Source organism: Arthrobacter sp. P4_H3, assembly GCF_056400885.1.
In genome coordinates, this window is the sequence record NZ_JBFUKK010000009.1 from 56,340 (window position 1) to 114,010 (window position 57,671).

General features: G+C 66.3%; 48 protein-coding genes (2 of these 48 cut by a window edge). 15 read left to right on the top strand and 33 right to left on the bottom strand.

The genetic code is table 11. From position 1 onward, the window contains the following. The 3 genes from AC1DRE_RS13480 to cpaB form a co-directional block, all read left to right on the top strand. Positions 1-552, top strand: partial view of a 5-formyltetrahydrofolate cyclo-ligase gene (locus tag AC1DRE_RS13480; protein WP_104172405.1) — the 3' portion only. Its footprint begins 45 nt before the window's first position; 552 of the gene's 597 nt are visible here — the last part of the coding sequence; its start codon lies beyond the left edge, outside the window; its stop codon occupies positions 550-552. 139 nt (positions 553-691) lie between these two features. Then, positions 692-943 carry an FmdB family zinc ribbon protein gene (locus AC1DRE_RS13485; protein WP_476985110.1) on the top strand — a complete coding sequence of 84 codons (252 nt, stop codon included), beginning with the start codon at positions 692-694 and terminating at the stop codon, positions 941-943. A 114-nt stretch (positions 944-1,057) separates the two neighbouring features. Then, positions 1,058-1,786: a Flp pilus assembly protein CpaB gene (gene cpaB / locus AC1DRE_RS13490; RefSeq protein WP_476985111.1), complete on the top strand. Its 729-nt coding sequence runs from the start codon at positions 1,058-1,060 to the stop codon at positions 1,784-1,786. A gap of 38 nt (positions 1,787-1,824) precedes the next feature. On the opposite strand, the gene AC1DRE_RS13495 is transcribed toward cpaB, so the two are convergent. From AC1DRE_RS13495 to AC1DRE_RS13525, 7 genes are all read right to left on the bottom strand, one after another. Then, on the bottom strand, positions 1,825-6,060 hold the full coding sequence (locus AC1DRE_RS13495; RefSeq protein WP_476985112.1) for an AAA family ATPase: 4,236 nt from the start codon (positions 6,058-6,060) through the stop codon (positions 1,825-1,827). A gap of 130 nt (positions 6,061-6,190) precedes the next feature. After that, positions 6,191-7,780, bottom strand: coding sequence for a glutamine-hydrolyzing GMP synthase (guaA, locus tag AC1DRE_RS13500; RefSeq protein WP_476985113.1), 1,590 nt, complete (start codon positions 7,778-7,780; stop codon positions 6,191-6,193). Between the two features lie 148 nt (positions 7,781-7,928). Then, positions 7,929-8,441 carry a DUF3817 domain-containing protein gene (locus AC1DRE_RS13505; protein WP_476985114.1) on the bottom strand — a complete coding sequence of 171 codons (513 nt, stop codon included), beginning with the start codon at positions 8,439-8,441 and terminating at the stop codon, positions 7,929-7,931. Then, the gene (locus AC1DRE_RS13510) at positions 8,438-9,325 is read right to left on the bottom strand and encodes an SURF1 family protein (RefSeq protein ID WP_476985115.1); all 888 of its coding nucleotides are present in this window, start codon (positions 9,323-9,325) and stop codon (positions 8,438-8,440) included. Before AC1DRE_RS13510 ends, AC1DRE_RS13505 begins: the two co-directional genes overlap by 4 nt. Positions 9,326-9,447: 122 nt before the next feature. Then, positions 9,448-9,936, bottom strand: a complete 489-nt coding sequence (locus tag AC1DRE_RS13515; protein ID WP_214953913.1) for a PTS sugar transporter subunit IIA — start codon at positions 9,934-9,936, stop codon at positions 9,448-9,450. Between the two features lie 49 nt (positions 9,937-9,985). After that, positions 9,986-11,737, bottom strand: coding sequence for a glycerol-3-phosphate dehydrogenase/oxidase (locus tag AC1DRE_RS13520; RefSeq protein ID WP_476985116.1), 1,752 nt, complete (start codon positions 11,735-11,737; stop codon positions 9,986-9,988). Between the two features lie 113 nt (positions 11,738-11,850). After that, positions 11,851-12,987, bottom strand: coding sequence for a GuaB3 family IMP dehydrogenase-related protein (locus AC1DRE_RS13525; protein WP_043482875.1), 1,137 nt, complete (start codon positions 12,985-12,987; stop codon positions 11,851-11,853). 262 nt (positions 12,988-13,249) lie between these two features. Between AC1DRE_RS13525 and AC1DRE_RS13530 the strand changes: the two genes are divergently transcribed. The 3 genes from AC1DRE_RS13530 to AC1DRE_RS13540 all read left to right on the top strand — a co-directional run bounded on the left by AC1DRE_RS13530 (position 13,250) and on the right by AC1DRE_RS13540 (position 16,652). Then, a complete protein-coding gene (locus AC1DRE_RS13530) occupies positions 13,250-15,148 on the top strand; it encodes a S8 family peptidase (protein WP_476985117.1) in 1,899 nt (632 codons plus the stop codon). A 244-nt stretch (positions 15,149-15,392) separates the two neighbouring features. Continuing rightward, positions 15,393-15,998 carry a hypothetical protein gene (locus AC1DRE_RS13535; protein ID WP_476985118.1) on the top strand — a complete coding sequence of 202 codons (606 nt, stop codon included), beginning with the start codon at positions 15,393-15,395 and terminating at the stop codon, positions 15,996-15,998. Between the two features lie 6 nt (positions 15,999-16,004). Continuing rightward, positions 16,005-16,652: a hypothetical protein gene (locus AC1DRE_RS13540; protein WP_476985119.1), complete on the top strand. Its 648-nt coding sequence runs from the start codon at positions 16,005-16,007 to the stop codon at positions 16,650-16,652. Here the strand turns inward: AC1DRE_RS13540 and AC1DRE_RS13545 are convergent. The 6 genes from AC1DRE_RS13545 to AC1DRE_RS13570 form a co-directional block, all read right to left on the bottom strand. Further along, positions 16,649-18,496, bottom strand: a complete 1,848-nt coding sequence (locus AC1DRE_RS13545) for an ABC transporter ATP-binding protein (protein WP_476985120.1) — start codon at positions 18,494-18,496, stop codon at positions 16,649-16,651. The two genes, AC1DRE_RS13540 and AC1DRE_RS13545, sit on opposite strands and share 4 nt — an antisense overlap. Before the next feature lie 39 nt (positions 18,497-18,535). Further along, positions 18,536-19,054, bottom strand: a complete 519-nt coding sequence (locus tag AC1DRE_RS13550) for a hypothetical protein (RefSeq protein ID WP_476985121.1) — start codon at positions 19,052-19,054, stop codon at positions 18,536-18,538. Continuing rightward, positions 19,044-20,390 carry a WXG100 family type VII secretion target gene (locus tag AC1DRE_RS13555; RefSeq protein ID WP_476985122.1) on the bottom strand — a complete coding sequence of 449 codons (1,347 nt, stop codon included), beginning with the start codon at positions 20,388-20,390 and terminating at the stop codon, positions 19,044-19,046. The genes AC1DRE_RS13550 and AC1DRE_RS13555 overlap by 11 nt, the downstream gene beginning before the upstream one ends. A gap of 113 nt (positions 20,391-20,503) precedes the next feature. Beyond that, a complete protein-coding gene (gene guaB / locus AC1DRE_RS13560; RefSeq protein WP_104172102.1) occupies positions 20,504-22,015 on the bottom strand; it encodes an IMP dehydrogenase in 1,512 nt (503 codons plus the stop codon). A 198-nt stretch (positions 22,016-22,213) separates the two neighbouring features. Beyond that, entirely contained in the window at positions 22,214-24,271 is a 2,058-nt protein-coding gene (locus AC1DRE_RS13565) for an acyltransferase family protein (protein WP_476985123.1), read from the bottom strand. Continuing rightward, a complete protein-coding gene (locus AC1DRE_RS13570) occupies positions 24,268-26,343 on the bottom strand; it encodes an acyltransferase family protein (protein ID WP_476985124.1) in 2,076 nt (691 codons plus the stop codon). Before AC1DRE_RS13570 ends, AC1DRE_RS13565 begins: the two co-directional genes overlap by 4 nt. Positions 26,344-26,555: 212 nt before the next feature. Between AC1DRE_RS13570 and AC1DRE_RS13575 the strand changes: the two genes are divergently transcribed. After that, a complete protein-coding gene (locus AC1DRE_RS13575; RefSeq protein ID WP_476985125.1) occupies positions 26,556-27,524 on the top strand; it encodes a DUF389 domain-containing protein in 969 nt (322 codons plus the stop codon). Here AC1DRE_RS13575 and AC1DRE_RS13580 read toward each other — a convergent pair. The 4 genes from AC1DRE_RS13580 to AC1DRE_RS13595 form a co-directional block, all read right to left on the bottom strand. Then, positions 27,521-28,600: a flavin-containing monooxygenase gene (locus tag AC1DRE_RS13580; RefSeq protein ID WP_476985126.1), complete on the bottom strand. Its 1,080-nt coding sequence runs from the start codon at positions 28,598-28,600 to the stop codon at positions 27,521-27,523. The genes AC1DRE_RS13575 and AC1DRE_RS13580 overlap by 4 nt on opposite strands. Further along, positions 28,597-28,944 (bottom strand): hypothetical protein, encoded by a 348-nt coding sequence (locus tag AC1DRE_RS13585; protein WP_476985127.1) that lies wholly within the window; start codon positions 28,942-28,944, stop codon positions 28,597-28,599. Before AC1DRE_RS13585 ends, AC1DRE_RS13580 begins: the two co-directional genes overlap by 4 nt. A 94-nt stretch (positions 28,945-29,038) precedes the next feature. Beyond that, positions 29,039-30,673, bottom strand: coding sequence for a helix-turn-helix transcriptional regulator (locus tag AC1DRE_RS13590; protein ID WP_476985128.1), 1,635 nt, complete (start codon positions 30,671-30,673; stop codon positions 29,039-29,041). A gap of 101 nt (positions 30,674-30,774) precedes the next feature. Continuing rightward, the gene (locus tag AC1DRE_RS13595; RefSeq protein ID WP_476985129.1) at positions 30,775-32,298 is read right to left on the bottom strand and encodes an ATP-dependent DNA ligase; all 1,524 of its coding nucleotides are present in this window, start codon (positions 32,296-32,298) and stop codon (positions 30,775-30,777) included. Between the two features lie 63 nt (positions 32,299-32,361). On the opposite strand from AC1DRE_RS13595, the gene AC1DRE_RS13600 reads away from it, so the two are divergent. Beyond that, positions 32,362-32,964, top strand: a complete 603-nt coding sequence (locus AC1DRE_RS13600) for a dihydrofolate reductase family protein (RefSeq protein ID WP_476985130.1) — start codon at positions 32,362-32,364, stop codon at positions 32,962-32,964. A gap of 123 nt (positions 32,965-33,087) precedes the next feature. Here the strand turns inward: AC1DRE_RS13600 and groL are convergent, their stop codons facing one another. The 3 genes from groL to AC1DRE_RS13615 form a co-directional block, all read right to left on the bottom strand. Continuing rightward, positions 33,088-34,698 carry a chaperonin GroEL gene (gene groL / locus AC1DRE_RS13605; protein ID WP_104172096.1) on the bottom strand — a complete coding sequence of 537 codons (1,611 nt, stop codon included), beginning with the start codon at positions 34,696-34,698 and terminating at the stop codon, positions 33,088-33,090. Between the two features lie 85 nt (positions 34,699-34,783). Further along, the gene (gene groES / locus AC1DRE_RS13610; RefSeq protein ID WP_003805290.1) at positions 34,784-35,077 is read right to left on the bottom strand and encodes a co-chaperone GroES; all 294 of its coding nucleotides are present in this window, start codon (positions 35,075-35,077) and stop codon (positions 34,784-34,786) included. Positions 35,078-35,284: 207 nt separating this feature from the next. Next, the gene (locus AC1DRE_RS13615; protein ID WP_476985131.1) at positions 35,285-35,671 is read right to left on the bottom strand and encodes a hypothetical protein; all 387 of its coding nucleotides are present in this window, start codon (positions 35,669-35,671) and stop codon (positions 35,285-35,287) included. A gap of 55 nt (positions 35,672-35,726) precedes the next feature. On the opposite strand from AC1DRE_RS13615, the gene AC1DRE_RS13620 reads away from it, so the two are divergent. Next, complete coding sequence (locus AC1DRE_RS13620; RefSeq protein WP_476985132.1) at positions 35,727-36,971, top strand: THUMP-like domain-containing protein; 1,245 nt, start codon at positions 35,727-35,729, stop codon at positions 36,969-36,971. Positions 36,972-37,033: 62 nt separating this feature from the next. Here AC1DRE_RS13620 and AC1DRE_RS13625 read toward each other — a convergent pair whose 3' ends face one another. Both AC1DRE_RS13625 and AC1DRE_RS13630 read right to left on the bottom strand, forming a co-directional pair. Beyond that, entirely contained in the window at positions 37,034-37,864 is an 831-nt protein-coding gene (locus AC1DRE_RS13625) for a shikimate 5-dehydrogenase (RefSeq protein WP_476985133.1), read from the bottom strand. 121 nt (positions 37,865-37,985) lie between these two features. Next, the gene (locus tag AC1DRE_RS13630) at positions 37,986-39,692 is read right to left on the bottom strand and encodes a glycoside hydrolase family 3 N-terminal domain-containing protein (RefSeq protein ID WP_476985134.1); all 1,707 of its coding nucleotides are present in this window, start codon (positions 39,690-39,692) and stop codon (positions 37,986-37,988) included. A gap of 138 nt (positions 39,693-39,830) precedes the next feature. On the opposite strand from AC1DRE_RS13630, the gene AC1DRE_RS13635 reads away from it, so the two are divergent. After that, positions 39,831-40,982: a glutamate--cysteine ligase gene (locus AC1DRE_RS13635; protein WP_476985135.1), complete on the top strand. Its 1,152-nt coding sequence runs from the start codon at positions 39,831-39,833 to the stop codon at positions 40,980-40,982. 66 nt (positions 40,983-41,048) lie between these two features. Here AC1DRE_RS13635 and tsaD read toward each other — a convergent pair whose 3' ends face one another. From tsaD to AC1DRE_RS13665, 6 genes are read right to left on the bottom strand one after another with little or no spacing between them, the layout of a single operon-like run. After that, positions 41,049-42,188, bottom strand: coding sequence for a tRNA (adenosine(37)-N6)-threonylcarbamoyltransferase complex transferase subunit TsaD (gene tsaD, locus AC1DRE_RS13640; RefSeq protein WP_476985136.1), 1,140 nt, complete (start codon positions 42,186-42,188; stop codon positions 41,049-41,051). Then, positions 42,185-42,700, bottom strand: a complete 516-nt coding sequence (gene rimI / locus AC1DRE_RS13645) for a ribosomal protein S18-alanine N-acetyltransferase (protein WP_476985242.1) — start codon at positions 42,698-42,700, stop codon at positions 42,185-42,187. Before rimI ends, tsaD begins: the two co-directional genes overlap by 4 nt. 56 nt (positions 42,701-42,756) lie before the next feature. Further along, complete coding sequence (gene tsaB, locus AC1DRE_RS13650) at positions 42,757-43,428, bottom strand: tRNA (adenosine(37)-N6)-threonylcarbamoyltransferase complex dimerization subunit type 1 TsaB (RefSeq protein ID WP_476985137.1); 672 nt, start codon at positions 43,426-43,428, stop codon at positions 42,757-42,759. After that, positions 43,428-44,021: a tRNA (adenosine(37)-N6)-threonylcarbamoyltransferase complex ATPase subunit type 1 TsaE gene (tsaE, locus tag AC1DRE_RS13655; RefSeq protein WP_476985138.1), complete on the bottom strand. Its 594-nt coding sequence runs from the start codon at positions 44,019-44,021 to the stop codon at positions 43,428-43,430. The genes tsaB and tsaE overlap by 1 nt, the downstream gene beginning before the upstream one ends. Next, the gene (gene alr, locus AC1DRE_RS13660; protein WP_476985139.1) at positions 44,018-45,241 is read right to left on the bottom strand and encodes an alanine racemase; all 1,224 of its coding nucleotides are present in this window, start codon (positions 45,239-45,241) and stop codon (positions 44,018-44,020) included. Before alr ends, tsaE begins: the two co-directional genes overlap by 4 nt. A 42-nt stretch (positions 45,242-45,283) precedes the next feature. Continuing rightward, complete coding sequence (locus AC1DRE_RS13665; RefSeq protein ID WP_476985140.1) at positions 45,284-46,375, bottom strand: PfkB family carbohydrate kinase; 1,092 nt, start codon at positions 46,373-46,375, stop codon at positions 45,284-45,286. Positions 46,376-46,467: 92 nt separating this feature from the next. Here AC1DRE_RS13665 and AC1DRE_RS13670 point away from each other — a divergent pair, with 92 nt between their 5' ends. Continuing rightward, positions 46,468-47,859, top strand: coding sequence for a family 4 glycosyl hydrolase (locus tag AC1DRE_RS13670; RefSeq protein WP_476985141.1), 1,392 nt, complete (start codon positions 46,468-46,470; stop codon positions 47,857-47,859). Positions 47,860-47,887: 28 nt separating this feature from the next. Here the strand turns inward: AC1DRE_RS13670 and AC1DRE_RS13675 are convergent, their stop codons facing one another. Further along, entirely contained in the window at positions 47,888-48,424 is a 537-nt protein-coding gene (locus tag AC1DRE_RS13675) for an N-acetyltransferase family protein (protein WP_476985142.1), read from the bottom strand. Between the two features lie 121 nt (positions 48,425-48,545). Between AC1DRE_RS13675 and mshA the strand changes: the two genes are divergently transcribed. The 3 genes from mshA to AC1DRE_RS13690 all read left to right on the top strand — a co-directional run bounded on the left by mshA (position 48,546) and on the right by AC1DRE_RS13690 (position 52,713). Next, on the top strand, positions 48,546-49,820 hold the full coding sequence (gene mshA / locus AC1DRE_RS13680; protein ID WP_476985143.1) for a D-inositol-3-phosphate glycosyltransferase: 1,275 nt from the start codon (positions 48,546-48,548) through the stop codon (positions 49,818-49,820). 56 nt (positions 49,821-49,876) lie between these two features. After that, entirely contained in the window at positions 49,877-51,574 is a 1,698-nt protein-coding gene (locus tag AC1DRE_RS13685; protein ID WP_476985144.1) for a formate--tetrahydrofolate ligase, read from the top strand. A 179-nt stretch (positions 51,575-51,753) separates the two neighbouring features. Further along, a complete protein-coding gene (locus AC1DRE_RS13690) occupies positions 51,754-52,713 on the top strand; it encodes a DUF559 domain-containing protein (protein WP_476985145.1) in 960 nt (319 codons plus the stop codon). Between the two features lie 45 nt (positions 52,714-52,758). Here AC1DRE_RS13690 and AC1DRE_RS13695 read toward each other — a convergent pair whose 3' ends face one another. Continuing rightward, entirely contained in the window at positions 52,759-53,268 is a 510-nt protein-coding gene (locus AC1DRE_RS13695) for a DUF2306 domain-containing protein (protein WP_476985146.1), read from the bottom strand. A 101-nt stretch (positions 53,269-53,369) separates the two neighbouring features. On the opposite strand from AC1DRE_RS13695, the gene AC1DRE_RS13700 reads away from it, so the two are divergent. Further along, positions 53,370-53,987, top strand: coding sequence for a MerR family transcriptional regulator (locus tag AC1DRE_RS13700; RefSeq protein WP_476985147.1), 618 nt, complete (start codon positions 53,370-53,372; stop codon positions 53,985-53,987). Positions 53,988-54,099: 112 nt separating this feature from the next. Here AC1DRE_RS13700 and AC1DRE_RS13705 read toward each other — a convergent pair whose 3' ends face one another. The 3 genes from AC1DRE_RS13705 to treZ all read right to left on the bottom strand — a co-directional run. Next, on the bottom strand, positions 54,100-55,185 hold the full coding sequence (locus tag AC1DRE_RS13705; RefSeq protein ID WP_476985148.1) for an inositol-3-phosphate synthase: 1,086 nt from the start codon (positions 55,183-55,185) through the stop codon (positions 54,100-54,102). Between the two features lie 172 nt (positions 55,186-55,357). Next, a complete protein-coding gene (gene mgrA / locus AC1DRE_RS13710) occupies positions 55,358-56,395 on the bottom strand; it encodes an L-glyceraldehyde 3-phosphate reductase (RefSeq protein WP_476985149.1) in 1,038 nt (345 codons plus the stop codon). 112 nt (positions 56,396-56,507) lie between these two features. After that, on the bottom strand, positions 56,508-57,671 hold the 3' portion of the coding sequence (treZ, locus tag AC1DRE_RS13715) for a malto-oligosyltrehalose trehalohydrolase (RefSeq protein WP_476985150.1). Its footprint extends 591 nt past the window's final position; the window shows 1,164 of its 1,755 coding nt (coding positions 592-1,755); its start codon lies beyond the right edge, outside the window; the stop codon is at positions 56,508-56,510.

Here is a 57,671-nt window from a genome sequence, read left to right on the forward strand (position 1 = left end):
GCCGCTGCCTCCGCCGCCGGGCTGGAAGCCGCCGGCGCCGGCATCGCCCGCCACGGACTCCAATGGGCCACCATGGTTGCGGCAGGTGAGCGCAGCACTTTTGCCGCGTACCTGGGAGTGGGATTCGAACCTCCGACCCTCCCGCTCATCGCCGCGCTTCACGGGACCGGGCACAGGGTGCTGTTGCCGGTCTGCGGGCCGTCGCTCACCCTTACCTGGGTTTACTGGACTCCGGCCACCGAATTTGTGCGCAGCAGTTACGCACCCATCGAGGAACCCGTCGGAGAGCAGCACGGCATTGAGGTCATGCGCGACGTGGCCGGGATCTTCGTCCCCGCCACCGCCGTGGACCTGTCGGGTAACAGGATCGGCCAGGGCGGCGGCTACTACGACAAGTTCCTGGCGGGGCTCGAGGCAGAGGGACTGCCGGTGCCCGCGGCAGCTGTGGTCTACGACAGCGAGGTCCTTCAGGCCGGCAGCATCGCCGCAGAGTCCTATGACCGCCGCGTTCCGGTTGCAGTCACCCCGTCAGGCCTCACACAGCTGATGTAATGCTCCCCTGCCGCTGATGATAGAATTGGCACTCAGGCCCTGCGACTGCTAAGGGACGGAACACGCCGATGGAAATATCGGCAGTGAACCGCGCCAGGCAGCACGGGACCTGTTCGTTTGTCCCAGAGGAGGATTTCCAGTGCCCACGTATGCATATGCCTGCAAGGACTGCAGCCACGCCTTCGAGATCGTGCAGTCGTTCACCGACAGCTCCCTCACGTCCTGCCCCGAGTGCGAGGGGACGCTCCGCAAGAAGTTCAACAGCGTCGGCGTCGTTTTCAAGGGCTCAGGCTTTTACCGGACCGACTCCCGTGACACCAAGGGCAGTAGCGTCTCACCCGCCCCGGCGGCGGCTCCCGCACCGGCCGCCGCAGCCGCAGCCGCCAGCTGACGGAACCGCCCGACTCCCCTGCCGCAACCCACCGGCCCCGACCGCAACAACGGGTTGTCCACATAGGACTTCATCAGGCTGTCCGCAGCACGCGGACCCTTCTAGCGTGTCGGTATGCCATCCACGCTCCGCACCAACGGATTTTCGTCGCGCCGGCACGGCTTTCGGTCAGGACGCCCTGGCCGCCCGGGACCATCTGCCAGGCGTCGCCTCGCTGCCGGGCTCAACCGCAACCGCAGGCTCGCCGTCGCGCTCCTGCTGTGCGCCGCCGCCGGCATCGCCGTCCAGCAACTGACACCGGCACCCGCCCAGACAGTGACCGCCATGGCCTCAGCCAGGGACCTTCCTGCCGGAGCAACCCTCTCCGGCAATGAGGTGGTGGCCGTCAGGGTACCGCCCGGGATGATTCCCGCCGGCGCCTTCACTGACACCGCCGCGATCCAGGGCAAACAGCTCGCAACCCCGCTGCGAAAAGGCCAGCTGATCTCCGACACCCAGATACTGGGACCCGGGCTGCTGACGGGCACCGCACCCGGCTCGGCGGCGGTGCCCCTGAGGATGGCCGATCCGTCGTCCATCCAGTTGGTGGCACCCGGCCAGCTGGTCAACATCGTCATGACCAACGGCACCGACTACGGCCAGGCGGCGGAATCGGAGGTGCTGGCGGCCGCTGTCCCGGTCCTGTGGACCTCCGGACAGGGCGGACAGACCGGCCAGTGGCTGGGCACGGCAGAAACCGAGGGGCTCATGGTGGTCGCCGCGAATCCCGACCAGGCCCGCCGACTTGCCGGCGCCTCAACCCAGGGCAAACTCTTCTTCGTGCTCGTGGGAGCGCCGGGCTAACCGGTCAACGGCCGGCCCGCTCCCGAGGAGCACGCCCGTCAGCCCCAGTGCGGCGGTTTCTGCTCCTGAAGCCATGCATCATGGTCGTAATCCGAGGCGTGATCGCCCCAGCGCTTCGGATCGTCCTCAGCGGCCTTGTTCGGCAGCACTCCGGCCGGCACCACGGCATCCGCGGTCTGGCGGCTCCGGTTGGCCCCATCGGCACTCGAGCCGCGGACGCCGCCCTGGTTGCCTGCTTCACTGCTGTTCGTGTCCATGCCGTCTTCCTTGCTGTACTCCACTGAACCGGGTCCGGCACTGATGGGCTCATCCCCGGCAGCGCCGCCCTGTTCCAAGGGTACCGAGGGATTGCCCGTCGATGCCACGCTCCCGGACCCGCTGCGGTCCTCGTCGCGAGGCCCGGTCCCGGATGCGTCCGCCTGGGAGGCCTCGCTGCCCCGCTCGGCGCTGGTGAGCGTCAGATTGTCCACATCGTCCTCGAAGAACCCCTGCGAAGCGGGTGCAAATCCGGAGACTGCCGGCTTCTCCAGGCCCAAGTAGCCGCCGATCCGGTCGGCACAAGCGGAAGGGTCAGTGAACACTTCGATGGTCCAGAGAGGCATGTAACGCCAGCCCAGCCGTTCCAGCAGCTGCGGACGCAGCCTGCTCCGTTCCCGCACGCTCATTCGCCGGTATTGCTCCGTGCCGTCGGACTCAATTGCCACAGGCCTGGGGATTTCAGCATCATCCTGACCGATGGAATTCACCGGGTCCGCGGCCGCAGCCACGTCAATAACGCCGTCGTACTGGTGCCAGACCCTGGCGCCGCGGGCACGCAGCCTGTCGCCCAGGTCGGCCACGAGGGGGTCGGCACCCAGTGCCTGCTCGCTCGCGGCTGCACGGGACGCAGGGGTCCCGAGATCAGTGTTGCCGGCAATCTCACGGTCAAGGAGTTCATAAAAGTCGACGGCGCCGTGGCTGAGGCGGCTGACGTCCAGGTCTTCCGGTTTGAAGCAGCTCAGTACGTGCAGGGAACGCCGGGCACGGGTCATGGCCAGCGCGAATTTCTCCCTCCCGCCTTCGGCGGACAACGGACCGAAATTGTGCAGCGCGCGGCCATGCGGCGTGCGGCCGTACCCCGGGGAAAAGATCACGTGGTCGCGGACCAGGCCCTGGGCGCGTTCCAAATCCACCACACGGAAGGATTCGGTTCCGGCCGTGAAGAAGCTTGCCAGCAGCGGGTAGTTGGGCAGCTGCAACCGGATGGCCTCACCGATCCTGGCAGCGTGGCGGAGACTCGCCGTAACCACGGCGAGCGAGGTCCGGGGCCGCAGCCGGGCGTGCTCGAACACGAGGCCAACCACCCGGTTCACCTCGGCGACCGCCGATTCCACGCCTTCCTGGTCGGCGCTCGGAAGGCCGGTGCCGTCCGGCAGGTACTCCACCAGCAGGGCACGGTCCAGTCCGGTGGCTGTCTGTCCCTCGGGAAGCCTGCGCAGGCGGCCGCCGTAGAAACTCTTGCTCAGCTGCAGCACGAGGTCTTCGTCGACTGCCCGGTACACGGAAGTCAGCCTCCGAGTGGGCAGCACTGCGGACAACGCGGTGTAGGCACTCTCAACGCTCTGGTGGGCGGTCTCGCCCGCAGCGAGCCGCTCGACGCCCACGGTGAAAGTGCGGGGGCTTGCGATCTTGTCGTCGCCGAACGCGATGACCTGACTTGCCCGGGCGATCGCCGGAAGTACTGCCTGCAGGGACGTCGCTTCAGCATCGAGGATGACCACGGCGTCGAACTTCTGCTCCGCGGGCAACAAACCCGTCATGAGGTAGGGGCTGACGGACCATACCGGCACCAGCATGGGAACCAGCGCGGGGGCCTGTGCCGTGAGGGCGGCCAGGGTGACCCTGCCGTCCTTCAGGAGGCTGCGAAGCAGGTCGGCCTGGCGGGGGTTTTCGCCGATGCCGGCGCGCCAGCGCTCGGCGAGGGCCCACCGCAGCCGTGCCGCCCCGCTCGCGATGTGCGCATTGTCCGCCAGACGGTACTCGGCTTCGAGCTGCCGGAGGGCATCGCCGTCGGACATTGCCAGATAGTCATCGCCGCTGATCATCGCTTCCAGGGCGGATTGCCACCAGGCGAGTTCCAGCTCCGACGCGACGGACTCCGCGGGTACTTCGCGGTCAGCCAGGTCGGCGAGCAGTTCCCCAAGCCCGTGCTCACGCATGCTCTCAATGAGCAGCGTCCGCTCCGGAAGCGTCTTGAGCGTCCTGGTGTCCGCCACCAGCCGCTCCAGGCGCCCCATTAGTTCTTCATACGGCGTGTGCTGGAGGTCGCCGCCGGCGGCGGTGTACTTCAAGGCCGCACCCAGCTGGAGCAGTTCACGCTCAAGGCTGCGGTACATCACGTTCACTTCGCCCAGGCCGGACGGCACTGCAGGGTGCCGCTGCGTGGTCGCGTAGCCCGCCCAAAGCGCCCGCTGCTCCTGGACCAGCACCAGTGAACTGTGGAGGTCGGAAATGTGCACGCCGGGACGGACGTATTCCTTGGCGACACGGCGCAGCCGCGAACGCTGCATGGACGGCATCTCGATGTTCCGCTCACGACGCCACGGGGACGTGGCGGTCGCGGAGATGAGGTCGTGGACCGGCCTGTCAAAGATATCCGGAGTGAATTTGTCCAGGCTCTCCCGAACGGCCATCAGCAGCTCCAGCTGGGCGCCCCACTCCGCGAAGGTGGCACCGAGGCGGATCTGGGCGTGCTCTGCCACCTCCTTCATGTGGTTGCGGAGCACCGGCAGGTTCTTCTCAACCGAGCGCGCAACCTCCTGCGCCTCCTCCGTTTCCTTGCGGGTCAGGAGCCGTGCGCCGTGCCAGGGGCTGGTGGTGGATGCCCGGCTGAAGCTGCCGAGTTCGGCGGCCCGGTGCAGGCGGCCGGCCAGTTCCTCACGGTCCCGGATGTTGTCCAGGACGCTTCGCTTCAACCGCACGGTCGTTGCGGGAGCTGGCTGGATGGACGTCAGCTCAGCCAGCGACTGCATGGCCTGATAAGGCGAGCACCCCCACCGCTGGCGAACGTTGTGCAAGGATGCCACGTGGTCCATGAGCGCGTGCCGGTGCTCAGCCAGTGTGGTGTGCAGGTTTTCGAGCTGGGGCTGAAGTGACTTCTCATTCCGCACAATGGCACGCACCAGCTGACCCTTGAGCTGCAGGGGCGACGCCGTTCCGGACAGCGCAAACAGGATGGATTCCAGGCCGAGCGTCTCCAGCTGGCCGGCAATCTCGCTGAGGCTGGCACGGCGGTCGCCCACCACCAGGACGGTCTTGCCTTCGTCCACCAGCGCGCCGATAGTGTTGATGGCGGTCTGGGTCTGGCCCGTTCCCGGCGGGCTGCTGACAACGAGGGAGTCTCCGGCGCGCACGGCGTCCACCACATACTGCTGGTCGGCGTCGGCATCGAGCAGCAGCAGCTCGTCGGCCGGATCCCGCTGGTCGATGTCCTGGAAACGGTCTTCCGCCAGTTCGGCAACCTCCACGGCTTCCCCGGCGGCGGCGCGGGCCAGGGCTGCCACTACGGCATTGTTCTGGTTGATCCACGGGTCGTCGAGGTTCCCGGAAAGGTCCGCAAACGTTGAAACGAGCAGATTGTGCTCGACGTCGGCCCCGTGAATGGGTTTGATGAGCGTGCCCAGGCGGTCCAGGACGGGCAGGGGATCGAACCGGGCCGTGCTGTAGGCCATCCGGGTCACGGCGTTGACGTCGAACACGATGCCGTGGATGCTCTTCAGGTGCCGGATGAGAGCCGGGTTGATGTGGGCCTGCTCAGTCAGCTGGAGCTCGTAGTCATCCTCGCCCGGACGGACGGTCAGGGAAATCGCGGTGAGCATCACCGGCGCAGACACCCGCTGGGGCTTTCCGCCGACAGCCGATGTCCAGGACACCGTCCCGGCCGAAAAGTAGCCTGCATCGATGCCGCGGTCGTTCCCGAGTTCGAAAATCTTGGAGCGGAGGTTGCGCGAAGCCCTCGCGGCGACAACGTACTGATCGTGGTCGCGGATCAGCGTGGACAGGCGCGTACGCCGTCCCGCCATGAGCTGGGCCAAACCGGACGGATGGGCATGCGTGAGGTCGATGGACCCTTCCGGCGTCTTGGTGAAGCGCAGCATCGTGTCTGCTCCGGTGACCGGCTTAAGCCCCGACAGCCACTTCCTGAGCTCCTCGGAGCCCTCTGTGAGGCCTTGACCAACTGACACTACTGCCTTCTTTTCTGCGCTTGCACGTGACGCCCTGGACCATACCGGCATACTTTCGAGCGTAGCCCGAATCGGGGCCCAGTGAGAGCCCGCAACACTGGGACAGGGCAAAATTGCGCCGGATTTAGCGTGAATAAAGCAAAGTGGCCGGCCTCATTGCTGAGACCGGCCACTCAAAGTGCTATTCCCACTCGATGGTTCCCGGCGGTTTGCTGGTCACGTCCAGCACCACGCGGTTGACGCCTTCCACCTCGTTGGTGATGCGGTTGGAGATTTTCGCGAGCAGGTCGTACGGAAGCCGTGACCAGTCGGCGGTCATGGCGTCCTCGGACGACACGGGACGAAGCACGATCGGGTGGCCGTAGGTGCGTCCGTCGCCCATGACGCCTACGCTGCGGACGTCCGCCAGCAGCACTACCGGCATCTGCCACACTTCGTTGTCCAGGCCGGCGGCAGTCAGCTCGGCACGGGCGATCGCGTCGGCCTTGCGGAGCAGGTCCAGACGTTCCTTGGTCACTTCGCCGACGATGCGGATGCCGAGGCCCGGACCCGGGAACGGCTGGCGGCCGACGATTTCCTGCGGCAGTCCCAGCTGGGCGCCGACAGCGCGGACCTCGTCCTTGAACAGCGCACGAAGCGGCTCGACGAGCTCGAACTGCAGGTCTTCCGGCAGGCCGCCCACGTTGTGGTGGCTCTTGATGTTGGCTGCACCTTCGCCGCCGCCGGATTCGACGACGTCCGGGTACAGCGTTCCCTGCACCAGGAACTTGATCTTTTCGCCGTGCGCAGCAGCCTCGGCAATGATGGCCAGTTCGGCTTCCTCGAACGCACGGATGAACTCGCGGCCGATGATCTTGCGCTTGGTCTCGGGATCGCTGACCCCGGCCAGGGCTGCCTGGAACCGTTCCTGCTCGTTGGCGACGTAGAGCTTGACGCCGGTGGCTGCCACAAAATCGCGTTCAACCTGTTCCGCTTCGCCTTCGCGCAGCAGGCCGTGATCCACGAAAACACAGGTCAGCTGGTCGCCCACCGCGCGCTGGACCAGGGCAGCCGCCACTGCGGAGTCGACGCCGCCGGAGAGGCCACAGATAACCCTGGCGTCACCGATCTGCTTGCGGATACGGTCAACCTGTTCCTCGAGGATGTTCCCCGTGGTCCAGTTCGGTTCAAGCTTGGCGCCCTTGAACAGGAAGTTCTCGAGGACCTGCTGGCCGTACGCCGAGTGCTTCACCTCCGGGTGCCACTGCACGCCGTAGAGGCACTTCTCTTCGTTCGCGAAGGCTGCCACTTCGGCGCCGGCGGTGGTGGCCAGCACTTCAAAGCCTTCCGGCGCCTCGTGCACGGAGTCGCCGTGGCTCATCCAGGTCTTCTGGTCCTGCGGCATCCCCTCAAGGACGGAGCGGCCCTCGCCGAGGATGGTGGTCTGCGTTGAGCCGTACTCGCGCAGGCCGGTCTTGTCCACCTTCCCGCCCAGCGCATTGGCCATGGCCTGGAAGCCGTAGCAGATGCCGAAGACGGGGATCCCGGCTTCGAACAGGTCGGCACCAACACTCGGCGCCCCTTCCGCGTACACGCTGGAGGGGCCACCCGAAAGGATGATGGCGGCGGGGTTCTTGGCCAGGAGCTGCTCGGTGGAGTAGGTATGCGGAACCACTTCCGAATACACATTCGCTTCCCGGACGCGGCGGGCAATCAGCTGCGCGTACTGGGCACCGTAGTCAACAACCAGCACCGGCTTCTGGGAAGTCTGGGATGCAGTGGGAGTAGTCACCGTCCTAGACTACTTGGGCGCCTGCCGAGTCGCACGTTGAGACAGCCGTCCGCGGCCCGAATGGACCCCGTGCGTTAGGGATCTCACACCAACGCCGGTGCGGGCACCGTGCAGACACCGCCTGAACGCCGGCAGGACCCGGGTCCGGTCAGTAGCGCTTGGACGCCTGCGGATTCGCAGCGAGCTCGGCTTCCACGTCGGCGTGGAACTTCTTCTCCACGATGAACGACAGGAACGGAATCACGCCGCCCAGTGCAAGGAGGATCAGTTTCGCGAACGGCCACCGCATCAGCGACCACAGGCGGAAGTTGGACATCAGGTACACGACGTACATCCAGCCGTGGACAATCAGCACAGCCACCGAGAGGTTCACTCCGCCGAGCACGCCCTGCGGCTCGGCGTCGGCGAACCCGAAGCCGAACGGCTGGCCGGTGACCGCGTTGGTTCCGCCTGCGAACAGGTACTGGCCGAAGGCGTACCGCGCAACCAGTTCGGCGCAGAGCAGGAGGAGCATCGCACCGGTCAGGTATGCCATGACTTTATAGAACTTCAGGGCGGACCGGATCTGGGCTTCCGTCCCGCCGAACCGACGCTTTTTCACGGTGCCTGATCCGCTGGTCTTGGACTGCTGGGGCTGGATGGCCGGCTTGGGATCGATCATGGCTGTACCTTTTGTTCAGACGTGCTGGATTTTTCTGACGGGTTGGGCTGCTGTGCTGACTGCGGTGCTTCTTCGGTGTGCTGGTGGTGCTCGTCGTCCTCGTCGTCGAGCTCGTCCTCGAGGTCGCGGCGGTAGTCATCCTTCACCATGCGCCACCAGATGAACAGGGCGAACCCGGCAAACACGATCCATTCCACGGAGTAGAACAGGTTAAGCCAGTTCACTTGCTGCGGCGGCGGCTGCGGGCCGATGCGCAGGGGCTTCAGCTCGCCGCTGACGGCCGAAGCGCTAACGTCGGCGCCACCGACGACCTCGGATGTGGCCGCCACAAACCCCGGATAGCTGCTGATGTCCCAGACATTGATGAGTTCGGCCACGGATACGGCAGTGGCGCGTCCGGGTCCCGGGGCCGTGTTGGGCAGCGGGGCCTCGGACGGCAGGAGCCGTCCGGTCAGTTCAAGAGTGCCCGACGGCGGCGGGCTCGCGTCCGCGGGATCGGCCACCCACCCGCGGGCCACCGGGATCCAGGTCCCGGGTGACGCAGCAACACCGCTCAGCACAGGGGCATCCTGGACCGAAAAGGCGGACACCACCCAGTATCCGGTAGCGCCGTCGTGGAGCCGGCCCGGCACCAGAACCTGCTTGTCGGGATCGTAGGACCCTGCGGCCGCGACCATTTGATCGGCCGCGGAGCCGTGAAAGAAATCACCCGGCTGCAGCACCGAAACAAGCGGCTTGGTGTCTTCGGTCCCGGTCGAAACCGGGGCTTCAGGCTGGGTTGATCGACCGAATTGCCACTGGCTGAGCAGCACAAAAACCCCGGAAATGACGATCGCAAAGACCAGGCCTGCGATCCAGCGGGGTTTGAGGGCAGTTTTCAACACACATTAACCGTACTTCGTCCTCGCGTAGAACAACGAACCGCGGTTAGCGCGAACGAACACTTGAGGCCCTTCGCCGGGCCTCAAGTGTTCGTTCGCGCTATTGGGGGGCAGCCGGATCCCTTTTAGTGGTCGAAGAACACCAGGCTTGAGTTGATGAGCTCGGCGATGACTTCGGCATCGTAAGCGCGGCGCAGGGATTCCCGGAATGATTCCTTTGACAGCGAGCGGGCCAGCGTCGCGAGAACCTCAAGGTGGTCGGAGAACGAACTTGCCGGCGTCGCGATCAGCAGGATCACGGTTGCCGGTCCGTCCGTCGCACCGAAGTCCAGGGCCCTGCCGTATTTTGTGATCCCAACGGCGATGGAAGTCCGGGACACGAACTCGCTGCGGGCATGCGGCAGTCCGACTCCGCCGGGCAGCCCGGTGGCGAGCTGGTGCTCACGGGCATTGACGTGCTTCAGGAAGCCTTCGAGGTCCGTTACGCGCCCCGCCGCATAGAGCCGTTCCGCGAGCTGGGTTGCCGCGTCCGCCTTGTCAGCGGCATCAAGCTCGAGAATCACCATGTCCGGTGTGGTGAGTTCGGCATCGTACCGGTCCAGTGGTTCCGCCAAGAGGTGTCCCTTCAGTGAGGCAGGAGGCGCGCGTCAGTCATCCACCTTGTCACCGCAACGGGACGATGTCCTCGACGCCCAGGCGCGCGGCGTCGGCAGATTCATCGTCAGGCTGCTCCTGGCTGAGCCGTTCGGCTTCCACCCGGGCAAGGTAATGCTTGATTTCGCTTTCGCGCTGCGCATCGCTCCAGCCAAGAATTTCTCCCATCAGCTTAGCGACAACCGGGACGGCGGACACACCCCGGTCCCAGGACTCTATGGAAATACGGGTTCTGCGCGTCAACACGTCGTGCACGTGACGGGCCCCCTCATGCGTGGCCGCGTAGACGGCTTCGGCCTGGAGGTAGTCGTCGGCGCCCGGCAACGGCTCGGCCAGTGCCGGGTTTTCCTTGATGATCGCCAGGACCTCGGAGGCCATGGAGCCGTACCGGTTGAGCAGGTGTTCAATCCGGGCCACATGCACGCCGGACTCCTCGGCCGTCCGGGTCCGGCGATTCCAGGCCGCCTTGAAGCCGTTGGCTCCGAGCAGCGGGATGGAATCAGTGCAGCTCGGCGGCACGCGTTCGTCCATGCTCCGGGTGGCCTCATCGACGGCATCCTTGGCCATGACGCGGTAGGTGGTCCACTTTCCGCCGGCCACCACCACGAGTCCCGGCACCGGGTGGGCCACCACATGCTCGCGGGAAAGCTTGGCGGTTGAGTCGTTCTCGCCGGCCAGGAGCGGACGCAGCCCGGCGTAGACGCCTTCCACGTCTTCCCTGGTCAGGGGCCGCTTGAGCACTTTGTTGACGTGCTCAAGGATGTAGTCGATGTCCTTGCTGGACGCCGCCGGGTGGGCTTTGTCCAGGTGCCAGTCAGTGTCGGTGGTGCCGATGATCCAGTGCCGGCCCCAAGGGATAACGAAGAGCACTGACTTCTCGGTCCGGAGGATCAGTCCGACGGTTGACTGGAAGCGGTCGCGCGGCACTACGAGGTGAATGCCCTTGGAAGCGCGCACCTTCAGCTGCCCGCGGTCCGTCACCATGGCCTGGGTTTCGTCGGTCCACACGCCCGTTGCGTTAATGACCTGCTTGGCGCGGATGCTGAAGGTGGAGCCGTCCTCGCGGTTGACCACCTTGGCGCCCACCACCCGCTCGCCTTCGCGCAGGAAATCGACTACCGCCGTCTGGTTGACGGCGTGGGCGCCGTAGTGCGCGGCGGTGCGGATCAGGTTGGCCACATACTTGGCGTCGTCCACCTGCCCGTCGTAGTACCTGATGGAACCGACGAAGGCGTCATCCTTCAGGCTCGGCGCAGCGCGCAGGGTGCCGCGACGGCTCAGGTGCTTGTGGAACGGCACGCCACGTTTGTGCCCGCCGGAAATGGACATAACGTCGTACAGGGCAATGCCTGCGCCGACATAGGGCCGTTCGAAGAAGGGCTTGGTCAGCGGGTAGAGGAAGGGTACCGGCCGGGCGAGGTGCGGAGCGATCTCGGACAGCAGCAGCCCGCGTTCATGCAACGCTTCCTTGACGAGCCCGAAGTCAAGCATTTCGAGGTAGCGCAGTCCGCCGTGAATGAGTTTGGAGGAACGCGACGACGTGCCTGCGGCCCAGTCATTGGCCTCCACGATGCCGACGCTCAGGCCCCGCGTGACGGCATCGAGAGCAGCGCCTGTGCCGACGATGCCACCACCGACGATGAGGATGTCGAGTTCCTTGCCCGGCTCCATTGTCGCCTTGAGCGCCGCAAGCGATGCTTCCCTGGCGGCGGGGCCGAGGGCCCCCTGTTCAAAGGACGAACCACCGGAAGAACTGAACATTTCAAGCCTCCATCCGCATCAAACCTCGTAGTTCACAGACTACTTCCTAGGCATGCGGATGGGCAGGGCTCATTTGCAGCCGGTCCCGGGACAGCCCGGGACCGGCATGAGCGTCAGTTTCCGGAGTACGGGGAGACGACGACGTCGACCCGCTGGAATTCCTTCAGGTCCGAATAACCGGTGGTCGCCATGGAGCGGCGGAGGGCGCCGATCAGGTTCGACGTTCCGTTGGTGTGGTGGCCGGGGCCGAAGAGGACTTCCTCGAGCGGGCCCACCGTGCCGACGTTGACCCTGTCGCCGCGCGGGAGTTCCAGGTGGTGGGCCTCCTGGCCCCAGTGCCAGCCCTTGCCCGGCGCTTCTTCCGCCCTGGCCAGTGCACTGCCGAGCATCACGGCGTCTGCGCCCATGGCGATGGCCTTGACGATGTCACCGGAGGAGCCCATGCCGCCGTCGGCAATCACGTGAACGTAACGGCCGCCGGACTCGTCCATGTAATCGCGGCGGGCCGCGGCGACGTCGGAAATTGCCGATGCCATGGGCGAGTGGATGCCGAGGGCACGCCGGGTTGTGGTGGTGGCCCCGCCGCCGAAGCCCACCAGAACACCGGCAGCGCCGGTGCGCATGAGGTGCAGGGCGGGCGTGTAGCCGGCAGCACCGCCCACGATCACGGGGACGTCCAGCTCGTAGATGAATTGCTTCAGGTTGAGCGGCTCGTGGTCCTTGGAGACGTGCTCGGCCGAGACGGTGGTTCCCCTGATGACGAAGATGTCCACACCGGCGGCCACGACAGTCTTGTAGTGCTCCTGGGTGCGCTGCGGGGTGAGCGAGCCGGCGACGGTTACGCCTGCGGCCCGGATTTCGGCCAGGCGGGACGTAATCAGTTCCGGCTGGATGGGTGCCTGGTAGAGCTCCTGCATGCGCCGGGTGACGGCGGGGCTGTTGGTTTCATCCTCCAGCGCTCCGATCTGGTCGAGCACGGACTGCGGGTCCTCGTACCGCGTCCAGAGACCCTCCAGGTCCAGCACGCCCAGTCCGCCGAGGCGGCCCAGGGCAATGGCGGTCTCGGGCGACATCGCCGAGTCCATGGGCGCGGCGATAACAGGCATGTCGAACTTGTAGGCATCTATCTGCCACGAGACCGAAACGTCCTTGGGATCACGCGTCCGACGGTTGGGGACGATCGCGATGTCATCCAGGGAGTAGGCACGACGCCCACGCTTGCCACGGCCAATCTCAATCTCATAAGTCACGTGACCACTTTACTTGACCACGCGGGATACGGCGGGGCGACTCCCCCGGACCCACCCGGGAAACTGATAGTCAACCCTTTATTGACATGATTTGTCAACCATTTACAAGTTATGAAAATACCTTTACGTTTACTCTCGGTTACCACCTGATACACCACGTGACCATCCATCACTCCATCATCAGGGCCACCCGTGTGCCCGATCCGAGAAAGCAGATCCTTTGAGAAGATCACGAAGTGCATCTATCAGGCGCCACCGCATTTTGGCCCTGTCGCTCGCCGCAGCAGTCGGCACCCTGGCCTTCGCCAGTTCACCGGTCTACGCCACCACTCAAGCCGGGGACGCGGCAGGCGGCGGCCGCGCCGCTGCAGGGCAAAATGCCACTGCAGCTACGGTGCAGGACGTGGCGGCCGGCGAGGCCTATACCAAGTTCATCGTGGACTACAAGGAGACCGCGGCCAACGCCACAGCGAACGGCCGTGCCAACGCGTGGGGCAAGGCGGCCAAGGAACAGGGTGTGGCCGTGAAGGAGGTCCGCACCCTGGCCACCGGGGGAACCCTGATTGAGGCGGATCAGGCCCTCTCCGGCCAGGCTGCGGAGGACTTCATGACTGAAATTGCAGCGTCCGGGTCGGTCGAGTCCGTCGAACCTGACGCCCGCATGACCGTGGCGCTTACGCCGAACGACCCGCGCTACGGCGAACAGTGGGATTTCACAGCCACGAACGGCATGCGGACCCCCGGCGCGTGGGACGTCGCCACCGGCACCGGCATCACCGTGGCCGTCATCGATACAGGCATCACGGCCCACACCGACCTCGACGCGAACGTGCTGCCCGGCTATGACTTCGTCTCGGATGCCACTGCCGCACGCGACGGCAACGGCCGCGACGCCGACGCGCAGGACCAGGGCGACTGGTACGCCGCCGGCGAGTGCGGCCAGGCCACAGCCGGCAACAGTTCCTGGCACGGCACACACGTCGCCGGCACGATTGCAGCCGTCACCGGGAACGCCACCGGAGTGGCGGGCGTGGCTCCCAACGCCAAAGTGGTGCCGGTCCGCGTCCTCGCCAAGTGCGGCGGCTCACTGTCCGACATCGCCGATGCCATCATCTGGTCAGCCGGCGGAACCGTCGCGGGCATCCCGGCCAACGCCAATCCCGCCAAGGTCATCAACATGAGCCTGGGCGGATCAGGCGCCTGCGGCAGCACCTATCAGGCAGCCATCGATTCCGCAGTTGCCCGCGGCACCACAGTGGTTGTCGCGGCCGGCAACAGCAATCAGGATGCTTCCGGGTTCCGCCCGGCGAACTGCGGCAGCGTTGTCAGCGTGGCTGCCAGCAATCCGGGCGGCAGCCTCTCCTACTACTCCAACTTCGGCGCCACCGTTGACCTGACAGCTCCCGGCGGCGACGTCAGGGTGGCCGGCGGCGGAATCCTCTCCACCATCAACACGGGCACCACCACACCGGCTTCGGCAGGCTACGCAAACTACCAGGGCACGTCCATGGCCGCCCCGCACGTGGCCGGACTGGCGGCACTGATGAAATCCAAGACATCCTCCCTCACGCCGGCCCAGGTTGAGTCCACACTCAAGCAGGGAACGCGGGCCATGCCGGGCGGCTGCACCACGGGCTGCGGGGCGGGACTGTCGGACGCCACCAAGACCATGGGCCTGCTGGGCGGGACCACTCCCCCGCCGTCCGGCAATCTCCTGCTGAACCCCGGCTTTGAAGAGGGCGCGGTTTCCTGGACCTCCGATCATGCCGACACGTTTGAGACCGGCACCAGTGCCCGGACCGGTACCCGTTTCGCCGGCCTGAACGGCTGGGGCCAGGCAACGTCCTACAAGCTCGACCAGGCCTTTGCAGTCCCCTCCGCCGTGTCCGCCGCTTCGCTGTCCTTCTACCTGAAGGTGCAGTCTGACGAAACCACTGCCAGCTCCGCCTACGACACCCTTAAAGTCCAGGTGATCAGCGGCGGCACCACCTCCACCCTGGCCACGTATTCCAACCTCAACGAGTCCACCGGCTACGTCCAGAAGCAGCTGGACCTTTCCGCCTACAAGGGCCAGAGCGTGACCGTGCGCTTCCTGGGCGTCGAGGATTCATCGCTGTCGACGTACTTCTTCCTCGATGACACTTCCGTGACAGCCTCCTAGCTCCTGGCTGGGAGAAAACCCGGAACCGCCGGCCGCGCAGAGTGCGCGGCCGGCGGTTCCCTTCCTTCCGGGTGCCGCCCGACGCCGTCGGCGCACACGGGGGACTTGTCCCCATCGCGGGGTCCGGCTTCATGAAATAGTTTGAACTGAGGAATCCGCGCCTACATGCCGGCACGAACAATTTGGGGGAATTCATGGCGTCAGGCGCTTTCGGTACGGTCCGCTCCCTACTGGCTGGTCCAAAATGACGGGCACAGGACTGACGGGCACAGGACTGACGGGCACCGGCACGGATCCCCGCGCGACGGCGTTGTTTGCGAAACTCGCCTTTGGCCATGCGCACCGCCGCAACCGGGTGTTCTTGTTCTGGTGGATAGGCATGGTCTTCGCAATTCCGGGATTGGCGTACGCCATGGCAGCGGCAGCCACCGGCCAGTCCCCCGAAACCGGCCTTGTGACAGCGGCCCTGGGCCTCGTCTTTTCCGGCGTCGGCTGGTTGCTGGCCATTGGACCGAGGTTCACGCGCAAGCCGCCGCGGCCGGCAACGGACTTTGCCCGCACGGACCAGGAAATTCGGATAGCAGCCGGAGTTGCCGCCGCACTCCCGATCGCGATGATGGCGATTGTGGTCGCTTTAGTCACCCTCACGCCCAACGGCACATCGCCGGAAGTCCTCCCGATCCTGTCGGCCCTCGCGGCCTTTCCCGTCCCGATATGCGCAGCGCTGCTCTATTCACGCCGTCACCTGCTCGCCCGCCGCGAGGAGTTGTACGCCCGGTGGCTGGGGCATACCAGTCCCCGCTCTGCGGAAGACGTGGATCACCGGTTGCGCGAGGCGCTGGGTCCCTAGTCCGGCATGACATTTTCAGGTCCCTTCGCGGCCGACCAGCCCGCGCATCCCCTCGATTACTGGATCTCCCCGGAACTGGCCCGGATCAGTCCACCGAATGCCCCGTCCCGTTTGCGGCAATTGGCCGAAGCCCAAGGCGCCTTGGCGGCAGCCTGGAGCAGCGCAATCGGCTGCGGGCCCGTCCTGGTCCTGGGTGGCGTCTTCGCCTCCGTCATGTCAGGCAACCCGGCTTGGGCGCTGGTCCTCGGCCTGATGGGCGCTGCCCTGTTCCTGCTGGGCATATCTTTCTGGAAGCGGGTACGCGTCAAACTGCCGAATACAGACCGGCTACTCATCAGCCGTGGCCCAGGCTCGGCCCGCGGCGGCCTCGTCATGGTGTCCGGACTGGCCGCCGTCCTGGGCGGGATCCTGGCAACGGCCTTGCCCGGGATCGTTTCCCGGGGAACCACTACGCTCATCGCGGTGATCGGCGCTTTCCTCCTCGTAGTGATTCTCCTCGTGGCCTGCATCTTCGTCCCGTCGATGGTATTAGGCCGGGCCCGTCAGTCGTTCCGACGAAGGGTCCAGGCGAACCCTGTTCTACGCACGGCGGTGGAAGACGATCTGGCCACGTGGCGCGACCCTTACGGCACCGCGAGTTATGGCCCGCTCTAAGCGTCGAGGCTCAGCTGGGATTCGAACATCCGGAAGTAGCGGCCGCCCAGTGCCACCAGCTCCTTGTGGGTCCCCTGTTCCACAATCTGCCCGTCTTCGAGCATGTAGACAATGTCGGCTTTCTCTATCGTTGCGAGCCGGTGGCTGATGGCAATGATGGTGCTGCTGCGGTCCGCGAACAGCCGGGTGAAGATCCGGTGTTCGGCCAGCGCATCAATGGCGGACGTCGGCTCGTCCATGACCATGAAGGTGGCATTCCGGTAGAAATTCCGGGCCATCGCGAGCCGCTGCCACTGGCCGCCGCTGAGTCCGCTGCCCTTGCGGCCGCGCGGATCCTCCATCCAGTTGCTGACGTGGTTGTCGAGGCCGTTGGGCAGCTTGTTGATGAACTCGAGGGCCTCGGCGTCGGAGGCCGACCGGCGGATCCGCTCATCGTCACGCGGCGAATCGACATCGCCAAAAAGAATGTTTTCCGCGGCCGTGGCGAACTCATACTTGAGGAATTCCTGGCTCAGCACCGCCAGATGGCGGTGCCAGGACTTGACGTCGACGGCGGCGAGGTCGACGCCGTCGAGCATCACCTGCCCGGAATCGGGGCGGTAGAGCCCCGCGAGAATTCGGATCAGCGTGGACTTCCCGGCGCCGTTCTCCCCCACGATGGCGATGTGCTGGCCCTCGCGGATGGTCATGGTGATGCCGCGGATCACCTCGATGTCGCTGCCGGTATACGTAAAACGGATATCCCGCAGCTCCACAGTCTTCGGAGCCTGCAGGAGCGGCGGCGCATGTTCCGAGTGAACCGGCATTGCCATGAACAGCTCGTAGTCCTTGAGGTTCGCCAGGTCCTCGTCGATGGAGCTGAGCGAAGAGACCAGGTTGTTGGCCGTTGACAGCGCCCTGCTGACGATCTGTTGGACGTACAGGAACTGCCCCACAGGCTGCGCGCGGGCGATGATCTGGCCCACCACCCAGATCAGCGAAACGACCTCGGCCCCGTACTGCAGGGCGTCCGCCGCGAGCTGCTTGGGGATGTAGCGCTTTTGGAAATCCAGCCGTCTTTTCTCATCGGCATCCCTGAGACGGGAGCGCAGCTCCATGAGATGCCCGACGATCCCGTACAGGCGCATCTCGGCAATGTGCTGGGGACGCAGCAGGTTGGTCTCGATCATCCGCCGCTGGCGGCGTGAATCAACTTGCGTGTTCCAGTGGGCAATCTGTTCCCGGGAAAGCTTGAACTGCAGGTACACGCTGGGGACGATGGCCACCAGGACGATCACGGCGATCCACCAGCTCACCAGCAGGAGCGCCCCGACCGCCAGGATCACGGAGACCAGTTGCGTGAAGATCGCGGCGATCCGGTCCAGGACCCTGGCATAGGAATCGGAGAACCTCTTGGCGCGGTCGTAGAGGTCAACCGTCTCCTTGTCGTCGTAGCGCCAGAACTCGAGGGCGAGGAAGCGCTCATACATCTGGTCGCCGACAATCGCCCCGACCTTGAAGCTCATGAGTTGCTGGATGTAGCGGTCCACGCTGCTGAAGGCGCCCCAGAACAGGCCCAGGGCGGCCGTGATGATGACGTAGATAATGGCCTGCTGGCCGGCAGCGGCATCACCGGAATAGGCGGCAGCCAGGGCGGTGGTGGTCAGCGCAGCAAAGTAGGTGGTGACCAGGGGCAGCAGCGCCGAGATCAGCGAGCCGACCACCTTCATCACGACGGCGGCCGGCGAGGCACGGAAGCTGACCCGCAGCACTTGTGCCACTGCCCGGGCGTAAGGCCTCACAGCGAGTTTTCGCTTGGGATCCCGCTTGGGGCTCAGTTCTGCGGGATGGCGTGGTTCGGGCATGACTACAGCCTAGTTCTGCACGCAGTAAGGGTGGTGCGGCTAGTACTTTTCGCCGTACTCGTATTCGGGAAGATCAAAACAGGCGCTGAAGCCTGCCACGCGCAGCGTCTCAGGCGAATCGTGGAACGAAACGAGCAGGTGAGTTCCGTCGTCATGGAGTATGTCCACCCGGCGGCCTCCATCCTGATCCGTGTCGTCGGAGACCTTCCACCCGTCGCGGCCCGCAATCGAGTCCCGTACCTTGTCCAGGAAGACTTCTCGGTCGATGCCGGGGGCCAGCGCGATTTCGGCGGCCCCAGTCCACTTCTTTTGCTCACCGTCGCAACGCATCAGGCTCGACACGTCATTGGCAAAACGGGAGATCACCAGATCTTCCGGAACCATCACCGTGATTTCCTTCTGCAGCGAAATGACCTTTGATTTGGCTGATTCGAGTGTCGTTGTCATCGTTTTTCCGCTCTCCGCCTGCCCGCACGCTGCCAGCGTGAGGGACAGGAATATAGTTGCAGCCGTGCGCCAGTTCAATGCTGTCCTGCGCGCTTTGCCGTTATTTACCACGAATTTCCTTTTCAACATCTTCCAGCGCCTTCTCGTTATCCGGACCGGTGGTCGCAATGAGGCCGTGGTTCTCGAAGCTCAAGCCGTCCGACCATTCGAAGCCCCCGGGCGGGGCGTAGATGTGCTTGTCAAAGGCCGGCTCTTTCATAGGGTAGTTTTCACCAACGACCCCGCTGAGTTCCGCGGTCAGCAGGCCGTCCGGATACGTGAAGGTGGAGTATTCGGTTCCATGATTTGGGTTCCAGCCGGGTGGCATTGCGGCCCCGGACAAGGCGATGACCTTGTCATAACGGGCCCCATCATTCTCCGAGCCCGCTATCAGCCGGAACCCCCAGCTGTGGCCCATGGCCGCGGTCAGGGCGGATGCCGGCTTCTCCAAGTCCACGGCTGCCTGAAAGTCCCGGAGCGCGGGAGACTTGTCGGCAACGAATTGATCGCTCTTGGCTTCCACCAGGAACGCTTCACCGTAGTTTCCGTCAGGAAACTCCGACCCCTTGTAGACAAAGGCCACCGTTCCGCCAGTCCCGTCGGACTCAACGAGATAACTCGGGACGCCCTGCGGTCCCCCGTCGTAGAACGAGGCCTCATTCGTCAAGGTACCCGGCACGTACGTCACGGCGGTGGTCGTGCCGCTGTCGAAGTCTCCGATCATCTCCACTATGGAGTTTCTGCCCGGGTCGTATGCGACCAGCTTGATGTCTCCGTCCACCACTTTTTGCAGGTAGGACTGGCGCTTTTCCCGGGCTTCGTGCTCCTCGGTGAACCGTTGCGGATAGCCCGCATCCATGAGCAGCGGGTTGAACAACGGCTCGGGGTCGTTCCGGTTGAGCCAATCGATCCGGTTTTGCGCATTGATGCGGTTCGCTTCCACTCTCGCATCAAACGGAATGCCGTTCGTGTTGCCTGCCTGAGCAGGGTATTCACGGATAAAGTCCTGCCGCTCGCGCTCCGTCAGCCCTGCCCACCAGTCTTTTATCTGCCCCGCTGATTTGCCCTGTAGATCCAGCGGGCCGGGATTCCAGACGTGCACGCCGGCGGAGCTCGGCGGGAACAGTGGTCCTCCCACCGCCAAACTTGCCGCATCCTGCTCGTTAGCGTTCCTGCTCAGCTCGGCGGCAGCATTGTTCAGAAAGACCACGGCGTCCCGGAGAACCCGGCTGTGGCTGGTCTTCCAGTCGTGGCGGAAAAGCACCGCATCCGGGCCCGGCCACTGCGCGGCAGCGACGCCGGCATTGAAAGTGCTCAGCTGGGTCTGCAACGTGGTTCCTGCTGAACGCATCGCACCTGCCAACTGCCTGAGCTGGGCGACATCTGCGCCATGAAACCCGTCCGACATACCGTTCCCCCATATTCGATCGAGTGTTACTCCATCGAATGTACATGGGCGGGACGCAAAAGGAGGTGGGGAGAACTCCCCACCTCCTCAACAGTCGGGCGAGGCCCGCCGGCTTAGCGTGAACCGTAGTTCGGAGCTTCCACCGTCATCTGGATGTCGTGCGGGTGCGATTCCTTGAGGCCGGCCGGCGTGATGCGGACGAACTTACCGCGTGCCTTCAGTTCGGCCACGGTCGGAGCGCCGGTGTAGAACATGGTCTGGCGGAGGCCGCCCACCAACTGGTAGGCAACGGATGCCAGCGGGCCGCGGTAGGCCACCCGGCCTTCGATGCCTTCCGGGATCAGCTTGTCGTCGCCGGACACGTCCGCCTGGAAGTAGCGGTCCTTGGAGTAGGACGTGTTCTTGCCGCGCGTCTGCATGGCCCCAAGGGATCCCATGCCTCGGTAGCTCTTGAACTGCTTGCCGTTGACGAAGATGAGCTCGCCGGGTGATTCGTCACAGCCGGCCAGCAGGGATCCGAGCATTACGGTGTCGGCACCGGCAACCAGCGCCTTGCCGATGTCGCCCGAGTACTGGAGGCCGCCGTCGGCAATCAGCGGAACGCCGGCCGGGATGGCCGCCTTCGCGGACTCGTAGATGGCGGTGATCTGCGGGACGCCCACACCGGCCACAACGCGGGTGGTGCAGATGGAGCCCGGGCCCACGCCCACCTTGATGCCGTCGGCACCGGCGTCGATCAGCGCCTGTGCACCTTCGCGGGTGGCGGCCTGGCCGCCGATGATGTCCACGTGCGCCGCCACGGGGTCGGACTTCAGGCGGCGGATCATGTCCAGCACACCCTGGGAGTGCCCGTTGGCGGTGTCCACGAACAGGGCATCCACACCGGCGTCGATGAGGGCCATGGCACGTTCCCAGCCGTCCCCGAAGAAGCCGATGGCGGCGCCGACGCGCAGCCGGCCTTCGTCGTCCTTCGTGGCCAGCGGGTACTGCTCCGCCTTGGTGAAGTCCTTGGTGGTGATGAGGCCCTTGAGCCGGCCCTGCTCGTCAACGAGGGGGAGTTTTTCAATCTTGTTGGTGGCCAGCTTGTGCGAGGCCTCCTCGCGGCTGATGCCGACGTGCCCGGTGACCAGGGGCATCTTGGTCATGACGTCGCTGACCAGGCGGATCGGGAAATCCGCTTCCGGCACGAAGCGGGTGTCGCGGTTGGTGACGATGCCCAGCAGCCGCATGCCCTCGTCCACGACGGGAAGGCCGGAGACGCGGTAGTGCGAGCAGATCTCGTCCAGCTCGGCCAGCGTCGCTTCCGGCCCGATGGTCAGCGGGTTGGTGATCATTCCGGACTCGCTGCGCTTCACGCGGTCAACCTGGTCGGCCTGGTCCTGGATGGACAGGTTGCGGTGCACCACGCCGAGGCCGCCCTGGCGGGCCATGGCGATGGCCATCCGGGACTCCGTGACGGTGTCCATGGCGGCGGAGAGCAGCGGCGTCTGGACCGAGATGCGCTTGGAAATGCGCGAGGACGTGTCTGCCTCTGACGGGATGACGTTGGTGTGTCCGGGCAGGAGCAGGACGTCGTCGTAGGTCAGGCCGATGAAGCCGAACGGGTTGTGTTCGGGCTGGGTCATGAGTGCGCCTCTTACCTTAATTTCTGGGGTTCACGGGTAGGGGTTGCAGCTGATGACCAGCCCGTCATTACGGGACTGGCCTGTGCAGAATTTCGTGCGGGGGTTGCTACGTTCGTGCGGAAGTATTGAATAAATTCTAGAACCTCGGCGGCGATCCCCATATTCCGCGGCGGTAATGTGAGGAACCGCACCCGCCGGCTAGGTCCAGCCGGTGGCGGCGAGCAGCCGCTGCTCGAACATGGGAATCATGCTCTGCACGTACGTCTTGGTCAGATGGTTGTCATCCTTGTAGACGTAGACATTGCCCACCACGGCCGGACAGATGCCGTCCGCACAGATGAAGTCGCTCATGTCCATCAGGTGGAGGCCGTCCACCTTGCCGCGGTATTCGTCCAGCGGCGACGAGCCGGCGAGCGATTCAGAGAGCGGCGGGTTGCACTCCTCCGCGGCGGCGCCCCGCTTCTGCACGCACTCCGGCATGTTGAAACCGAAGCGCGGGTTGTCCCGCACGCCCACGACGTCCATGCCGGCGTCGGTGAACGGCTTGATGCCCTCAAGGTAACCCGGAACTTCGGTTTCGAAAGGTGCCTCAACGTGCGTCTGTGACGCAACGGTGAACACCGCGTCCGGCTTGTGCTCGAGTACATATTCCGCGCTTGCCTTGTTGAAGGCATTGCACTCCGCGTCCCGCTCGGCCGACTCCGCGCCGAAGCGGCAGCTGCCTTTCAGGAGCGTGACCACTTCCCAGCCGTGCTCCTTGGCGATGGGGCCCAGCGCGGCCATGTACTGCTGCGCGTGCGAATCGCCAAGCACTACGATCCGTTTGGTGACAACTTCGGGCTTGCTGTTCTGCAGGCATCCGGACAGCATCGGATCACTGGGCACGTTGCCGTCCGTGCACAGCCCGTCGATATCCGCCCACTCATCCTTCATGGCAGCCGGCGCCGGGATGATCTTCGCTTCCGGCGTCGGCTTGCCCGCGTTTTCCGGGGCCAGGGCTGCGGCGCCGGGAGTCAGTTCCCTGGGCTGCGCGGCGGCGGCGGCTTCCTCGGCAATCAGGTTGGTCTGCCACAGGGACACCGGCCCGGCGAGCAGCCCGCCGCAGGCCACAATCACCACGGCGTTGCGCCAGATCCGCCGCTGCGGCCAGTGCCATTCACGCAGGGGCTTCTCCACAAAGCGGGTCGTGAGGACGGCCATGACCACGGAAGCGGCCACGATGGCGAGGCCCTGGACGAGGTTGGGTGACACAATCCCGGTGCCGGCGAGGGCAAGCACCAGCAGCGGCCAATGCCAGAGGTACAGCGCGTAGGAATTATCGCCGAGGGACACGAGCGGTTTCCAGCTCAGCAGGCGGTCGGCGCCGAAGCGGCTGCCGCTCTGGCCGGCCACGATGATGGCGGCGGCAGCCAAGGTGGGCCACAGCGCCACGAAACCGGGAAAGGACCGGTCCACGGTCAGCAGCAGGCCGCAGGAGACCATGGCCGCGACGCCTGCCCAGCCCAGGATGACCCGGACGATTTTTTCGGGCTTCAGGTAGGGCAGCGCCAACGCGAGGAGTGAGCCCAGCGCGAATTCCCACAGCCTGGTCCGGGTGTCGAAGTAGGCGTAGGCCTGGTTCGTGGCCGTCTGGTCAATGGAGTAGGCAAGAGATACTGCAAAGATCGCCCCGAAGGCAACGGCCAGGAGCAGCCGGTAGCTGAGGGCCGGCCGGCGGAGGACCCGGTGCAGCACGGCCACTCCCGCAAACACGAGTGGCCACAGAATGAAGACCTGACCCTGGATGGACAGCGACCAGAAATGCTGGAGCGGGCTCGCGCCCGAGTGGTCCTGGGCGTAGTAATCAACGGCGGAGTCAGCCAGCAGCCAGTTCTGCCGGTAGAGCAGGGAGGCCCAGGCCTCGTCCAGGACGTCCGGCCAGCGGCTTTGGGGCAGGATGGCCCACGTCCCGATGAGGACTCCCAGAATAACCACGACGGCGGCCGGCAGCAGCCGCTTGAAGAGGTGCAGCCAGTGGCTGACCAGCTTGAGGGGGCTGCCGTTTTCCACCTTGCGAACGAACGAGAGCGTAAACAGGAAAGCGGAGATGAGCAGGAAGATGTCCACGCCCCCGGATACCCGGCCCAGCCAGACGTGGTACGTGACCACCATCAGGACGGCGAGGGCCCGAAGGCCCTGGACCTCCGGGCGGTACTCCTTGCTGGCCGCCTTGCCGCCGCTGGCTTTGTTAGTTTCCGTCAGTGTTTGCGCCGTCATTGTTCCTTCCAGCCGGTTGCCGCCAACAGCCGATCCGCGAACGCGGATGACATGCTGGCGACGTACGTGCGGCTGAGGTGATTGTTGTCCAAATAGACAAAGGTGTTTCCGACGACTCCCGGGCAACTGGTGCCGTCACAGATCAGGTCGGTCATGTCCATAAAGGTCATGCCGCGGACTTTTCCCTCCAGTGGCGCAAACGGACTCTCGCTGGCCAGCAGGTTGGCCTGGGCCGGCCGGCAATCCGGGTTGTCTTTGCCTTTCGTCACCACGCAGTCGGCCATGTTGAAGTCGAACCGTGGATTGTCCCGGATGGCAACAACGTCGATGCCTTGGCCCGTCCATGTTGTGGCCAGTTCCTCGAGCCCGGGGGTCAGTACTTCGGCAGGGGACGAAGGCGCCGCTGCGGTCCCGACCAGCATGATGGCGTCGGGAGGGTTCGTGGCAATCTGCTCCTGCACCGCATCGTTGTAGTTGGCGCAGTCCGGGTTAATTGCACGGAATTCATCTGTCGATGGCTGGACCGGGCATCCGCCCTTGAGCATCGCATAGACGGTCCAATCCTTTTGCTCCCCGACGGATGCGATGGCTGCGAGCCACTGCTGCGCGTGCGAATCGCCCAGCACCAGAACGGATTTCGACGAGTCATCGGATTCCCGGCTCTGGCTGCATGTGTTCCGGACTGCATCGTCGGCAGGCTCCAGCGCACCCGTGCAGGGGCCGGAGAGAGTTGCCCAGTCCACGGGCAGCTGCTCCGCGGCCGGCAGTATCGCGGCGTCGCTGTCGCTCTTGTCAACAAATCCGGGGAGCAGCGCCTGCGCGCCCGGGTTGTTCCGCTGGGCAGCAGCCTGGGCCGCCTCGGCCGCGAAATGCTGCTGCAACTGGACTCCGGTCAGGGGGACCACAACGATGAGCAGGCACGCCGCCACCGAGACAGCTGCGCGACGGCGGTTGACCTCGGGCCATTTCCACTCGCGCCACGGCTTCTCAACAAAGCGGGTGGTGAGGTACGCCAGCCCCATCGACACAACGATGATGACGGCACCGGATAGGGGTCCGGCGTGGTCGCGCCCCGTTGCGGCGAGGGCGATGACCAGGACGGGCCAATGCCACAGGTACAGGGCGTAGGAGTTGTCCCCGAGCCGGACAAGCGGGCCGGTGCTGAGGATCCTGTCCACACCGAACCGGCTTCCGGTTTGTCCGGCGGCGATAACGCTGGCCGCCGCGAGCGTTGGCCAGAGCGCGGCAACGCCAGGGAAGGCCGCCTGGACGTTGAGCAGGATTCCGCAGCTGAGCATGGCCAGGATGCCCACCCAGCCCAGGAAGATGCGTCCCGTCCGGGGAATGCGAAGGCCGGGCAGAATCAGCGCCACGAGGGTACCGAGCGCGAATTCCCACAGGCGCGCACCGGTGTCGAAGTAGGCCTGCGCCTGGTTGGTGATGGTGAAGACAATGGAGTAGGTGAGGGACACCAGGAAGACCCCGGCGAAGATGTAGCAGAGCAGGATCCGGTAGTGCAGCCGGAACCGTTTGGCGAGGAGTGCGGCGCCGGCAAACGCCAGCGGCCAAAGAATGAAGACCTGGCCCTGGATGGACAGGGACCAGAAGTGCTGGAATGGGCTGGCCAGGCTGTGGTCGGTCGCGTAGTAGTCGACGGCACGCGCCTGGAGCAACGCGTTTTCATAATAGAAGAGGGACGCCCAGGCCTGGTCCACGATGTCCAGCCAGCGGGTGCGCGGCAGGAGAACGTAGCTCGCCGCCAAGGTGGCGGTTATGGCCGTGACAGCCGCCGGCAGAAGGCGCCGGAAAAGGTGCAGCCAGTGCTTGACCAAGGCCATCGGCCGGCCCTGCTCGTACTTGCCTACGAACTGCAGCGTCATGAGGAAGGCCGAGATGAGCAGGAACACATCAACGCCGCCCGACACCCGCCCAAACCAGACGTGGTAACTGACCACCATCAGTACGGCCAGGGAACGTAGCCCCTGGATTTCGGGCCGGAACTTTGATTTTCGGTTCGGCTCAACGCCGGCGCCACTGCGGCGCGGCGAGGCTAGGGCTCTCGCTACAGACATAGAAAAACCCCTCAAGCGGATAGACAAAGCATCCATGTTACCGAATCGTAATGTTCATTGCCAATCGCCGGCGCAGCGAAGGAGCCCCGCCTCCCATTAAGTCACTGCAAACTGGGAGTTTCCAGAGCAATGCTCCGGCCGCCGGTCTGTCCGGAAACTAGGCTGGTGCGAGGCCGGACCGTGAAGCCGGCAAACACTGAGGAGTGGCCAACGTGATCGTTCAGGTGCGCATCTGCATACCCGCGGAGCTCTCGGACCTTGTGGTGGAAAGCTGCACCCAGCAAACCGGGACGGCGGAGCTGGCCGTCCACAAAGGTGCGTCCATCCAGCCGCCCGGCGATGTGGTGGTGGTCCACGTCGCCAGGGAATCGGTGGAGGAGCTGCTCGAGAAGCTGCAAGTCCTGAAGGCTCAGGAGCTGGGATCCATTTCCATTTCCATGCCGGAGCTGGTGCTCTCCCGGCGTGCCGACCACGCCGAAGCCGCAGCACCCGGCGACGGGGCCGACGCCATGATCTGGGACGAGGTGACCCGCCAGACGGGCGAGGATGCGCGCCTCACGTGGAGCTACCTGGCGTTCCTGGTCCTGGCAACCCAGCTGGCCGCCATCGGCATCGTCACAAATTCGACCATCGCCATTGTCGGGGCCATGGCGGTCGGGCCGGAGTTCGGGCCGCTCGCAGCCCTGGCCGTCGCGCTGGCCCAGCGCAAATGGAAACTGGGACGGAGTGCCGCCCTCGCGTTGGGCGTCGGCTTCCCTGTTGCCATGCTCCTGGCGGCCTTGTCCGCCTGGCTTTCTGTGCCACTGGGGCTCTTTCCCGCCAATGCCCTCGACACCGGGTCCGCCGTCGAGTTCATCTACCATCCCGGCCCCTACTCGCTGATCGTTGCCGTACTGGCCGGCGCAGCCGGAATGCTCTCGCTGATCAGCCGCCGCTCGGCCGCTCTGGTGGGGGTCTTCATTTCCGTGACCACCGTTCCCGCTGCAGGCTTTGTGGCAGTTGCGCTCGTCCTGGGCGAATACCAGAAAGCGGCAGGATCGGCGATACAGCTGCTGCTGAACCTGGTGGGAATTGTGGCTTCGGCTCTGGCCGTGCTGATTTTCTATCGCGTGATCACCCGGCGGCTGCCCGAGAACATGGCCCGGCGGCTCAGGAACCAGGCGCTGCGTGCCCAAGGCTAGCCGGCGGCCGGGATCTTCCCGGCCAGGTACCGTGCGTCGCGGCAGGCCCCGGGGAGCGTTGCCGATGCTGCGGCGTACTGGAATTCCTGGCCCAGGAAGAACAGCCCCGGCGTTCCCGCCGCAACGCCACGCTGCTGCGGCGGCAGCGCGCCGCCGTCGAGCATTGCCGGATCAATCCAGCCGAAATCATCCCTGAACCCCGTGCACCAGATCACATTGGACACTTCCAGCCGGGTTCCATCGGCCAGGACCGGCATCCCGTCCCGCACCCCCGTGACCCGCGGCGCAAGCTTCACGCCGGCGTCGGCCAGATCCTTGGACTTGGTGCGGATCAAAGGTGCGGCGTGGGTTTTGAACGCGGGTGCCACTTTGCGTCCGATCGGTGTGTTGAGGGTGAGAATGTGCAGGCCCAGGAAACGCACCACGGGCAGGACGTAGCGTGCCGCCGTCCGGCCGTGCCTGACCGGAAGCTCGCCGCCCGGCTTGCCCGCCACGGTGGTGGGATGGGTCAGGCTGACCTCGATGCCGATCTCCGCTCCGGAGTTCCCGAGCCCCACCACCAGGACCGGGCCCGGCTGCAGCTGTTCCGGGTTGAGGTAGTCGCTGGAGTGCAATTGGACGACGGCGGGGTCCAACTCCGCGGCGAACGCGGGCGTTTTTGGTGCCTGGCTGCAGCCGGTGGCGACGACGACGTTGTGCGCCTCCCAGCGCTGGCCGTTGGCGGCTGCGATGAAACGGTCCCCTTCCCGCCACAGCCGCTCAACCCTGACACCATTCAGGACGGGCAGATCCAAGCGGGCCGCGTACCCCTCAAGGTAGCCGGCGACCTCGTCCTTCGTGGGGAAGGACAGCGGATCCGCGGGGAACGGCACCCCCGGCAGTCCGTCGTACTTGGCCGGGGTAAAGACCCGGAGCGAATCCCACCGCCGGCGCCAGGCGTCGCCAGTGCGGGGGTTCGCGTCCAGGATGAGGAATTTCCGTTGCTGCTCCTTCAGGTAGTGGCCGATGGCCAGGCCCGACTGCCCGCCGCCGATGACCAGCGTGTCCAGCGTGCCGGTCGAATGCTTGGTATTCATGACTGCGCTCCTTGATGAGGTGTGGTGGTATCCACGGCTGAACCTTCCGGCTTGCCGGCCTGCATGCTGCCCGTCGCGTCGTGTCCGGCTTCCCGGAAGCGCAACCACCAGGCCAGCATCAGCGCGGACGCGAGGACGTAGGCGAGGTGGAGGGCCCAGATGGGGCCGGCCGGGAGGTGGAAGACGTACAGGGAGTGCACAATGTTGGCCACGTTGCTCAGGACCAGGTTGCCCAGGCTGTAGGAGGCGAGGTCCCGGGTCCGCGCCGCTTTGATCAGCATCGGCAGCATTCCCGCGGCGAACAGCACCGTCGAAAGAGTGCCGGCAAGGACTGGGAGGTTCATGTTTTGAGGCTACGGGCGGGGGCCCATGGCCCGCGTCGGCCAAATTATGCAATTCTGCAGCGCACGCCGATGGGTGATTTTGTGCAGTTCGCCGTCATCCGGCGAGCCCGTGCTCGAAGGCGTACCTGGTGGCCGCCGCGCGTGAGGACAGCCCCAGCTTCAGGAAGATGTTGCTGATGTGCCGGGCAACGGTTTTTTCACTGAGGTACAGCTCTGCGGCGATGGCACGATTTCCCTGGCCCGAGGCCACGAGCCGCAGCACTTCGGTTTCCCGCGGGGACAGCGGTCCCTTGGTGCGGCTGTTTCCTTCGCGCGTCACGGCGGCCGCCCAGGCGGCAGCAGGCGCTGCGCCCAGTTCCAGTAGTTCCGCCTGCGCCGCTTCAAAGTCCATCAGGGCCGACGTTTCATCGCCGAGGGCGCGGCACGCGGAGCCGATCAGCACGCGGCAGCGGGCGGCCTCATAGGGAACGCCGAGTTCACGCCACAACCGCCAGGCCTCCCGCAAGGGTTGCGTTGCTTCCGCGGCATCGCCTGTTGCGAGACGGAGAGCGCCCACCGCCTGGCCGGCAAAGGCACGGACCATGGAGGTAGGGCATTCGCGGGCCAGGGCCTCCAGCTCCTGAACGCCTCGCCGCGCGGCTTCCGGATCGGCGGCAGCCAGTTCGATCTCCACCAGTGCCGGCAGCATGTTCCGGCGGGTAGCGAGGTCGGCCGCGTCAGCCGCCCGCCGGATCATCGCCTGGGCCTGCTGCGCATTTCCCCGGGCCAGCCAAAGGAGTGCCAGGCCCGGCTGCGGCTCGTAGCCGGTCCGGGCGGCCTGCCGGTAGGACGCTTCGGCGTCGTCCAGTTTTCCACTCAGCCGTTCCACCTCGCCCTGCTGGTAGTAGGCGCCGTAAAGCGCTTGCGGGTCTCCCTTGACGCAGAGTCCCTGCGCTGCCCCGGCTGCCATCAGCGCCTCGTCCCACGCCCCATGGAGCATAAAGAGTTCGGCGCGGTGTGCCTGGCACTGGCCGCTGAAGGGCACCACGTCAGGGCGGGCACGGCACCAGCGGTCCAGGGCCGCCGTCCATTCCAGCGCCCTCTCCAGGTCGAAAGCCAGGTGGCAGTTGCCGATGACTGCGCAATAGATAATCCCTGACGGAATCGCCGAGAGCTCACCGGCCGTCACGGCCACCATCACCTCGTCGAACATCTTGAGACCTTTGCCAGGATCGCCAAGCATCAGGGTGGCCTGGGCCGTGCCGAGGAGGCCGAGGGCAGACAGGTCCTTGTCGTGGAAACGCTGTCCGAATTCAGCCACGCGGGAGAAGGCATGCAGGGCGCCTGCTGGATCACCGCCGTAAAGTTTGCCCAGGCCCTCCGGGAGGAGCAGGAGGCCCTGCACGGCGCCAGGCTCGGCCATTTCCTCCACCAGGCGCCGGCCGCGGGCAAACCACCCTCCGGCCCGGGCCTGTTCCCCGAAGAACATCAGTTGCATGCCCATCCAGCCCGCGCAGCGCGCGGCGCTTTCGACATCGCCCACCACCAGGTACTCCTCGTGGGCGCGAGTCAGGGTGTCCAGCCCCGTGGTGCCGGCACCGGTCAGGATCTCGGCGGTAGCCATCCGTTCAAGGTCGGCAGCCGGCAGCCCGCCGCGCTCATCTGCGTCGCGGAGGCGCTCATGGGCTTCGGTCCAGCGATGCTCCTGAAATGCTGACCTGCCCCGGTCGATGTCCGTCTCAGCTGACATGCTGGCCTCCTGATACCACCCGCCCAGCCGGTTAAGCGCCACGGTACGCCCGCCGGAGAACCGGCACAAGCGGACCGCCGTTGCCTTGCAGCGCTCATCCGCTACGAACGCAGCAGCGCGCGCAGTGTCTGGATGGTGTCTGCCTCTGCCGCCGTCTTGTCGTCGCGGTAGCGCTTGACGCGTGCGAACCGAAGGGCAATGCCGCCCGGATAGCGCGGGGAGTTCTGCACGCCGTCAATCGCTATTTCGACGACGGTGACGGGTTCCAGCCAGACGGTCCCCGCAGTGCGCCGCACCTCAAGTTCCTGGAACCTCCCGGTCTGCCACCGCAGCAGCGCGTCGGTGAGGCCCTTGAAGGTCTTGCCCACCATCACATAGCCGCCGGGTTCGCCGAACTCACCGGCCGGGTCGAGGGCTCCGAGGTGCAGGTTCGACAGCAGCCCCGTGCGCCGTCCTGACCCCCACTCGCAGGCAAGCACCACCAGGTCATAGGTAAGCACGGGTTTCACCTTGACCCAGTTGGAACCGCGCCGGCCGGCCGCGTAGGCCGATCCGACCGATTTGACCACCACTCCCTCGTGCCCCGCGTCGAGCGCCTCCCGCGACACTCTTTCAGCCACGTCCGGATCCACCGTGATCTCCCCCGGGATCCGGTGCCCCGGGGCGATACGCTCCAGCACGCCGATGCGCGTGGACAGCGGCTCGTCGAGGAGGTCCCGGCCATCAACGTGCAGTACGTCGAAGAACCATGGATGCAGCACGGTGGTGCGTGCCGCGTCCGCCCCGAACCGGGACATGGTTTCCTGGAAGGGCCGCGGGCCGCCGTCCTCATCGAGGGCGAGGGTCTCGCCGTCGAGGATCACATCATGCACCGGAAGGCTGCGCACTACTTCCACCACCTCGGGCAGCCGGTGGGTCACCTCGGCAAGTGTGCGGGTAAAGATGCGTACTTCGTCGCCGGCGCGGTGCACCTGGATGCGCGCGCCGTCGAGCTTGTATTCCACGGACGCCTTCCCCGTGATCTCCAGCGCCGCGCCGGTACTTGCCGCGGTTGACGCGAGCATGGGCTGCACGGGACGGCCGACGACGAGGCCCACGGCGTCAAGCTCTGCGGCCGTGCCGGTGATGGCCAGGAGGGCGGTTCCGCCGAGGTCGCCGGAGAGCATCGCAGCGCGGCGTACGGCGTCCACGGGCCGATCGGCGGCGCGGGCAACGGCATCCGTCAGCACCCCCTCAAGCGCACCGGTGCGCAGCTCACCGAGCAGCACGCCGGCTATGAATGCCTGCTCACGCTCGGTGGCTGCCGCCGTGAGCTTCCGGAGGGTCGCGGCGCGTTCCGCTGCCGATCCGGCGCCTCCCGTGACGAGCAGCCTATCCAGCGCAGCATCGAGGTCGGCGACAGTCAGGCCCGGCTCGGCGGCCCGCTCCCCCATGGCCGCCGTCATGCCGCGCCAGCCGATCCCTACCCTGCCCTGGCGCGGTTTGGCGATGAGCAGGCCGACGGCCGTCGCGATCTCCCCGGGGTCAAGCCGGCGCAGCAGGTCGGCCAGTGCTTCGACCTTCGCGAGCCGGGAGCGGGTTGACGCGATGGCATCCGCGGTTCTCACGAGCTCGTCGAGCAGCATGGCACCAGTCTGCCACGCCAACTGACACTGGACAGGGTCGGAACGCAGTTCCAGACTGGACGCATGGGAATCATCGTCGCGAACCTGTTCATCACCCTCGACGGCGTCTACCAGGCGCCCGGTGGCCGCGAAGAGGACCCTGAGGGCGGCTTCGCATTCGGAGGCTGGCAGGCACCCGTGTCCGATGACGAGGCCGGCGCTGCCATCGGCGAAGAGATCTCCCGCATCGACGCCCTGCTGCTCGGCAGGAAGACCTACGACATCTTCGCTTCCTACTGGCCCCACCAGTCCGACGAGATCGGCGGCACGCTCAACCGGGTGCCGAAGTTTGTGGTCTCCAGCAGCCTGACTGATCCCGGCTGGGCCGGCACTACGGTGCTGCCGGATGCCGCCTCCGCCGGACGGCTTCGCGAGGAGTACGGCCAGGTGCACATGTTCGGCAGCGGCGTCCTCATTCGCTCACTGCTGGCTGCGGATGTGATCGACCGCCTCCACTTCTGGCTCTATCCGGTCACCCTGGGCCAGGGCAAGCGCCTGTTCGACGCCGGCACGATCCCCGCTTCCTTCCGCCTCACCGAGCCGGCGCGCACCTTCCCGAAGGGAGCGGTTTCGCTGGTTTACGAGCGTGCGGGCGACGTGGAAACGCAGGAAATGGGGGCCACGTAATGGGCAAGGTCGTTCGCCACGCACGTTCGCTACGCGGTCAATAGGGAGCGACGTCCCGCACACCCGGAACGCAAAGAACCGGCCCAGCAACGCTGGACCGGTTCTTGTGCAGTTGACTACTAGCTAGTGCTGGTGGCCTGCGTGCTCGTCCTCGTCGGCCGGCTTTTCGACAACGAGGGTCTCGGTGGTGAGAACCAGCGCTGCGATGGAGGCGGCGTTGCGGAGGGCTGCCCGCGTCACCTTGACGGGGTCGATGACTCCGGCAGCGATGAGGTCTTCGTATTCGCCGGTCTTGGCGTTGAAGCCGTGGTGGATGGCGGATTCCGCGACCTTGGCAGCGACGACATAGCCGTCAAAGCCGGCGTTCTGGGCGATCCAGCGCACAGGCTGGACCAGGGCGCGGCGCACGATGCCCACAGCTGCCGCTGCGTCACCTTCGAGCGCCGTGACGGCAGGGTCCTCGTCCAGTGCCTTCAGGGCGTGGATGAGGGCGGAACCGCCACCGGCAACGATGCCTTCTTCGAGGGCAGCGCGGGTGGAGGACACGGCGTCCTCGATGCGGTGCTTCTTTTCCTTCAGCTCAACCTCGGTGGCTGCGCCGACCTTGATCACACCGATGCCGCCGGCCAGCTTGGCCAGGCGTTCCTGCAGCTTTTCCTTGTCCCAGTCGGAGTCGGTGCGGGTCAGCTCGGCGCGCAGCTGGGCAACCCGTGCCGCAACGTCCTCTGCCGATCCGGCACCATCAACGATGGTGGTGTTGTCCTTGGTGACCGTGATGCGGCGGGCCGTACCCAGCACCTCAAGGCCAACGGAGTCCAGGCTGAGGCCCAGTTCCGGGGAGACAACCTGTGCACCGGTAAGGGTGGCGATGTCCTGCAGCATTGCCTTGCGGCGGTCACCGAAGCCCGGAGCCTTGACGGCAACGACGTTCAGGGTGCCGCGGATGCGGTTGACGATCAGCGTGGACAGTGCCTCGCCGTCGACGTCTTCGGCAATGATGAACAGCGGCTTGGAGCTCTGCAGCGCCTTCTCCAGCAGCGGCAGGAAGTCCTGCACCGAGGAGATCTTGCCCTGGTTGATCAGGATGAGGGCGTCTTCAAGGACAGCTTCCTGGCGTTCCGCGTCGGTGACGAAGTACGGGGACAGGTAGCCCTTGTCGAACTGCATGCCCTCGGTGAGGACCAGTTCGGTCTGCGTGGTGGAGGATTCCTCGATGGTGATCACACCATCCTTGCCGACCTTGCCGAAAGCCTCGGCCAGGAGCTCGCCGATCTCGTCGCTCTGTGCCGAAATGGCGGCGACGTTGGCAACCTGGGTGCCTTCGACCGGGCGGGCGTTCTCGAGCAGGCGGGCAGCAACGGCTTCCACTGAAACCTCGATGCCGCGCTTGATCTGGCCCGGAGCGGCGCCGGCCGCAACGTTGCGCAGGCCTTCCTTGACCAGTGCCTGTGCCAGAACGGTGGCCGTGGTGGTGCCGTCACCGGCAACATCGTTGGTCTTGGTGGCTACTTCCTTGGCCAGCTGCGCGCCAAGGTTTTCGAACGGGTCATCCAGTTCGACTTCACGGGCGATGGTCACGCCGTCGTTCGTGATGGTGGGAGCGCCCCACTTCTTGTCCAGCACGACGTTGCGGCCGCGCGGGCCGAGCGTCACCTTGACCGTGTTGGCGAGCTTGTCGATGCCGGCTTCAAGCGACCGGCGGGCAGCGTCGTTAAACGCAAGCTGCTTTGCCATGGTTTTGTCCTTTCAAGACAGAAACCCCGCGCCGCTGATCTGTCAGACATGCGTCAGACGGATCGGCGGCGCGGGGGTCCAAGAGTTACTTTACGACGATCGCCAGAACGTCGCGGGCGGACAGCACGAGGTACTCGGTGCCGCCGGTCTTGACTTCGGTTCCGCCGTACTTGGAGTAGATAACAACGTCGCCGACGGCTACGTCGACCGGAACACGGTTGCCGTCCTCGAAGCGGCCGGGGCCTACTGCGACAACTTCGCCTTCCTGCGGCTTCTCCTGCGCGGAGTCCGGGATAACCAGGCCGGAAGCCGTGGTCTGCTCGGCTTCGAGCGGGCGGACAACAATACGATCCTCAAGAGGCTTAATAGAGACCGACACTCGGACCTCTCCTTCTACGTCAGTAAATTCATGGACTGGAAAACTGTTGCGCCTCGGCGTGCAAACCGTCGTCGCGGTGCCGGCAGCAGCGTGGCTGGCAGTTCTCCATGTGTTAGCACCCTCCTAGGGAGAGTGCTAATGATGACTCTATGTAAGTGGTTAGCACTCGGTCAAGGCGAGTGCCAGAATTTGGTCCCCGGTGAACGCTTAGCGCCCTGCCAGGTCCTCAAAGTCGACGTCGTCGCCGTCGTCCGTGTCGTCGTCTCCCGTAACGTTGCGGTTCCTGTAAAGCACGACGGCGGCGGCGAGCGCCGTGACCACCGAGGCAATCAGGAACACCAGTCCGCCCGCGCGAACGGCGGTGTACGACTCGCGGATTTGCCGGGCCTCGTCGGTGGCGTCCTGGATGTTCTTGCCGCCCACCGAGTACACGGTCGCGTTGAAGGAATCCAGGACGAAGATGATTACCAGGAGCGCCAGGCAGACTACGGCGATAGCGGAACCGGCGATCAGCGCCGGCCTGGCGTACTTCGCAAGGCCCGTTTGTTGGTGGTGGTCATTACTCTCCGGCTGCGGCCCTGCGCTGTCTTCCATGCTCTCAACACTATCGGCACCGTCGGTGTCTGCCTCCTCGATTAGGCTTGATGACATGGCTGACGCACCGCAGGACCTGATCGCTCCGCTCCTGACCAGCGAAGGCTGGGAGCTGCTGGCTTCACTGGGGCCGTACCGGGAGGACGATGCGTTCCGGCTCAATGAATCACTCCGGAAGGCCGGCCACTCCCCCGCCCTGGTGTCGGCGGTCCTCACCCAGTCCCGGCTGCGGACCAAGGCTGAAGCCAAGTTCGGCGAATTTGCCCGCCAGATGATTTTCACGCAGGCAGGGCTGGAGCAGGCCACGCGACTCAACGTCGCGGCCAGGCACGCGGAACGGTTCGCGACCGCCGGAATTGAACATGTGGCCGACCTCGGCTGCGGGCTCGGTGCCGATTCCATGGCACTGGCCTCGATGGACATCAGGGTCACCGCCGTGGAAATGGACGAGACCACTGCCGCCTGCGCCACCATGAACCTGATTCCCTTCCCGCAGGCCAGCGTGGTTCACTCCGATGCCACCTCCGTTCCCCTCGACGGCGTGGACGGCGTGTGGCTGGATCCGGCCCGCCGCACCACCTCCAGTTCCGGGACGCGGCGCATCTGGGATCCGGAGGAATTCTCCCCGCCGCTGTCCTTCGTGGAATCCCTCGCAGAGTCCGGACGGGCAGTGGGCGTGAAGATGGGACCGGGCATTCCGCACGACTCCGTCCCCGCAGGCTGCGAGGCGCAATGGGTTTCCGTGGGCGGCGACGTCACCGAGGTGACGCTGTGGTTCAACGCGGTCAGCCGGCCGGGCATCCGGCGTGCGGCCCTTCTCCTCGGCCCGCAGGGCGCCGCGGAAATCACCAGTGCAGAAGAGTTCGACGCCGGCCCCGTTGCCCCCGTGGGCCCGGTGGAGGGCTACCTCTACGAACCTGACGGCGCCGTCATCCGGGCCGGCCTCGTGGCGGACGTCGCGGCACGGCTCGGCGGCCACCTCGTGGACGAACACATCGCCTACATCTGCGCACCCGAGCTCCTGGATACGCCGTTCGCCAGGGCCTACAAGATCCTGGAGGTCATGCCCTTCAACGTCAAGGCCCTCAAGGCCTGGGTGAAGCAGCACAACATCGGCGTGCTGGACATCAAGAAGCGGGGTACGTCGGTCACCCCGGAAGAACTCCGCAAGCAGCTCCTCCCCGGAGGAAAGAACGCCGGCAAGTCCTCCAAAGGCAAAAAGACAGCCACCCTGGTCCTCACCAGGATCGGCGAGGACCGGGTGGCCATCTCGGTGGAGCCGGTACAGCCCGGCACCTAGCCCGCTGCCTGTAGCCGGGACGTCTCCGTTACTGGGCCTTCTCCTTTACCGCGCCCGCTCCGTTACTGGGCCCGCATGAAGTCTTCCGCCGCGCGGACCTGCTCATCGGTGGGCCGGACACCGGTGTACAGCACAAACTGCTCCAGGGCCTGGATGGTGGCCACTTCCGCACCGGTGATGACCGTCTTGCCGGCAGCACGGCCCGCTTTGATGAGGGGCGTCTCGGCGGGCAGCGCGACGACGTCGAACACCACTTTCGCGGCGTCCACTGCCTCCGGCGGGAAGGACAGCGAGTCAGCATCCGGCCCTCCCGCCATACCGACGGGCGTGACGTTGATGATCATGTCCGCCGTGCCGCCCGCATCCGCTGCGGGAAGCTCGGGGCTCCACTTGAACCCGTAGAGATCCGCGAGCGGCTTACCGGATGATTCGTTGCGGGCGATGATGGTGACGTCCCGGAATCCTGCGTCGCGGAGGGCGGCGGCGGTGGCTTTGGCCATGCCGCCGGAACCCTTGAGCAGCACCGAGTAGTGGGCGGGCACGGCGTTGCGCTGCAGCAGCTGCTCGATCGCCGTGTAGTCGGTGTTGTACGCCGTGAGCCGGCCGCCGTCGTTCACGATCGTGTTCACCGAGTCGATCGCTTTGGCCGAGGGGTCCATGACGTCAACCAGCGCGATGACGTCTTCCTTGTACGGCATGGACACGGCGCAGCCCCGGATGCCCAGGCCCCTGACGCCGGCGATGGCCTGCGCCAGGTCCGTGGGCGCGAAGGCCTTGTAGATCCAGTTCAGGCCCAGCTGCTCATACAGATGGTTGTGGAAACGGGTTCCGTTGTTGCTCGGCCGGGCCGAGAGGGAGATGCACAGGGTCATGTCTTTATTCAGAATTGGCACGTGGTCCATTAAACGCCCGGCAGCCGCAGATCCCCCTTAAGGACAGGGCAGGTCGCGAACTAAGACGGGCGGGCCTGCACTATTACGCAGCCGGGACTGCTGCGCAGCCGGGCAGCGGCGCTCAGCAACCGCTGCCGGGGGCGAAGGGCCCGACGGCGACAGGCAGCTTTCCGGGGGCGGTCGCCTTTCCCGCCAGGACGGCTACCAGGGCGTTGAAGGCTTCCTGGCTTCGTCCGTACAGCGCCACCTTCGCGGGCGCTGTCGAGCCCGCCAAGGACCACGGCGCATCGAGGGCCACCACAACATCGCCTTTGGCCGGCGGTTCTTCGTAGCCGATGAGGGTCACAAGCGGGCCTGCGCCGACGGTGATACCAGCCGCACGCGCGGCCTGGACAAAACGCGCCCGGTCCTGTTCACTGCCTCCGGACAGCCGGACGCTGCCGGGCACCATCGCACCCTGGCACGGTCCGGCAAGGACGGTGACTGCCGCCGCGGAAACCCGCTGGGAGAGGGCGGAGCCGCTGCCCGGCGCAGCGCCCTGCGGCGCAGCGGTCCGGGCGCGCCACATCATCATCGTCACCACGCGCTGGGCCGCCTCCTCCAGGCGCTGCAGAGGCAGCGTGCCGGATTTGACGGCACTGACCACTGCCGCGTGCGCCGCTGCCACGTCCCCGGGCATCAGCAGCAGGTCCGCACCCGCGGCCAGCGCCCGCGGTGCGGCTGATTCATCGGGGAACTGCTTTTGCACCGCGCCCATGTTGAGCGCATCCGTCACGGCAACACCTTTGAAGCCCATGCCGCGCAGGGCCGCGTAGCTCGGTTTGGACAGCGACGCCGGAATTCCCGGTTCCAATGCCGGGACGGAAATGTGGCCCGTCATGATCATCGGCAGGCCGGCATCGATGGCGGCCTGGAACGGTTTCCAGTCCTTCGCCCGGAGTTGCTCCACCGTGGCCTTCTGCACAGGCAGGTTCTCATGCGAATCCACGGCCACGGAGCCGTGCCCGGGGAAGTGTTTGGCCGAGGGCAGGACCCCGGCCGACAGCATCCCCTGGGCAAAGCCGACGCCCAGGCTGGCCGCCGCGTCGGCGTTCCCGGACATTGACCTGGCGCCGATGGTGGGATCCTGCGGCCCGGCGGTGACATCAGTGGCAGGCGCGAAGTCCGCGTTGAAACCCAGCCCGGCCAGCTCGGAAGCCAACGCCGTGCCGGCATCGGTTGCCAGCGCGAGGTTGCCGGCGGCGCCGTAGCTCATGGGAGCCGGCCATTCCGTCAGGGGAGCACGGAGCCTGGCCACCACGCCGCCTTCCTGGTCCACGCCCAGGATGGCCGGCCAGGTGCGTCCGTCCGCCTTGGCCGCTGTCTGCAGGCGGGCCAGTCCGGCCGCCATGGCGGCGGTGTCCACGGTGCCGTCGGCGGCGCGCGGCACGTTATCGCCCATGACGATTGATCCGCCGAGGTGCAGCCGTTCCATGGTGGCCGCGTGGGCTGCGAAGTCGGTGCCGGCGAAGAACGGCATCAGCACCTGTCCGGCCTTCTGTTCAACGCTCATTTTCGCGACGGCGGCGCGCGCCGCGTCGTCATCCTTCTGCTGCGGGCCCCAGCCCAGTTGCCGCTCCCCCGGGGCCGGTGCGGAAGGTTTCGGGGTTGCCGGGCGGCCCGAAACACCGGGTCCGGAGCGGGAAGCGCTCCCCGACGGCGTTGCCGACGCAGTGTCCGGCGACGTTCCGGAACCGGACGGAGCCGGCACACCGGTGCAGGAGACGGATGCAAGCACTGCCGCCGTCACCGCCAGAGTGGCTGCTTTTTTGGCTGCTGTTTTGGCCACTGTGTTCCTGTGAGCACTTTCACTGCGTCCCTGAGTCCAAGCCATCACCTCGATGCTACCCCTGCACTAGACTTGAACCACCCGTTGCCCGCCCGCAGGCGGCTTCGGCAGGTGACGGCGGAACAGTGAAGGGACCACATGAAGATTGATTTCGCTTCATCCAGGCAATCAACTCTTGGTGTGGAATGGGAGCTGGCCCTGGTCAACGCGCAGACGGGCGAACTGGCCTCGGTGGCCAACGAGGTGCTCCGCGGCGTGACGGCCAACCACCCCGAGCTCAACGAGGACGATGAACACCCCCACATCAAGCAGGAACTCCTGCTGAACACCGTGGAACTCGTCACCGGCATCTGCGAAACAGTGGCCCAGGCCAAAGCCGACCTCAGCAGTTCCCTGGCAGCAGTCCGGGAAGTCACCGACCCCATGGGCGTCGAAGTCTTCTGCGCCGGAAGCCACCCATTCAGCCCTCCCCAGCTGCAGCCGGTGACGGACAAGGCCCGCTACGCCAAGCTGATCGACCGCACCCAGTGGTGGGGCCGCCAGATGGTCATTTACGGAGTCCACGTGCACGTGGGCCTGGACAGCCGGGACAAGGTCCTTCCGGTCCTGGACGGCCTGGTGAACTACTTCCCGCACTTCCAGGCGCTGTCCGCGTCCAGCCCGTTCTGGGGCGGCGAGGACACCGGCTATGCGTCCCACCGTGCCCTGATGTTCCAGCAGCTTCCCACTGCCGGCCTGCCATTCCAGTTCTCCACCTGGGCAGAGTACGAGTCCTACGTCGAGGACATGTTCACCACCGGAGTGATCGACACCATCTCCGAGATCCGCTGGGACATCCGCCCGGTCCCCAACCTCGGCACCATCGAGATGCGCATTTGCGACGGCCTGGCCACCCTGGAGGAGGTCGGCGCCATCGCAGCCCTGACCCAGTGCCTGGTGGACGAATTCTCCACCACGCTGGACAACGGCGGCACGATTCCCACCATGCCGCCCTGGCACGTCCAGGAGAACAAGTGGCGCGCGGCCCGCTACGGCCTCGAGGCGATCATCATCCTCGATGCCCAGGGCAACGAGAAGCTGGTCACCGAGCACCTGCTCGAAACCCTGAACCGGCTCGAACCCGTGGCCGCGAAACTCGGCTGCTCGGACGAACTCGCCGACGTCGAAAAGATCATCAGCCGTGGAGCCGGCTACCAGCGGCAGCGCCGGGTGGCCGCGGAGCACGGCGGCAACCTCCAGGCCGTGGTGCTCGACCTCGTTAAGCAGATGCGGAACGGCCCCACCGCCTGAGGCGCAGCGCCTCCATTGGACCCTGAGGCGGCGCCGAAGCAGCGCCGCGCTCCGAATTGCCCGGGGCTACGCCGAAACCGTGGTGACCGGCATGGACGAATCCGGAGCGAAGCCGATCCCGCTGGGGCCGATACCCGCCATGACCAGCTGGGCCCCCAGGGCGGCCACCATGGCACCGTTGTCAGTGCACAGCACGAGCGGCGGAACGGTCAGCCTGATCCCGGCCGCGCTGCACCGCTGTTCGGTGAGCTGGCGCAGCCGCGAATTTGCCGCGACGCCGCCGCCCAACAGGAGTTCGGTGATGCCGTTTTCCTTGCAGGCGAGCACCGCCTTGGACGTGATGACGTCCACCACTGCCTCCTGGAAGGCAGCCGCGATGTCCGCGACCGGCACCTCTTCCCCGCGGGCTTCGAACTGTTCCACGCAGCGGGCGACGGCGGTCTTCAGCCCGCTGAAGGACCAGTCGTAGCGGTGGGGGCCGGGTTCCTCCGCGCTGCCCATGTACTTGGGCTGCGTCAGTCCGCGCGGGAACCTGATGGCTTTCGCGTTGCCGGTCCGGGCAAGCTTGTCGATGGCCGGCCCGCCCGGATAGCCGAGCCCCAGGAGGCGTGCCACCTTGTCGTAGGCTTCCCCGGCAGCATCGTCAATCGTGGACCCCAGCAGCTCGACGTCGTCCGTGATGCTCCTGATCCGGAGGATCTCGGTGTGCCCGCCGGAGACCAGCAGGGCGCCCAGGTTCTCCGGCAGCGCCTTCTCCGGCAGCGGGTTGGCCGGCGACGCGTTCTCCGGCGACGAACCCGCAAACGGCCGCGGGCCGCCGTCGTCCGGCTGCAGCAGCCCAACGCCGACGTGCGCCACCAGGTGGTTGATGGCATACAGTGGCTTGCCCGTGGCCACGGCGAGCGCCTTGGCGGCGCAGACGCCCACCATCAGTGCCCCGGCCAGCCCCGGCCCGGAGGTGACGGCGATCGCGTCGACGTCGTCAAGGGTTACCCCGGCGTCTGCCAGGGCCTCCTGCAGCGTGGGCACGAAGGCGTCCAGGTGCGCACGGGACGCGATCTCGGGGATGACGCCGCCAAACCGTACATGCTCTTCCATGGAGGACGAGACGGTGTTGCTGAGCAGGGCTGTTCCGCGAACGATGCCCACCCCCGTTTCATCGCAGGAGGACTCGATCCCCAGGACAAGGGGCTGCGTTCGGTTCATGGTGCGTCTGCCTCCATTGCCGGCAAGTGGTCGGTGGTCGCCTGCGGGCTCCCTTGTCCGGATGCCAGGCCGGACGCAGGGCTGGAATCCTGCAGCTGGAGCCGCATGATCAGGGCATCAACGCCGTCCCGGTAGTACCTCGGCCGGACGTGGATCTGTTCGAAGCCGAAGCGCCGGTAAAGGCCCTGGGCGCGGGGGTTGTCCGCCCGGACTTCCAGCAGCACGTCCGCCGCACTGCGCCGCGCGCTTTCCGCAATGAGCTCGGTCAGCAGGGCCGAGCCGATGCCCTTGCCCTCGCATTCGGGTACCACCGCGATGGTCTGCACGTCCGCAATCGGCTCGATGCACATCAGCCCGGCATAGCCCACAATCTCGCCGGCAATTTCGGCCACGAGGTAATGGCGGGTCTGGGCCTGCGCCAACTCGTCATGGAACATCTGGAGCGGCCACGCATCCACGGGGAAGAGCCTGCGTTCGAGCACGTGCACGGCGGGGATGTCCGCACCGTTCATGGCGCGCAGCGTCACCCCGGCCGGGGCGGTGCCGGCCGCGCCGCCAGCGTTGCCGTTCACAGTGCACGCTTCCGGGGTCCAGGCACCTGGGCGTCGGACTCGCGGAGGTACAGCGGCGTGGAGTCCAGCAGCTGCTCCCCCGCGGCGAGCCTGGCCAGGGCGAACTGTCCCAGGTAGAGAGCATCGGGCTGTTCGGAACTGAAATCCGGATCGGCGCGGAGGACGTCTTCGTAGATGCCCGCGCCGGCGCCGTAAGCCGGGAGGTCCGGCAAGTCGGCCGCGAACCCCACGTGCGGTCCGTCCACCAGGCGGGGCAGCTGGCCGTCAGCGAGGGAGTAGCGGGCCCAGTACACCTCTTTGCGCCGGGCGTCGGTGGCCACCAGGAACTCCGGCGCGGCGGACGTGGATTCCGCCACTTCCAGTGCCATGGCGTCCAGGCTCATCAGGCCGTACAGGGGTTTGCCCCACACATAGGCCAGGGTCCGTGCGGTGGCGATCCCGGACCGCAGTCCCGTGAACGGCCCCGGGCCCACGCCGGTCACGATCGCGTCGATGTCCGAGCCCGTGATCCCCGCGTCGGCCAGGAGGGCGTCTATGCCGGGGGCCAGCACTTCGGCGTGGCTGCGGGTGTCCTCGGTGGAGAAACTCGCCAGCACTCCCTCGGGCGCATCGTCCGAAACCAGCGCCGCGCTGGCCACGGCTGAAGTGTCGATGGCAAGGATGAGCATCAGGAGGTCCCTTTCAAGGCGGCAGGCAGCAAGGGCTGCTCAGCCCAGCGCGGGCCGAAGCCGCGGATCACGATGGTGCGGGGCTCGTCGTCGTCGTCCGTGTCGAAGTCCAGCACGCCGTCAGCAGCTCCCTCCGCGCCGTCCGGGGTGGAGGTAACCGGCAGGGCGGCGCCCAGCGGCCGGTGCAGTTCGACGTCGAGCAGGCTGTCGCTCAGGTGCTCCACCCGTCCGCGGCCCCACTCCACCACCGTTACGGTACTGTCCATGGTGTTTTCCAGGTCGATGTCATCGATTTCCGCCGCGGACTCCAGCCGATAGGCGTCCACGTGCACCAGGTCGGGTCCGCCGGGGCGCGGCCCGTCCGCAAGGTTGGGATGGATGCGGACCAGGACGAACGTGGGGGAAATGATGCCGGCCCGCACGCCCAGGCCTTCGCCGAGGCCCTGGGTGAAGGTGGTCTTGCCGGCTCCGAGTTCGCCCGTCAGGATGACCAGGTCGCCCGCCTCAAGGACGGCGCCGAGGGCCGCCGCGAGGGCATGGGTTTCTTCGGCGCTCTGCACTGTCAGGGACAGTTCCCACCTCGGATCGCTCATCGGGCCCCGCCCTGCCCCTCAGCCCGGCCCTCGTTGATGTAGTGCCGCGGAACACGCGGGCTGATCCGGGTCACGATCTCGTAGTTGATGGTCCCGGCCGCGCGGGCCCAGTCATCCGCCGTCGGCCCGCCGTCGGCGCCGTCGCCGAACAGGACCGCTTCGGCTCCCAGCACGCTGGCTCCGCCGGACGCCACACCGCGGGGTCCGAGGTCGATCACCATCTGGTCCATGGCGATCCTGCCCACCACCGGGTAGTTGCGGCCCTCCACACGGACGGGGCCGCCGGTGGCCACCCGCGGCACGCCGTCGGCGTAGCCCATCGGGATCAGCCCCAGGGTGCTGGCGCCGGCGGTGTGGTAATTGAGTCCGTAGGAGACACCCTGGCCGGCCGGGACGTCCTTGCAGTGCGACACCTTGGTCCGGACGGTCATCGCAGGGCGGAGTCCCAGCTCGGCGGGGGTCTGGCCTTCAAAGGGTGAGAGACCATAGATTCCGAGGCCCACACGGACCATATCGAAGTGCGTGTCCGGGCGGGACAGCGTGGCGGGGGTGTTGGCCAGGTGGCGGACTTCGGGGTCCACCCCGGCGTCCTCGGCGATGGCCAGGACTTCGCGGAAGGCCTTCAGCTGCTCGTCCGTTTCCGGGCGGTGCGGTTCGTCCGCCACGGCAAGGTGGGAGAAGATTCCCACCACGCGGAGCAGGCCCTCGTCCTGGTACTCCATTGCCTCGCCCACCAGGCTGTCCCACGCCTCGAGCGTTGCGCCGTTGCGGCCCAGGCCCGAGTCCACTTTCAGGTGGACGCGGGCAGGGCGTTCCTGCTCCCGGGCCGCCAGGACGATCTTGTCCAGTTCCCAGCCGGAGCAGCCGATGTCGATTCCGGCGGCAACAGCGGCACTGAAGTTGCTCTCCGGGGTGTGCAGCCAGGCCAGCAGGGGCGCCTCGATGCCCGCGGCCCGCAGGGCCAGCGCCTCGGAAATATGCGCTACACCAAGCCAGCGGGCCCCGGCCTCGAGCGCTGCCCGGGCCACGGGAACGGCACCGTGCCCGTAGGCATCCGCCTTCACCACGGCCATGACCTTGGCCGGCGAGGCCACCGCCGCCACGTGGCGGACGTTGTGCCGGATGGCGTCCAGGTCGATTACTGCTGAGCGTTCGTTGGCGGGGCCGGACGCGGAGTCCGGGACGGGCCGGATGTCGCCGCCTGCTGCTGGGTAAGTCACCCTAGTGATTCTAGTGGCGGCGGGCCGGGCGGCTTAATTGGCCTAGGCGTCGGAGAGGTGGGCGATTGTGGCAGTGGCCCGGCGCAGCGCCTGCGGTGGTACGTCGCGCACGATCTCCTCCAGGAAGCTGAAGCGCCGCAGCCACTGGCTGCTTTGCCGTTCAGGCCGTGCGTTGGCCCGCTTCCACCAGTCGGCGATGTCGCCCCAGCCCGGCGCTGCCAGGGAACCGCCCACTTCCTGGACCGCCAGGGACGCGCACAGGTTCGCGAACCGGAGCCGGTCCGCCAGCGGCCAGCGCGCCAGGCTGCCCACGATGAACGCCGCGCCGAAGCAGTCCCCGGCCCCGGTTGGGTCATAGGCCGAGACGGGCAGCGACGGCACCCATTCCTCCTCTCCCGTTTCGGAGTCCACGGCCATGGCGCCCTGCGGTCCCAGGGTCACCACCGCCACGGGAACCCGGTCGGCGAGCGCATACAGTGCAGCCCACGGCGTGTCCCTGCCGGTGAAGGCCATGGCCTCGCGCTGGTTGGGCATAAAGGCGTGGAAATACTGCAGGTTGTCCAGCCGGGTGGAGGACCATTTGCCGGTGGCGTCCCAGCCGACGTCGCCGAAAAGCTTGACCCCGGCGCTGTGGGCGGCGACGGCCCACGGGGCGAGGTCCTCGTCCAGGTCCGCGACGGCGGCGAGTGCCGCGGGCGGCTCCCCGATCAGCTCCGACGAGGTGACCGGGGCAGGGTGCCCGTGCGTCACCATGGAGCGGTCGTGCTGGACGCTGAGGGATACCGTCACCGGCGAGTGCCAGCCCGGGACGCGTTTGGAAAGGGACAGGTCAACATGTTCCTGTGCAGCCAGGATCTTCCAGTTGTAGTCGCCGTAGCCGTCGTCGCCGAAGGCAGCCGCGAGCCCGGTCCGCAACCCCAGGCGCGCGGCGGCGATGGCCTGGTTGGCCACCCCTCCCGGACAGCTGCCCATGCCCTCGCTCCAGATCTCTGTGCCTGGCTCCGGCGCGTGAGGCAGCCCGGTGAAGATGATGTCCTGGAAAACCGTCCCGGTCAGGAGCAGGTCGAAGCTCCCGTCCGTGGGCGTGCGGACGTGGGAGAGCGGGTCGAACCGGCGCCCTGGTATCGCGTCCATGTTCGGCACACTACGCCCTCGCGCTTGCCCTGCAAAGTGCCGCGCCGGACGGGACCGGACCTGCGCGGCCTGCCCGGAATAGACTGCCTGTTATGCGGCTCATGATTGCCGGTGGCGGCGGGTTCCGGGTCCCGCTCGTGTACCGGGCGCTCTCCACCGGCCCCTTCGCGGGGCTGGTGCGCGAGCTTGTCCTGTTCGACGTCGACCCGCTGCGGCTCGCCGCGATCAAGGCCGTCCTGTCGTCGATCGCTTCTGGCGCTGCCGGGCCCGGCCCCGCCGTCACGACAACCACGTCCCTGGCAGCCGCGCTCGACGGCACGGACATGGTGTTCGCTGCCATCCGGCCCGGCGGAACGGCGGGTCGAATCGCCGACGAACGCGTGCCCCTCGGCCTGGGCCTCCTGGGCCAGGAAACCACGGGCGCCGGCGGAATCTCCTACGCCCTGCGGTCCATTCCCGGGATGCTGGAGCTGGCCCGTGAAATGAAGCGGCGCTGCCCGGAGGCCTGGCTGGTCAACTTCACCAACCCGGCCGGAATGGTGACGGAGGCGCTGGTCCCCGTGCTGGGCACCAGGGTGATCGGCATCTGCGATTCGGCCGGAGCCCTGGTGCACCGGGCGGCCCGCGCGGCGGGCGCCCCGCTGCCTGAGGGAAAGCTCGACGGCGTGGGCTACTACGGGCTCAACCACCTGGGCTGGCTGTACCGGCTGGAGTCCGCCGGCCAAGACCTGCTGCCCGGGCTGCTGGCGGACGCGCAGGCCCTGTCCGGTTTCGAGGAGGGCCGGCTCTTTCCGCAGCCTTTCCTCCAGTCCCTGGGCTGCCTGCCCAACGAGTACCTGTACTACTACTACGACACGGGGCGGGCCGTCGGTGCCATCCGCGCCATGGCGCAGACCCGCGGCGAGTCGATCCACGAGCAGCAGTCCGGGCTGTACCCGGCGCTTGCCGCGGCCGGTCCCCGGGCCTATGAGCTCTGGGACGCTGCCCGCCGGTCCCGCGAGGAAGGCTACCTGGCCGAGGCGCGGGCCAGCGGCGAACAGCGGGACGAGGATGACCTCGCCGGCGGCGGGTACGAACGCGTTGCCCTCGGCGTGATGCGCGCCCTGTCCGGCGGCGCCGTCGGCGGCGCATCGGGCCCGGTGTCCGGCGGGGGTGCCGAGCTCATCCTGAACACCCCCAACGCCGGTGCGGTTCCCGGCTTACCGGCGGACGCCGTCGTCGAGGTCCCCTGCGTGGTGACCCCCGACGGCGCGGTGCCGCTGCCGCAGGACCGGCCGGCTGACGCGCAGCTGGCCCTCATGCAGCGGGTCAAGGAGGTGGAGCGGCTGACGGTGTCTGCGGCGGCGCACGGCCGCCGCGACGACGCCGTTCGGGCCTTCGCGCTCCACCCGCTCATCGATTCGGACAAGCTCGCCGTCGAACTGCTCGCAGGCTACGAAGCGGCGTTTCCGGCGCTCGGGCTGCTGTGGCACGGCGCGCATTAGACCTGTAGTGCGGATGAGGCCCGCAGACCTACAGCTTCCGGTACATCAGGTGCAGTCCCACATAGCCCAGCGTCGGGTGGTTGAACGCCTCCGGGATGGTAGCCAATACCTCGAACCCCATGGCCTGCCAGGCGGCCACCGCGCGGACGTTGCTCTCCACCACGGCGTTGAACTGCATGGCACGGAAGCCTGCCGCCCGGGCCGCGTCCAGCGAATAGGCGCAGAGCGCCCTGGCCAGCCCCCTGCCGCCGTGGTCGGGGTGGACCATGTAGCCGGCGTTGGCAACGTGGCTGCCTCCCCCGCCCTGGTTGGCGTGCAGTTCGCCCGTCCCCAGCACCTGGCCGTCGCGGACGGCCACGAATGCCTGGCCGGGAGCGTCCTTGAACCAGCGGGCCCGGGCGTCGTCCTCCGTGGTGTCGCGGTCCCAGGTGAAGGTGTCGCCGGCCCTGATGACGGGTTCCAGGATTGCCCACATGCCGGGCCAGTCTGCGGCTGTGGCGGGACGGATCTCAATGCTGGCTGCGTGCTTGTTTGACCCGGCGGTTGCGTCTGCGGATGCGCTCACAGCCGCCACGTTAGCAGGAGGGCTGGGGACCCTGCGCGCAGGACCCCGGGCGCTGCGAAGGACGGGTCGGTACAGGAGTAGTGTTTTATCGGATGCAGTTCCGCCAGCCGAAGGGAGCGCCGTGACCCTGATCCGCCGTGTGGCATTCCTTTCGCTACACACCTCGCCCATGGAACAGCCCGGTTCCGGTGACGCCGGCGGCATGAACGTCTACGTGCGCGGGCTGGCCTCGGCGCTCGCCGCAACCGGCGTGGAAGTGGAGATCTTCACGCGGTCAACGTCCGCGGAACAGCCCGCCGTCGAGCACCCGGACCCCGGCGTGTGCGTCCACAACGTGATCTCCGGCCCGCCGCGGAAGCTGCCCAAAGAGGAACTTCCGGGACTGCTGCACAGCATGGTGGCGGAGGTCGAGCGCATCCGGCAGCGGCAGCCGCACGGCCGGTATGACGTCATCCATTCGCATTACTGGGTTTCCGGGGTGGCCGGCCTGGAGCTGTCCAAGCTCTGGGGCGTGCCGCTGGTGCACACCATGCACACGATGGCCAAGGTCAAGAACCTCCTCCTGCACTCCGGCGAGAAGCCCGAACCGAGACGGCGGGAGGACGGCGAACACCGGATTGTGGACGGTGCAGCGCGGCTGATCGCGAACACCCCGGCCGAGGCCGCCGAGCTCGTCTCGCACTACAACGCCGACTTCGACCACATCGACGTGGCTCCCCCCGGCGTGGACCTGACCGTGTTCACCCCGGCGTTCCGGACCCGTTCCCGGGCACAGCTCGGCGTGCCTGCCGGCAAGTTCCATCTGCTGTTCGCCGGCCGGATCCAGCGGCTCAAGGGCCCGCAGATCCTCGTCAAGGCAGCAGCCCTCCTCCGCTCGCGCCGCCCGGACATCGATCTGCAGGTAACCATTTTGGGCGCCCTCAGCGGAGCCAAGGATTTCGACCTGAAGTCGCTGATCAGCGCAGCCGGAATGGACGACGTCGTAACCCACCATCCGCCGGTCAACGCACCGGAGCTGGCCGCCTGGTTCCGCTCCGCCGACGTTGTGGTGATGCCGTCCTACAGCGAATCCTTCGGGCTGGTGGCGCTGGAAGCCCAGGCCTGCGGGACGCCCGTGGTTGCCACCCGGGTTGGCGGACTCTCCCGGGCCATTTTCGACGGACGGACCGGCCTGCTGGTGGACGGGCACAAGGCTGCGGACTGGGCGGACGTATTCGAAGCGCTCTATGACGATCCCGCCACGCGCGAGGACATGGGGCGGGCTGCAGCGCTGCACGCCCAGAGCTTCGGCTGGCAGCGGACCGCCGCCATCACGCTGGAGAGCTACCATGCCGCCGTCGACCAGTACATTGATAGTCACAGAATTCCGGTGGGCCACACGCCCTCAGCCGGGTAGCGCCGGGCGGGAACCCCCGAACGGCTTTCCCTGAAGCCACGAACTGAAGGACAAAGATGTCTGACACCAACGCCATGAGTGACCTCGAAATCGCCCAACGGGCCACCATGCGGCCCATCGGGGAGATCGCCGCCGCGGCGGGCATCAATGCTGACGCCCTGGAACTCTATGGCCGGTACAAGGCAAAGATCGACCCGGCGAAGCTTGCGGACCCGGCCGGTGCGCCTGCCCGCCAGCCTGGCCGGGTGGTGCTCGTCTCGGCCATGTCCCCCACGCCGGCAGGCGAAGGGAAATCCACCACAACGGTGGGCCTGGCGGATTCGCTGGCCCGGGCCGGGCAGAAGGTGATGATTGCGCTGCGCGAACCGTCACTGGGGCCTGTCCTCGGCATGAAGGGCGGAGCCACGGGCGGGGGCTACTCCCAGGTGCTGCCCATGGAAGAAATCAACCTGCACTTCACCGGTGATTTCCATGCCATCACCTCGGCGAACAACGCACTCATGGCGCTGGTGGACAACCACATCTTCCAGGGCAACGAACTCAACATCGATCCCCGCAGGATGACGTTCAAGCGGGTGCTGGACATGAATGACCGCTCGCTCCGCGAAGTGGTGATCGGCCTGGGCGGACCTGTCCAGGGCGTTCCGCGGCAGGACGGTTTCGACATCACCGTGGCCTCGGAGATCATGGCCGTATTCTGCCTGGCCACGGATATTGCCGACCTCCGTGCCAGGCTGGGCCGCATCACGTTCGGCTACACCTATGACCGTGAGCCCGTCACGGTGGCCGGCCTGGGGGTCCAGGGCGCGCTGACCATGCTGCTCCGGGATGCCATCAAGCCCAACCTCGTACAGACCATCGCCGGCACACCCGCGCTGGTGCACGGCGGACCCTTCGCCAACATCGCGCACGGCTGCAATTCGCTCATCGCCACCCAGACGGCCCGCCGGCTGGCGGACATCGTGGTCACCGAGGCCGGCTTCGGCGCAGACCTCGGGGCTGAAAAGTTCATGGACATCAAGGCGAGGGTGGCAGACGTGGCGCCGTCCGCCGTCGTGCTGGTAGCCACCGTGCGGGCGCTGAAGATGCACGGAGGCGTGGCCAAGGACCGGCTCAAGGAGCCCAACGTGGAGGCCCTCGCAGCCGGTGTGGCCAACCTCCGGCGGCACATCCGCAACGTGGAGAAGTTCGGGATCACACCGGTGGTGGCCGTCAACAAGTTCGCCACGGACACGCAGGAAGAGCTCGATTGGCTGCTGGAGTGGTGTGCAGGCGAGGGCGTGCAGGCCGCCGTCGCCGATGTCTGGGGCCGCGGCGGCGGCGGGGACGGCGGCGACGAACTCGCTGCCAAGGTGCTCGCGGCACTCGACGCCCCGCACAGCTTCCGCCACCTGTATTCCCTCGAACTCTCCGTGGAGGACAAGATCCGGACCATCGTGCAGGAAATCTACGGGGCCGACGGCGTGGACTTCTCCGTCCCTGCCCTCAAACGCCTGGCCGACATCGAGAAGAACGGCTGGGCCGGTTTGCCGGTATGCATGGCCAAGACGCAGTACTCATTCAGCGACGACGCCACCAAACTGGGCGCGCCCAAGGGTTTCACGGTCCACGTCCGGGACCTCATCCCGAAGACGGGCGCAGGGTTCATCGTCGCGCTGACGGGCGCGGTGATGACCATGCCCGGCCTGCCCAAGGTTCCCGCGGCCATGCGGATGGACGTGGACGACACCGGCAGGCCCGTGGGCCTCTTCTAGACGCTCTCTCGCATCCTGCCGCCTTTTCCCCGACGCTCTCTCACATCCTGCCGCCTTTTCCCCGACGCTCTCTCACATCCTGCCGCCTTTTCCCCGACGCTCTCTCACATCCTGTGCACCCAAGGGCGGCCTGTGGATATCTTCTGCGGCGTCATCGACTTTCGGGTCACAATGCCAGCATGAAAAAGTGCAACAATCTGCCCGGGATTCTGGCAACTGCTCCGTTCACCTTGGATTCGGCGCGGGCCTCTGGAGTATCCACGGACCGGCTGCGGCGAAAAGACGTAGTCCATGTCGGACGCGGGCTCTACCGCCCCTCGGACTGGGACTTTGAACTGGAAGCCGCGGCACGGGCGCTGTCCGCTGCCTCGCCTGGTGCCTGGATCTCACACGTCACGGCAGCACGGCTCCGGTGCCAGCTGCTGCCGCCTTGGCTCGCGGACTCGACAGAGCTCCATCTGAGCAAGCCCCGGACCTTGCCCTCGGTGCGCCGCAAGGGCGTACTCGGCCACACGGTCTTTGCTTGGGAGGATGAGACGGAATCAATCGACGGCATCCGTGTCAGCACCCGATCGCGGACGTGGCTGGACCTCGCGCGGCGGCTGTCGCTGAGCGAGCTCGTGTGTATGGGTGATCAGCTAATCCGCATTCCGCGAGTGGACTTCGAGGGCCGGACGCAGCCCTACGACAACTTGGACGGGCTCCGCTCCCTGGTCGGCCGCCATCCAAACCTGCAGGGCATTGTCCGCGCCAGGGAAGCCCTGGACCTGATGCGGGTGGGGGCGGATTCGGCGCCCGAGTCTCTGCTCCGCTTGGCTATGGCCGATGCCGGCCTTCCCGAACCGGACCTCCAGCTGGCGCTGCGCGAAGCTGACGCCATGTCCCCGAGCGCCGATCTCGGTTACCGTCACCGGCGGATCGCCATCCAGTACGACGGCGAGCATCACCTTCTTGACGCCCAGTCCCTTCGTGACAGGCGGAGAAACAAGGCGTTCGAATCGGCTGGGTGGACAGTCCTGATATTCGACAAGCACGATCATGCTGACGGCTTTCAACGCGCTGTCAGGGAGATCAAGCGCACTCTACGCACTGCGTGGCTTGATCATCCTCATGCATCCGGGTTCGCCGACGCGGGGTGAGAGAGCGTCCGGCCAAAACCCGCCAAAAGTGAGAGAAGGTCGGCCCTAAACCCGCAGGAAGTGAGAGAGCGTCTGGTCCTCTGAACCGCCCGAGGCGCCCGTGCGGCCGCCGCGCTTGAGCGAAACGAACACCACCACAACGCTGAGCGCCACCAGTCCTGCGACGTATGCCGCGGTGGCCGGGTCCTCGGCGAGGAGCTGCGGAATGGCCCGCCCCGGCACGGCAACGGCAAACACGAACGCCACGGCAATGCCGATGTAGCTGCCGATCATGTTCCCCAGGTGCGACGGGATGTTGCGGCGGATGGCGCTGACAAGGCCAAGTGTCACCGTCACGATGGTGAAGGCCGACAGCCCGTGCAGCCAGGTGAAATGCCCTGCTGTCACGATCCAGAAACTGCTGATGCAGACGTAGTACATGGCTGCCACCCACAGGTAGCCCATGGTGCGGTGGATGCGGTCACGGCGTCGGCGGAGGATTTGGAACGGGCCGATCGCAAGCACGAACAGTGCGGCGATCACGTGGCTGACAAGCAGTACATTCCAAGGCTCCATAGGTTTAGGATAGAGCCACTATCCAATGCGTGTACATCAGGATAGTTGGCGCCGGATCCGCTATCCAACGGATCCGGACCTCCCCGGGAGAAGAGGGCGGCATGCAGCTCAAGGAGCTGAGCGGGCAAGCTGGAGTATCCGCGGCCAGCATCAAGTACTACCTGCGCGAGGGCCTGTTGCCGGCCGGCGGGACCGTCCACGCAACCCGCGCGCAGTATTCCGCCAGTCACGTCGAGCGTCTGAAATTGATCCAGGCCCTCCGCCGGATAGTCGGGCTGAATATTGAGCAGATCCGCGGCCTCGTCAAAATGGCCGACGACGGCGCCCCGCGCCTTGCGCTCTTAGCGGCGGTTCAGCGCGTGGTTCTTCACCTCGAAAGCGCCACCAGCGGCGACGTCCCCACAGCGGCGGCTGACGCCGTCGTGCGTTTCCGGAACTGGCCCGATTACCCAAGCGACGCCCGAAACGCTTTGAACGTCCATCTGGAACTGATGGAAAGCCTCAACATCCCGGTGTCCGGCGGGCTCCTGGACACCTACAGCAAGGCCATGGATGACGTCGCCGGGCTGGATATTGCAGCCACAACCGCCCCGGAGAGCGTCGACCAGCTCATTCTCACCGCGGCCGTGGGCATGCACATGCACAGCCAGCTGCTGCTGAAGCTCCTCGCCCTGGCGCAGGCCAGCCACGCCATCCGGCGCTACGAACACGGCGCTTAAACCACGATGCTCCCCCACCAAAGTGAGAGAGCGTCGTGCGAAATCCCGCAGAAACTGAGAGAGCGTCCCAGATATTCGTGCAGGATGTGAGAGAGCGTCGTGGAAGAGGGGCCTAGCGCTCCAGGTCGCCGCGGATGAAGGCCTCAACCTTGTCCCGGGCGAGGTCGTCGTTGAACTGCTCCGGCGGGGACTTCATGAAGTAGCTGGAAGCGGAGAGCAGCGGGCCGCCGATGCCGCGGTCCAGGCCGATCTTGGCGGCGCGGATGGCGTCGATGATCACGCCGGCGGAGTTGGGTGAGTCCCAGACCTCCAGCTTGTATTCGAGCGACACCGGCGCGTCGCCGAAGTTGCGGCCTTCCAGGCGGACGAAGGCCCACTTGCGGTCGTCGAGCCACTGGACGTAGTCGGACGGGCCGATGTGGACGTCCTTGGCAGCCATCTCGGCTTCGACGTTGGAGGTGACAGCCTGGGTCTTGGAGATCTTCTTGGACTCGAGGCGGTCGCGCTCCAGCATGTTCTTGAAGTCCATGTTGCCGCCGACGTTGAGCTGGTACGTGCGGTCCAGCGTGACGCCGCGGTCTTCGAAGAGCTTGGCCATGACGCGGTGCGTGATGGTGGCACCGATCTGGCTCTTGATGTCGTCGCCCACGATCGGCACGCCAGCGGCGGTGAACTTGTCCGCCCACGCCTTGGTGCCGGCGATGAAGACAGGCAGGGCGTTGACGAAGGCCACACCGGCGTCGATGGCGGCCTGGGCGTAGAACTCGGCGGCTTCCTGCGACCCGACGGGCAGGTAGCAGACCATGACGTCAACCTTGGCGTCCTTGAGGGCCTGGACAACGTCGACCGGCTCTGCCGGGGACTGCTCGATGGTTTCGAGGTAGTACTTGCCGAGGCCGTCCAGGGTGTGGCCGCGCTGGACGGTGACACCGGTGGGCGGAACGTCGGCAATCTTGATGGTGTTGTTTTCGCTGGCCAGGATGGCGTCGGCCAGGTCAACGCCGACCTTCTTGCCGTCGACATCGAAGGCTGCAACGAACTGGACATCGTTGACGTGGTACTTGCCGAACTCCACGTGCATCAGACCGGGAATCGTTGCCTGGGGGTCGGCATCCCGGTAGTAGTGGACACCCTGGACCAGGGATGCGGCGCAGTTACCCACACCGACGATGGCAACACGAATCGGATTTGAAGACACGGAACTCCTTTGAGAACAAACTTCACGTGCCCGGCGCGGCTGCACTCTGATGTGCGGCGGCGGCTGATGGGCACAGCGCCATGGGGCGCCCTTGCATTCTAGCTAACACCGCCGGGGCCGGAGATGTTCCCGGCCCCGGCTCACTGTCAGGGACAGTTCTGTTACGTGTCGGCTACTTCTGTGCCCAGAGGTTGATATCGGATTCGACGGCGAACTCGTCGATCGCTTTCAGCTCCTCCTGGGAGAACGCCAGGTTGTTGATGGCGGACAGCGTGTCCTCCAACTGCCTGACACTGGACGCGCCCACCAGGGCGGACGTCACGGACGTGCCCCTGGGCTGGTCGCGGAGGATCCAGGCGATGGCCATCTGCGCCAGCGACTGCCCGCGGTCCATGGCGATTTTGTTGAGTCCGCGGACCCGGTCCAGCTTGTCCTCGGTCAGTGCCGATTCGGACAGGAACCGTTCCTTGGCCGCCCGTGAATCGGCCGGGATGCCGTTCAGGTAGCGGTCCGTCAGCATGCCCTGCGCCAGCGGCGAGAAGGCGATGGAGCCGGCGCCCACCTCTTCGAGCGCCTCGTAGAGGTTCGGCGTCCCGTTCTCGGTCCAGCGGTTCAGCATGGAATAGCTGGGCTGGTGGATGAGCAGCGGGGTGCCGAGTTCCTTGAGGATCCGGGCCGCCTCGATGGTCTGCTCGGGCGTGTAGGAGGAGATGCCCGCGTACAGCGCCTTGCCTGAGCGCACGGCATAGTCCAGTGCGCCCATGGTTTCCTCCATGGGCGTCTCCGGATCCGGGCGGTGGCTGTAGAAGATGTCCACATAGTCCAGGCCCATGCGCTGCAGGGACTGGTCCAGGCTGGAGATCAGGTATTTGCGGGAGCCCCACTCGCCGTACGGGCCGGGCCACATGTAGTAGCCGGCCTTGGTGGAGATGACGAGCTCGTCGCGGTACGGCTTGAAGTCGTCCTGCAGGTGGCGGCCGAAGTTGGTTTCGGCGGAGCCGTCCGGCGGACCGTAGTTGTTGGCCAGGTCGAAGTGGGTGACGCCCAGGTCGAAGGCGCGGCGGAGGATGGCGCGCTGCTCATCAAACCGCTTGTCGTCGCCGAAGTTGTGCCAGAGCCCAAGCGAGATCGCCGGAAGTTTCAGGCCGCTGCGTCCGACGCGGCGGTAGGGCATGGATTCATAGCGGTTGTCCGCTGCCGAATAAGTCATACTATCTATCCTGCCAGCTGTGACGCAGGCTACAGCCAACAAGTCCGTTGTTACGCCGCGGGCAGACACAAACAGCCCTCGGCGTAGCAGGAGACGCAAACAAAACCGGCGGCTAGGCCCGCAGAATGGCCGCACTCCATGGGGCCAGCACCAGCGAAACCCCGTCCGGCTGCGTTGCCTCGTCGGTGGAGAGCAGCAAGGTTCCGCCGGCGTCGTCGAGCTTGACCGCCTGCTCCGAGAAGTTCAGCACCACGTGCACGTCTCCGCGCCGGAACCGCAGCCAGCCCTCCTCTTCGCTGTAGTCCACCGCGGTGTCCGTGAACTCCAGGCCTGCCAGTTCCGGAGTGCTGCGCCGCAGCGCGGTCAGCGAGCGGTAGAGGTCCAGGAGGCGGGCATGGTCGCCCTCCGCGGCCTCGTTCCAGTTCAGTTTTGAACGCCGGAAGGTTTCCGGGTCCTGGGGGTCGGGCACGACGGCGGGATCCCACCCCATGCGCTCGAACTCCTTGATGCGGCCTTCCGCCGTCGCCTTGCCCAGCTCGGGCTCGGGGTGGGAGGTGAAGAACTGCCAGGGCGTGGTGGCGCCGTACTCCTCCCCCATAAAGAGCATGGGGGTGAACGGAGACGTCAGCGTGAGGACCGCCGCCAGGGCCAGCTGCCCGTAGGACAGCGACTGGGACAGCCTGTCGCCGGTGGCGCGGTTGCCGATCTGGTCGTGGTTCTGGCTGCACACCACCAGGGCGGCAGGATGCACCAGCGCGGTGTTGATGGGCCGTCCATGGTGCCGGCCGCGGAAGCTGGAGTAGCTGCCGTCGTGGAAGAAGCCGCTGCGCAGCACCTTGGCCAGGGCGCCCAGCGAGTCGAAGTCGCTGTAGTACCCCGCCGTCTCCCCGCTGATGTTCACGTGGACGGCGTGGTGGAAGTCGTCGCTCCACTGCCCGTCCAGCCCGTACCCGTTGACGTCCCGGGGATACAGCAGGCGGGGGTTGTTGAGGTCCGACTCCGCGATCATGCTGATCGGCCGGCCGGTTTCGGCGGACACCGCATCGCCCAGTGCACCGAAGTCCTCCAGGAGATGGACGGCGCGCTCGTCCTTGAAGGCGTGCACGGCATCGATCCGCAGCCCGTCCACGTGGTAGTCGCGTAGCCACATGGCCGCGTTGTCGAGGATGTAGCTGCGGACCTCGTCGGACCCGCCCCCGTCCAGGTTGACCGAGTCACCCCAGGTGTTCCCCTCCCCCGACTTCAGGTAGGGCCCGAAGCGAGGCAGATAGTTGCC

What these genes read in the sequence shown, in the direction of transcription:
- cpaB (WP_476985111.1), top strand. Translation starts at nt 1,058, where the DNA reads ATGCCATCCACGCTCCGCACCAACGGATTTTCGTCGCGCCGGCACGGC.
- AC1DRE_RS13495 (WP_476985112.1), bottom strand. Translation starts at nt 6,060, where the DNA reads ATGCCGGTATGGTCCAGGGCGTCACGTGCAAGCGCAGAAAAGAAGGCA.
- AC1DRE_RS13505 (WP_476985114.1), bottom strand. Translation starts at nt 8,441, where the DNA reads ATGATCGATCCCAAGCCGGCCATCCAGCCCCAGCAGTCCAAGACCAGC.
- AC1DRE_RS13520 (WP_476985116.1), bottom strand. Translation starts at nt 11,737, where the DNA reads ATGTTCAGTTCTTCCGGTGGTTCGTCCTTTGAACAGGGGGCCCTCGGC.
- AC1DRE_RS13535 (WP_476985118.1), top strand. Translation starts at nt 15,393, where the DNA reads ATGACGGGCACAGGACTGACGGGCACAGGACTGACGGGCACCGGCACG.
- AC1DRE_RS13540 (WP_476985119.1), top strand. Translation starts at nt 16,005, where the DNA reads ATGACATTTTCAGGTCCCTTCGCGGCCGACCAGCCCGCGCATCCCCTC.
- AC1DRE_RS13545 (WP_476985120.1), bottom strand. Translation starts at nt 18,496, where the DNA reads ATGCCCGAACCACGCCATCCCGCAGAACTGAGCCCCAAGCGGGATCCC.
- AC1DRE_RS13555 (WP_476985122.1), bottom strand. Translation starts at nt 20,390, where the DNA reads ATGTCGGACGGGTTTCATGGCGCAGATGTCGCCCAGCTCAGGCAGTTG.
- guaB (WP_104172102.1), bottom strand. Translation starts at nt 22,015, where the DNA reads ATGACCCAGCCCGAACACAACCCGTTCGGCTTCATCGGCCTGACCTAC.
- AC1DRE_RS13565 (WP_476985123.1), bottom strand. Translation starts at nt 24,271, where the DNA reads ATGACGGCGCAAACACTGACGGAAACTAACAAAGCCAGCGGCGGCAAG.
- AC1DRE_RS13570 (WP_476985124.1), bottom strand. Translation starts at nt 26,343, where the DNA reads ATGTCTGTAGCGAGAGCCCTAGCCTCGCCGCGCCGCAGTGGCGCCGGC.
- AC1DRE_RS13580 (WP_476985126.1), bottom strand. Translation starts at nt 28,600, where the DNA reads ATGAATACCAAGCATTCGACCGGCACGCTGGACACGCTGGTCATCGGC.
- AC1DRE_RS13585 (WP_476985127.1), bottom strand. Translation starts at nt 28,944, where the DNA reads ATGAACCTCCCAGTCCTTGCCGGCACTCTTTCGACGGTGCTGTTCGCC.
- AC1DRE_RS13590 (WP_476985128.1), bottom strand. Translation starts at nt 30,673, where the DNA reads ATGTCAGCTGAGACGGACATCGACCGGGGCAGGTCAGCATTTCAGGAG.
- AC1DRE_RS13595 (WP_476985129.1), bottom strand. Translation starts at nt 32,298, where the DNA reads ATGCTGCTCGACGAGCTCGTGAGAACCGCGGATGCCATCGCGTCAACC.
- AC1DRE_RS13600 (WP_476985130.1), top strand. Translation starts at nt 32,362, where the DNA reads ATGGGAATCATCGTCGCGAACCTGTTCATCACCCTCGACGGCGTCTAC.
- groL (WP_104172096.1), bottom strand. Translation starts at nt 34,698, where the DNA reads ATGGCAAAGCAGCTTGCGTTTAACGACGCTGCCCGCCGGTCGCTTGAA.
- AC1DRE_RS13615 (WP_476985131.1), bottom strand. Translation starts at nt 35,671, where the DNA reads ATGGAAGACAGCGCAGGGCCGCAGCCGGAGAGTAATGACCACCACCAA.
- AC1DRE_RS13620 (WP_476985132.1), top strand. Translation starts at nt 35,727, where the DNA reads ATGGCTGACGCACCGCAGGACCTGATCGCTCCGCTCCTGACCAGCGAA.
- AC1DRE_RS13635 (WP_476985135.1), top strand. Translation starts at nt 39,831, where the DNA reads ATGAAGATTGATTTCGCTTCATCCAGGCAATCAACTCTTGGTGTGGAA.
- tsaD (WP_476985136.1), bottom strand. Translation starts at nt 42,188, where the DNA reads ATGAACCGAACGCAGCCCCTTGTCCTGGGGATCGAGTCCTCCTGCGAT.
- rimI (WP_476985242.1), bottom strand. Translation starts at nt 42,700, where the DNA reads ATGAACGGTGCGGACATCCCCGCCGTGCACGTGCTCGAACGCAGGCTC.
- tsaB (WP_476985137.1), bottom strand. Translation starts at nt 43,428, where the DNA reads ATGCTCATCCTTGCCATCGACACTTCAGCCGTGGCCAGCGCGGCGCTG.
- tsaE (WP_476985138.1), bottom strand. Translation starts at nt 44,021, where the DNA reads ATGAGCGATCCGAGGTGGGAACTGTCCCTGACAGTGCAGAGCGCCGAA.
- AC1DRE_RS13665 (WP_476985140.1), bottom strand. Translation starts at nt 46,375, where the DNA reads ATGGACGCGATACCAGGGCGCCGGTTCGACCCGCTCTCCCACGTCCGC.
- AC1DRE_RS13670 (WP_476985141.1), top strand. Translation starts at nt 46,468, where the DNA reads ATGCGGCTCATGATTGCCGGTGGCGGCGGGTTCCGGGTCCCGCTCGTG.
- AC1DRE_RS13685 (WP_476985144.1), top strand. Translation starts at nt 49,877, where the DNA reads ATGTCTGACACCAACGCCATGAGTGACCTCGAAATCGCCCAACGGGCC.
- AC1DRE_RS13690 (WP_476985145.1), top strand. Translation starts at nt 51,754, where the DNA reads ATGAAAAAGTGCAACAATCTGCCCGGGATTCTGGCAACTGCTCCGTTC.
- AC1DRE_RS13695 (WP_476985146.1), bottom strand. Translation starts at nt 53,268, where the DNA reads ATGGAGCCTTGGAATGTACTGCTTGTCAGCCACGTGATCGCCGCACTG.
- AC1DRE_RS13700 (WP_476985147.1), top strand. Translation starts at nt 53,370, where the DNA reads ATGCAGCTCAAGGAGCTGAGCGGGCAAGCTGGAGTATCCGCGGCCAGC.
- mgrA (WP_476985149.1), bottom strand. Translation starts at nt 56,395, where the DNA reads ATGACTTATTCGGCAGCGGACAACCGCTATGAATCCATGCCCTACCGC.